A 57,671-nucleotide genomic window follows, 5' to 3' on the forward strand; every position below is an offset into this window, starting at 1 on the left:
CTGACTCTGACGCGGGATGGAGCAGCCCGGTAGCTCGTCAGGCTCATAACCTGAAGGTCGTAGGTTCAAATCCTACTCCCGCAACCAGTGTCAGAAAACCCAAAACAACCCGTTCAGACTACAATCGATCCACCGTATCAATCGCTTAACGTCTTCAACTTGTCAGGCTCAAATGAGCCTTTGGTACGGCAACACCTAGGATAAATTGGTATTTTGACCTCATACCTCATACCTCATACCTCATACCTCATACCGCGATCGCCGCGTGATCTAAAGTCTTTGGATTGAGCTACATGCAACAGCTAAGCTCAAATGCCTAGATTATATTGTGATTTCATCATGATCCTTAACTGTGCTGCGCAGGTTGAACGGGTCGATGCACGTAGCCAAACAGTGCTATCTCGCGCCATTTCAATAGCTTCGCGCGGACTTGTAAAAAATTCTAGTCGTTGAAGAAATGGCCTTGTACTTCCGTTGCTTGCACGGATATACCCGTCCGTGGAGACGTGGCCGAGTGGTCGAAGGCGCTCCCCTGCTAAGGGAGTAGGCGGGAAACCGTCTCGAGGGTTCGAATCCCTTCGTCTCCGCCATTTTTCTCATGAAACCAATTTGATTTTGGGTGGGATTGCCGTCAGCCCCTTTTCTGCCCGCTTTGTGGATTTTGCATTTCTCGGCTTTGGTAGAACTCGTCGCCCGACGCCATCCGAGTCGAAATTTCGCACCTCAGACCTTCGCATCGAGGGAGCCTTGCGCGCGCTTGGCTGTATCAGAATTGAGTTATCCAAGGTGTCGGTTCAAGAACGGGCCGAAATCGTGTTGAAGGAGTGTGGCGCACTGTAACTCGGAGGTCCGCTTCGTCCGCTCGCGAATAGCTTGTTTTGCGCTTGGGTTGCCGCTAAAAATCGAGATTGCAGATCAGGTGCGCAGGATGAAGGGCCGTTCATTTTTCAGGTTCAACGAGAGCATCTCGCTCGTTGGAGGTGCAAATGGTACCACATCTTGGGAGCATTTAGCACTTTTTCGCGAGAAACGGCGTATCAACCGAGAACTTATGCCTGCTAAACCTAGAATACCGCTTCGCCGATCCTGCGAAAACTCCCGGCAGCGGTTCAGTCACAGGCTGCCGTCACAATCACTTCAACCTTCAATACACTACGGGCAAGTTTGGACTCTCCGCAGGCGCGAGCTGGGGCGTGGCTTTCGGGTAACCAGGCGTCCCAAACGGCATTCATCTCAGCAAAATCTACCATGTCTGCAAGCCAAATTTCGCATTTCAGAATACGGGTCTTGTCGCTGCCGGCTTTTGTCAAAAGGTCTTCAACCTTAGCCAAGATGTCGCGTGTTTGTTCACCTACAGTACATGCGTCCGATGTCTGGCCGCAAAGATAGGCAACGCCGTTGTGTTTGACGATCCGGCTCATGCGTTGGCTGGTTTCGATCCTGGTAATGGTCATGTTTCGAGTGGTTCCTGTTAGTGAATTTCATGGTGGTTTGGGCGGAGCTAGGAAAGGTCGCTTACCAACTCGTTTTGGTACCCAAAGAGCGCAGGCAACCCACCTGTGTGCACCATGACGACTTTCTGTCCGGGTTGGATTTTCCCTTCGCTTACCAAATGCAACAACCCTGCGAAGGTTTTCGCGGTATAGACGGGATCAAGGAATATTCCTTCGGTACGAGCCATCTTGTCCAATGCAGCCCGCGTGCCTCCACTGAGTTTGCCGTAGCCGGGAGGCAGCGCTTCGTCCATGACGTCAAGCCTGTCATGCAACGGCGCTACGTCGATATCCAACAAATCCGCCAGTTTCTGCAGAACGGTTTTCATTCGGGCCATTTGCTTATCGCGATCGCGCCGTACGCAAACGCCAAACACAGAAGCGGTGTTTTCTTCCAAGGCTACTCCAGTCAACAAGCCGCCATGTGTGGCTCCACTACCTGAGGGCACGACAACCGCATCGATATCAGGCATCTGCTGACACAATTCTTGTCCAGCGACGACGTAGCCCAAAGCACCCAAAGGCGGATGGTTTAAACCCAAATGAATGACATAAGGTTTGCGTCCTTGCGCCTTCAACTCGTCGGCGCGAGCGTGCAACGCAGCGTCCGCACCGACTTCGTCCTCGCCCTCGGGGTAGGTCATGTGTTCGGCACCCAGAATTTGTGCCAAAAACACATTCCCAGAGCTGTAATACGCCTCGCCCATATCCGACACACGCTCTTCCAGTTGCAGGACGGATTGCATGCCCAGTTTTGCTGCGGCGGCTGCCGCAGACCGAACAAAGTTTGACTGAACTGCGCCGGTGATAAGAATGGTATCCGCACCTTTCTGAAGGGCATCACCGAAATAGAACTCAAGCTGCCGCGTTTTGTTTCCGCCAAACCCAAACCCGGTTAGGTCATCGCGTTTCAGCCAGAGGTCGATGCCCAATTCCGACGACAACCTGTCCAGCCGCTCCAATGGGGTTGGGCCTGACATGAATTGGGCACGAGGAAACCTGTCCAGTTTGTTGTCTTGTGTCATCGTCTGCCCTTCGAGTTTACGCGATCGTGAATGCGCGATGAAAGAGAACGCCACAGGCTATCAGAGATACCACGCGGATAGCGGTTGTGACCAAGGTCTGCGGTAAATGTGGCCCCATTGCACGACCAAAAAAACTTCCGATCAATGTGAGCGCCACGAAGCCCCATAGCTGAGGTCCATAAGCGAATGCTTGAGTCTCGGACAGGCTATGCAACAGGAATGCGATGCCATACGCCACCAGCGCAATGGGTTGTACCAACTTGGCAACCTCTTTGGCTGGGCGGCCTTTCGCAATCAATCCGAAAACCATTAGCGGGCCGGGTGTCGCTGCCCAAACAGTTGCCAGCCCGGACAAGCCGGAAACGGTCGAAAACCCCGCCGTTCCAATTGAGCGACGCAAGGGCAGCAAGGTTGTCACAAGCCCGATCAGCAACAGGCTGGCCGTTAGGGCGAGGACAAACGCCTCGCTCAGCCAGGGGTATACGACAAGGCCCGCGACCACTCCGACGAGGCATCCGATGATTGCCGTGCGAATGGTCTGTCGGTCGGCCTTCAATACATTTCGGTCTGTCGCTACCGCTGAAACGACGGTATTCAAAAGCAGTAGCATTGGAACTGCCGTTGACGTACCAAGCAGGATCATCATCGGCGGTCCGGCAAGAATGCTAAACCCGATGCCGACGCCGACTTGCAGCATTGCACCAAGGCCGATGGCAACCATCAGGATGGCTAGGTCAACGGACACTTAAATCCTCCAAGTCCCGCGCTGTACTGCTGTTCCTTTAGGTCCAAGGCATCATGCCAACATAGGATTTGCGCGTCGCAACGGTATGCGCCATCTGCGCCAGAGTCGTCAAATCGAAGACGGGAAGCTGCAACTTGTCCTGAAGGCGCGCCGCATAAGGCGGTAAATCGGTACATTCCAATACCAGCGACCGTATGTCCGGGGCTTGGTGTTTGAGTCGCCGCGCCGCCTCAAGGACTTCAGCCTCAATTAGATCGGTGTCCATACGGGTGCGCGTGTTTCGCAGGATCACCTCGGCGAATTCGCTGGTGTCCTCTAGGCCTTGTACCGCGACGGGAATGCCCGCCGCGCCGACACCTTCGAAATGCTTTGGCGTCAGGGCAGATGCATCTGCGGTCAAGACGCCCACCGGGGCATTCGCCCCGGTCATGTGAAAGGCCAGAGGTACCTGTATCAAGCTGGATGCAAAGACGGGAACGGAAACAGCCGCGGCCAGTTCCTTTTGAAACAAAGCCAGAAATCCACAGCTTCCCGTGATTGCCCGAACGCCCTCGGCCTCAAGCCTTTGCGCGCCCTTGATAAAGGGTGCCAGTAGATCGGGATTCGGGTTGTTGAGTAGGGTCGGGACACTGATGCCGTCAATCATTTCGTAAAGTACAGGAAACGTAAGGCTGGACGGATTCTTGATGTGCCCGGGCGGTTTGGGGAAATAGCTTTCAAGGCACAAAACCCCGATCGAAGCCCCACATATGTTTTGGCCACCTTCGTAAATTGGCATGGTGCTCAGGTCCTTTCGAATAGGAGATTTAGAAACGGGCCAGCGAGAACGGGTCCAAGTTGATATTCGGGCTGCGTCCGGACACCAGATCCGCCACAAGTTCTCCGGTCTTTGGCGCCATCATCAGCCCGTAATGAGAATGGCCGAAGGCGGCAAAAAGCCCGCCATTTCCGTTCAGCGGCCCAATCGCTGGCAGGCTATCGGGAAAAGAGGGGCGCCGGCCCATCCAGAACTGTGCCTCACCAGTGTTGAGGTCCGGCACCAAAGATTTTGCTTGATCGGTGAGTATTTTTTTCTTGCGCGGATCTGCTGGGGCATCGACACTGCCAAACTCCGCCGTACCGGCAACCCTGAGGCCGCCCTGCATCGAACTTGCGACAACCTTTGCGTCCACATCCATGACCGAGTTGTTCAGCACAGCCGAGGGGGCCGGGAATTCGATGTGGTAACCCCGCTCGGCCACCAACGGCACAGGTATGCCAAGGGGTTTGAGCAGGTCGGCAGACCACACTCCGGCCGCGAGGACAACATTGCGCGCGTGCAGCGTGTCATGTGACGTGGCAAGCTGCCAAATACCGTCTTCGGTGTAGCTCAGCTTAGTGACTTCGGTCCGCACAAACTCAGCCCCTTGCGCAAGTGCTTTTTCGGCCAATACAGCGCCCAAACGCCCGGGAGACGTTGCGCGAGCCTGACCTTTGATCACAATCGCAGCCTTGAGGTCTTTTGACAGCGCTGGTTCCAGGCGCTGCAATTCAGCGCCGTCGACACGCTCCAATTCACCGCCTTTTTCCTGGCGGATCAGATAACCAAGGTCGTTCAGCTTGGCTTGTTCAGGGTTGCGGAACGCGTGAATATAGTAGCTGTCCACGATCAGCGCTTCGTGGCCCGTGCCCTGCAGGTGCCGACGGTACAGATCAATGGACGGACGACACAAAATCTCCATCGCATTCGAGATTTCGCGAACCGTCTTTTCGCCGGACTTACCCAGAAAGCGCAGCCCCCACGGGATCATCTTCGGCCAGAAGGACGCCCTGACCGAAAGCGCGCTTTTCGGGTCCAACAGCATTTGGGGCAGCTTTTTCCAAATCCCCGGAACGGCCTGCGGAATAATGGACCAAGGCGACACAACCCCCGCATTGCCGAACGAGGTTTCCTGTCCAGGGTCGCTCCGATCGATTAGTCGGACCGATATGCCCCGTTCTTGCAGCGACAACGCGCAACAGATGCCGACGATCCCCGCGCCGATGATGGTCACTTGTTCTGTCATCGCATCAGGCCGGGGAATGGCTGCGATTGCGCGCGATCAGTTGGCTGACAATGACTGGCGAGGCGACGGCAAGTGCGATCAGGTCAGCCGTAAGGCTCGGCGCAACAAAGATCACCCCCGCGATGGCCATCAGTATACGCGACGCGATGTTCAGCGGTTTCAGCCAGTATCCGACCACAGCTGCGGACAGGGCGATGACCCCGGCGATACAACTGGTGGCGGTGTAGGTGAATTCCCACAGATTGAACCCTGTTGAGGACACAAACAATAGGACCGGCGCATAAACGAAGGCCATTGGTGCGATCACCTTGCCCAACCCAAGGGTAAAGGCAGAGAGACCAGTTCGGAAGGGGTTTGAGTTCGCAATGGCCGCCGCGGCATAGGCCGAAGTGCAGACGGGTGGCGTGATCTCGGACACAACACCGTAGTAGAGTACGAACAGGTGGCTTGCGATCGGCGGGACACCCAGCTGCGCCAGCGCGGGCTGTGCGACTGAGACCAGCATGATGTAGAGCGCGGTGGTGGGGATGCCCGCGCCCATCAGGATGCAAACAATGGCAATGAAGACCAGCGAGATGAACAGTTGCAGGTCTTCCATCGCAAACAGCTGCCAGCTGCCAAACGAGATCATGTTGTACAGGTCAGCGGCCAGATTGCCTGCGCCTTGAGTGACCATGAACCCGATACGGAAGCCAATGCCGGTTGTGTTGATAACACCGACGACAATGCCGACGGCGGCAGCAGCGGCGCCCACGGCCAGCGAGTATTTCACTCCCAACTCAACAGCTTGCAGCATCTCGGGTACTTCGATGCGTTTCTGCGGGTTCAACGTGGCGATCACCGACAAGGCACACAGGATCGCCGTCATCGTCAGATCGAAACCGCCATCTGAAAATTTCCACAGCACGAAGGCCATGAACGCCGCGGCATAGATCAGCGTGGGTGGTTGTTTGATGCGCGACATGCCTGCGATCACTGCCAGAGAAATTCCGCAGAAGGCGGACATGAACGGCGTATATCCTGTGAACAGCACGACCAGCAGGCCGATCAGAGGCACGATGTTAGCCCAACCTTCGGCCCAGACGGCCTTGAGTTGCGGCAGTTGCTCTTTCGCCAAGCCTTGCAGGTTCAGCTTGCGTGCCATCAGGTGCACCACAGCGAACACTCCGACATAGTGAAGGATCGCAGGGAAGATCGCGGCGATGACAATGGTGGTGTAGGGCACCTCAAGGAACTCGGCCATGATGAAGGCCGCTGCCCCCATGATCGGCGGCGTGATTTGCCCTCCGGCTGACGATGCGGCTTCGACGCCGCCTGCAAAATGGCCGGGATACCCAAGGCGTTTCATGTTGGGAATGGTCAGCGCGCCGGTCGAAACGGTGTTTGCCACCGAAGAGCCCGAGATCGTACCGAAGAACGCCGAGGATACCACCGACACTTTTGCCGGCCCTCCGGTATAGCGGCCCGCCAAAATGGTTGCGTTGTCGATGAAGAGTTGCCCCAATCCGGTGCGCTGCGCGATCACGCCGAACAGGACGAAATGGAACACAATGGTCGATACGACCCAGAGTGTGACGCCATATATGCCTTCCTGCGGGAAATACATCGACGATACGAAGGTTTTGAAGTTCACACCCGGATGCTGCAGCAAGCCGGGAAAATATGGGCCCAACAGGGCGTATGAGATAAACACACAGATGATCAGTGGCAGCACCCAACCCAGCGTGCGGCGTGCGATGTCCAGAACCAGCAAGATGATGACTACGCCCAAAACCACGTCATAGGTGTTCGGGTTGCCCATTCGGAACGTCTGTTCCTCGATCCCCAGAAACGGAATGCCGCGCCATGCGACCCCAACATACAGCGCTGCGATGATCCCCAGCGCCATAAAGACCAAGTCGTACAGAGGGATGTTGCCGATACGGAACCGGCTGAACTTGAGCGCATAGAGGTTTTTGGAGCCGATTATCGGAATTGTCGCGTAGACCAGAATGAACAGCAGCGCCAGATAGATACCCATGTGCCAATGGTCGGCTGGCAGGCCGAAACCGGCTGTGAAGAATTCGTAGAACGCAAGGATCAGAGCAACGACGCGTAGCACCTTGCCTGCGGTGGGCGTGACTTGCCGGACGGCGGCGCCTTCGTCGAACTGTTCTTCGATGGCGGCCAGTTCCTCGGCCGTCAGTTCGTGGTCATCAAGTTTCTGGGTCTCGGACATGATGGCCCCCCGATTTCGCATAGTTCCAGAGTGCGGTGCCCCGCGCAGGGGCACCGACGACAATTGTCAGAAAGCTACGATTACTGAAGCAGACCGGCTTCTTTATAGAATTTCTCGGCCCCAGGATGCAGAGGCACACCCAGCGCCTCGACACCATCCAGCGCCGTATCGGGCGTGATCTGCTTGCCTTTGGCGTGACCATTGTCCAGCAGCTTGCGGGTATTGTCGTTCCACAGCGCCTTGGTCAGGCCGTAGACCAGTTCGTCGGACAATTCTGAAGACACTACCAGCATCGCGCTGACCGCCGGGGTTTTGGTTTCACCGTCGATACCTTCGTAAACGCCACCCGGGATGGCCGAGGGGATGTATGCCGGGATGATCTCATTGATCTTCGCCATGTCTTCGTCGCTGAAGGAATGCAGATTCATGCCCTTGGTTGACGACAGCTGAACCATCGCAGCTACGGGCCAGCCTGCAGCGTAGAAATAGGCGTCAAGCTGACCGTCAGCCAGACGCTCGGCGCTTTGGCTGTTATTCAGCTCGGCCTCATCCATATTGTCACGGTTGACGCCCCAAGCATCCAACATCTGCAGCACGGCAACCTGTGTACCGGAACCGGCTTGCGCGATGCCGACGCGCTTGCCTTCCAGATCGCTCAGATCGTTGATTGTCTCACCGGCAGGCAGAACCAAGTGCAGGTCTTCGGGGAACAGGTTGGCCACGATGCGAAGATTGGGGTGAGGTTTGCCCTCGAACTTACCCTCACCCAGATACATCGAGCGGGTGACGTCGGCTGCGGCCAGACCGGCCTCAAGCTCTCCGTTCTGAACGGCGGCGTTGTTGAACACCGACGCGGTGGTGGATTGAGCGATAGCAATCAGCCCCGGTACGCCGCATTGGCCGCCTTCTTCGCAGGGGCGCGAACCCGGAGGGGCGGAGATACCGTTTGCGATGGTGCCGCCGATGGGGAAGTAAGTACCGCCTGCGCCGCCTGTGCCGATGCGGAAAAAAGTTGGGTCCTGTGCCAGTGCCGGGGCGGCAAGTGCGCCTGCCAGGGCCAGTCCCGTCAAACATTTCACAAATTTCATCATCATCTCCCTTGTTGGATCGTCGGATTCGGTTCGGCCGAATTTCGATCCTGCAAGCGTAGTAGCAATTTTCATAAATACAAATTTGTTATATTTCATAAAACTAAGGTTTAGCTTATATATTGGACATGAACCTTATGCAGTTGACCGTTTTTCGCGAGGTGATGGAGACCGGCTCTATCTCTCAAACCGCCAAGAAACTGAACCGCACCCAGCCTGCGATCAGTCTGGCCCTGAAGAACCTTGAAAAGGCCCTTGGCCTGACACTGTTTGAGCGAAAGGGACGGAGATTGGTCCCGGTTCCCGAAGCGCATTACCTTTTGGCCGAAACAACAGGTATTCTGGACCGCCTTGCGACGATTTCCAGTACAATGGAAGGGTTGATTAAAGGGCATTCCGGCAGTCTGAATATCGCCACAATGCCGGGCCCATCCGCTTTCTTGTTCCCGCGTTTCATCAGCCAATCAGTCGGTGAAAACCCCGAGATACGTATCACTTTGTCGACACGCAGTTCGCCTCAGATTATTGAGCTTGCAGGCACGCAGAATATTGATTTCGGCTTTGCGGACTTCGATCATTCAACCGGGAAAGAGCCTCAGTATTCAACAGAACTGATCCGGGCAGATTGTTTTTGTGCCGTTGATCGTGACAGCCCGCTTGCTTCACGCGGAACCATATCCATTTCTGATCTCGACGGAGCACCTATGGGAGGATTGCATGCCACGCACCCGTTCCAGCGTAAAATTCGACAAGAGTTTCAAGATGTTTCAGCTGACTACAACCCAACAGTGACCTGTCAGTACTTTCTACCCTTGATACCATTTGTGAGCTCAGGTCAGTGCTATTCGATTGTGGACCCGTTGACCGTAGCGACTGAACGAGAACTAAACCTGTCCAATGGAAAAGTCGCGTTCGTGTCCTTCAAAAAACCGCTCAGATATGAATATGCGCTCCTTGAGCCAGACCACCGACCACCGTCTCAACTGGCTTTAAAAATCAAAGCGGGCTGGAAAGCCGAAGTTTTAAGGATGTTGGCAGAGGTGAATGCAAACCCTCATGCAATTGGGATAGATGAAACAGAAAGCGAGCAAACTGAATAGCATTGTTTTACAGACAGAAAACCGGTAGGAGAAAATGCCTATTTGGCTCGGCGTGCGACAAGTAGGCGAATTTCAGCTATAGGACCGGAACCTCCAGTTTCTTGGATCGGACCGAAGGATGGCTTTGTCCGCGAAGCGGTTGTTAGAGAAAGTTGCTACGAACTACCGCAATGCGGACAAAGCAGACTTTCAATCGAATAAATTGAAAGTCCACTTCTTGGTTGTAGCGCACGCATTAACTGAGGTGATGCACTTCTTGCAGGCCAAAGACCGGCGTCGGGATACCCTCCATTCGGGCCTTTATCTGCAGCGACAGGAATTGTGAATAATGCCGAGACTGATGCAAGTTTCCACCATGCATCCAAAGGTTTGGAACCTGTGTCGGCTTCCACATATTGCGTTGCTCGCCTTCCCAAGGCCCCGGGTCCTTGGTTGTGTCAGAACCCAGACCCCAGCATTTCCCAAGCCGATCTGCCATATCCTGACCCATCAGGTCCGCGACCCAGCCGTTCATCGAATGATACCCGGTCGCATAGACCACCAGATCGGCATTCAGATGCGTGCCGTCATCAAGGATAACTCCGGTTTCATCAAGCGCGGTGACCTGACCCCGTTTCAGCTTGATCTCGCCATCAATGATCAACTGGCTGGCCCCGATATCGATGTAGTAGCCCGATCCGCGGCGCAGGTACTTCATGAACAGCCCGCTGTCGTCATCGCCCCAGTCCAGCCAGAACCCGGCCTTTTCCAACCCGTCATAGAACTCTTTGTCCTGTTCTTTCATCGCGGCATAGGCTGGAATCTGGAATTCATGAAGAATGCGATAGGGCAGCGAAGCAAAGATCAGATCGGCCTTTTCGGTCGTCATGCCAGACTGCACCGCACGTTCAGAATAGAGATCGCCCAGTCCGATTTCCATGAGGGTGTCAGAGCGGACAATATGGGTTGAGGACCGCTGCACCATTGTCACATCGGCATCGTTTTCCCAAAGCGCCGCGCAGATGTCGTGGGCCGAGTTGTTGGACCCCACCACAACGACCTTTTTACCAGCCCATTTGTCGGGACCTTCATGTTCCGACGAATGCACCTGTTCACCTTTGAAAACATCCATACCCGGAAAATCAGGCATGCGTTTCTTGCCGGACATCCCCGTCGCCATGATCAGTTGCTTGGGCCGCAGTACAACCTCTTCGCCGTCCCGGTCCACCGTGATGGTCCATTCGCCCCTGTCTTCGTCAAACGTGGCGGATTTGGCCGTCGTGTGCGTCCAATAGTTCAGCTCCATCACCTTGGTGTACATCTCAAGCCAGTCACCGATCTTGTCCTTGGGCGAGAACACGGGCCAGTTTTCCGGGAACTTGATGTAGGGCAGATGGTCATACCAGACCGGATCATGCAGGCAGAGGGATTTGTAGCGATTGCGCCAACTGTCGCCGGGCCGGTCATTCCGTTCGACGATGATCGTCGGTACACCCAGCTGACGCAGCCGCGCGCCCATAGCGATCCCGCCCTGACCACCGCCGATGATGACGCAGTAGGGCTGTGTTTCGTAACCCAGTTCAGCCTCTTCCTGCGCCCGCTCTTCTGCCCATGTGGTCCTGTGTTTACCCGCACCGTGCTTGGCCCCAAGTGGGCGGTTGAACCCTTTGGGCTCTTCATGACCTTTCAGCTCGGCCATTGTGGTCAGCAAGGTCCATATCTTGCCATCCTTGAGGCGGATCAACCCGTAGCCGCGTGCCACTTCGGTTTCGAACTCGATCCATGCGGTGGTTATTCCGTCGTCTTCAGTGGGAACCTCACCTTCGGCTATTTTCCAACCGCTCGGCTTGGTTGTGGCCAGCTGATGCGACAGCATATCTGCCACCTGCGCTTTACCTTCGACCGTTTTGATATTCCAGGTAAAGCTGACCAGATCGCGCCAATAACAATCGTCCTGGAACATTTCGCACGCGACATCGATATCGCCTTGGGACAACGCCGCACCGAAGTCATCCAGAAACCCCTGAACTTGATCCGAGAGTGTTGTGTCGAGCATGTCATCCTCCCTATCTCCACGGAGCAGAAGGCTGGCAAATCCGCGACCCTTCGGGCAAGCGGGTTTGGCGCCTCAACACTTAGTTCAGTCCAAAAATGCAAGGGCTTGTTGCGCGTGCAACAAGGGCGCAACACGGGTACATACGCGTCTAAGCGGGCGGTCTAAGCCCGGCTTTTCGCATACGGCGCAGGATCGTCGACCGGTTCACACCAAGGCGCCTTGCCAGTTGGGACATGTTCCAATCGCAAGCACGCAAAAGTGCTTCCAGATCATCTGAGTCCTGCTTTTGCGTAGGGGCGAGCGCCGGGGCGGGCAAATCCGTTAAGTCGATGATGTTGTCCTGACACAGGGCGACCGAACTTTGCAGCAGATGTTCCAGTTCACGAATATTGCCGCGCCACAATCGTGATTTCAGATCGGCGCGGGCAGCGGTCGACAGGCGAATATCATGGCTGGCAAACCGTCGGAGCAGACGATCAATCAGCCAATCCAGGTCCGCACGATGGCGCAAAGGCGGCAGAGACAATGTGGCCCCCGCAATCCGGTACAGCAGATCTTCGCGCAGACCGCCCTGTAATCCCGCCGGGGGCTGCCGGCATGAGGCGATGATCCTCAGATCAGCCCGCCGCTCAAGCACTGCCAAAAGAGAGGCCTGCGCAGGCTCGCTCAGGTCTTCAACGCCGCGCAGAAACAGTGTGCTGGGTTCGATAGCATGGCAGAAATTGAATGTTGGCGTGTCGCAACAGATCACGGTGTGGAAATCCTGTGTCGCAGGATCAGCCATATGGATCGCGCGCGCCAGCTTGGTCTTGCCCGTCCCGCTTTCACCGGTCAGCAAAAGCGGCAGATTGGTCGGCGCAAGACGCGCAGCTTTGTTCAAAAGTTGCTGAAGGCCCGCATCCGGCCCTGCAAAACTACCAAGGGCACCAGGCAGAACCTTTTCCCGTTTGCGCAGAGCTGCCGTCATCTGCGGCGTCTGTGGAGCAACGGCATGACCATAGAGCGCGCGCCCATCCTTGAGGTGTAGAACGCGGTCTTCGGACGGTCTGCCGCGCATGAACTCGGGCATGTCATCAACACTGATTTCAAGCCAGTCCTGCAATTGCGACCCGATCAGGTGACCCGAACCGTCCGGGTCCAGCGCACGTCGGGCCCCCGAGGTCATACCGATGATCTTGCCGCCTCCGTCCACAGCGACCGCCGCTTCGGGATCGACCTCAAGAAATTCAGGGCTGGCTGAAAAGCGCAGGACCCAATCACGCCGCGTCGATGCCATCAGGTTTGCCATCTCGACGCGACGGGCGGAGTTCGTCACCAATGTCATGGCCAGATTTTGCGACGCCTTTGGTGAGGGTCCACGCAGCAATGACACATCCAGAACAGCCGCAAGAGCTCCTTTGGTGTCAAAAATAGGCGCTGCCGTGCAAGACAGCGGCGTATGCGTGATAGAAAAATGATCACTCTGATGGATCGTCACCGGCTGACCCGTAACGATACACGACCCCACTCCGTTCGTTCCTGCCAACTCTTCCGTCCACTTGAAGCCCAGATGAAGACCCGCAGTTCTGAGTTCGTCCTCAAAGTTCCGGTCGCCAAAGAAATCGACGCAGACGCCATCTGCATCCGCAAGCAGCAGGACGTAGTTCTGCCCTGCCACCTGCGCAAACAGCGATTGAAGTCCCGAGCGCGCGGTCGCGATCAGACGTTCGGATTGTTCCAGATGTTCACGGAATTTGGTGTCAGGCAGAATGTGCGCAGGTTCCTGTCGTGAGGGATCCATACCGTAGGTTTCAACACATCGTTGCCAGCTATCCGCGACAAGTCGGTCTCTCCCCGTATCGAACCCGCTTAAGACACGGTCAATCTCTTTTGAGTGCTGGCGATCCAACAGCTTCCCGTCCCACAAATCCTTCCTAAAAATAGCATGAGTAAGGATGCGCGCCTATGTTCAAATTTCGTCCGGCAAGTGTTTGGTGCTTTGCCTCGTCAAGCTGGCCTGCGTTGAACGCGCAGCGTTTGGCCATTCGACTCAGAGTTGTCATTCGCTGCAATTTGCGTGAGTGGCAGATATGCGTTTCAAAATGGGAAATCTACCATTTTATACCCAGGGCTTTGCTGCGCTAGAAATCGAGCTCAGTTCGGTATTTTTTGTGGTTTAACCTGCTGTTTTCTATATTTAATGTATTTTTATTAACAACTTGCGGGCATAGTTTTGCGGCTCATCATCTCCGCCGTAACCTCAAATTCTGGCGCTTTTCCAATAGATTGCTACGCCAGCTCAGCCAGAGCCGTGTCGATCCGGGACAGCATCGGGGATTGGCCTGCAGTCTCAACAATGACGCGGGCTTTGCTCAGGTGTTGCACGGCCAATTGCTTCTTCTTGCGGGCTTTGTAGAGCAACCCAAGGATCATGTCGCAGCGGGCTATATAGTGCCCTTTGTCGTCGAATTGGGGGTTGCTGCGCACCTCGTCCAGCATAGCAACCAGTTTCTTTTCACCAAAGAACAGCACCCAAAGGATCGAGCGGAAATTCCGGAGAAAGACGCCAGCCGACGCTCCGCCCTCACCCGTCAGGATGGCAAGGTACATTTCGCATAGGAACAAACGCGCCCAATCGGCCGACACTTTGGTGCCTTCGTCCGTGCGCTTTTGAACAGCTCGTTCGATCTGCCGTAGCCCGTCTGCAATGCGTCCCTTCAGGGCATAGGCAACCCCAAGCATCGTTGCCGGGCCCATGGTGAACAGGGTCCAGCCGTGTTCATTGCAATTGGCGATATGGGCCTCAATGATCTCGATCGCGCCTGGTGTTTCCGTGGGCACCATGGCTGATACGCGGGCGGCCTCGGCGATGGCGCGCTCGAACTCGACTTTTGAAGCCTTGTGCGCCTCTTCCGCGATGGCCAGCGCTTTTTCGTGGTCATCGGCAACCATGGCGATCAGGGCTTTCATCGCTGTGCCATAGCCCAAAGCCCTTGGGTCGTTGGTCTTCGTGCCCAGCGCAATCATCTTGTCTGCCGTGGCGTGCGCGCGGGCCACCCGTCCTCGGGTCAGTTCGTTCCAACCGATGGTGGCGAGGTAAAAGTTCTGGATATAGGCGTCGTCGATCTTTTCCAGTTCGGCCTCGATCACGCGCGCTTTGGCTTCGAACTCGGCGTTTGAAATCGGCGAGAAATAGATCGACACCGAAAGCTCATTCACCATGGCATAGGCCCGTGAGGCCGGATCGCCCAGGCGCTCAGCCATGGCGGTCAGATCCTGTTGCACCCAGTGGGCCTCGCGGTATTTGCCATTACAGACAAGGCAGGACACGTAGTGGTGCAGGAACAGCGCGTGATGAGAGCTGTCGCCCACCTGCTCAAGGATGGGGCGTACGGACCCGGCAAGGTCAATGATCGTTTTGACCCTGAGCGAGATGTTCGAACACAGCGCAAAGCTGGCCAGAAACTCAGCGAACTCGGTCTTTGAAGCGCAGTCCGGGTCGCTTTCGTATAGAGCATAGGCCGCCGTGTAGTAATTGTTGGCCTCATCCAGCGAGTAGACGCCCAGAGACTTGTCCCCGGCCATCGCCGTATACCGGAACGCTTTGTCGGTCTGGTCTGTCTGGCTGTAATGATAGGCCAGCATTTCGGCCACTTCCTGCAGGCGGTTTGCGTTGCGCAGAACCAGACACTCGGCCACTTCAAGATGCAGGCCCGCGCGGCGGGTAGCTACAAGGCTTTGATATACAGCATCGCGCAGTAGGACATGCTTGAACACGTAGTCCGAGGAGTTTTCGTCGCGATACAACACGTCCTGAGCCTGAAGTCGCTGCAGGGCGTCACCGGTTTCAGCAGGGTCTTTGGCCAGTTGTGAGAGCAGACCCGGATCAAACCGTCGCCCAATTACGGCGGCGGCTTGCAGCAGGTCCCGATCCTCGGTTGACAGACGATCAACGCGGGCGGTCAGCAGGTTCAACATGCTGGCCGGCAGGTCGGCTTGCGCCATGTCGATATCCAGATGCGCTTCGGCAGCGTCGACCCGCAGACTGCCTTGTTCCAGCAGATAGGTTAGGATTTCTTCGCCAAACAGCGGATTGCCACCGGCACGTTCGGCCAGTTGCCTGTCCAGCCCCACAGGCAGAGTGGTTACGCCCAGCCGGTTGCGCGCCAGGTTGGCGAAATCCTCGGTCACCAGAGGTTTCAGCGCGATGGTTCGAACCTTGTCGTCATCGCGCCAAGCAGGCGTGTATTCCGGGCGGTGGGTCTGGATCAGCAACAGGTTGGTCAGGTCCGACCGGTTGACGATGCCCTGCAACAGCTCTTCCGAGGCGCTGTCGATCCAGTGGCTGTCTTCGATGAACAGGATCACGGGTTGTTTGGCGCATCGCGCCTTTAGCAGTTCAGGCAGTAATTCACGGGTGCGTAGGCCAATGAGAACGCCGTCAAGCCCGTCCAATGCGTCCGGAGGGGGCGTCAGGCCAAGCAGGTTCATCAGCAGGCCCAGGTTCTGTTGAGAAAAGCACTCCCAAGCCTTCAGGCCGGTCTCAATCTTGTAGGCGATGCGGGTCGGGTTGTCCTGATCCTTGATGCGGAACCCGGTTCGGACAATCTCGATGATCGGCAGGAAGGGAACCTGCTGCCGATCTGCAAAACAATAGCCTGTCAGGACATCAATCTGATCGCGGGGCAGGCGGTTGAGGAATTCGAACACAAGCCGGGTTTTTCCCAAGCCTGGTTCCGCCACCAGATCCACCACCGAAACGCCGTTGCGCGCCTGAGCCAGCGCATCGGCCAATTGGGTCAGCTCGCTGTCACGCCCCACATAGGTGCTAAGACCACGCGCGACCGAGGCATCAAATCGCGAGGCATCGGCCCGTACGGATTGTAGTTGCCACAATTTCTGAGGGACAGTGAGACCTTTGAGTTGATGTTCCCCATCAAAGCGCAGCTCAGTCACCCATTCGACAAGGCTGCGGGTCTTGTCGCAGATCAGCGTACCACCCGAGGGTGCCAGGTTTTCGATGCGCGAGGCCATGTTGACCGTGCTTCCCACCGCTGTTGCAGGCCCGTCCGCGCCCTGTACGGCGGCCATCAGAACCGTGCCGGAACTGATGCCGACCCGCATCTGAGGGCGCACACCAAAGCGGGCCTCGATCTTTTGGGCGGAAGCATGGAAAGCGTGATGAATGGCGTCGGCGGCGCGGCAGGCCCGTTCGGCCGGGTCCTCTAGCGCGTCAGGGATGCCGAACAGCGCCATGATGCTGTCCCCGGCAAAGTCGCGGACTGTACCACCATGCTGAGATACCGCACCCGAGAGGGTGTCGTAGACCAGACGCACAAACTCCAACGCTTGTTCTTCGTCCAGTTTCGAGACGATCGACGTATAGCCAACCATATCCGCAAACAGGACAGAGACCTGGCGCCGCTGCCCCAGATCGCCCTGTTGTTGTGAAGATATGACCCCGCCGTCCTGCATTACCACCGGAGTGATACAGCAGCAAAGCACGCGCCGCCAGCCGTTGCGGACATGTTGGTGTGATTGGCCTGTGAAATGTACGCGAAAATGTCACGCAGAGACGCGCAGATGCCCGCAGCCCTGTGACCGGGCTGCGGGGCGTGGACTTACTTGAACACGTCCACCAGATCTGAGACGCTGACACCTTCCTTGATCTCCTTCAGGCGAGCAAAGATCAGCGCGATGGTGATGCTGAGCCAACCGTAGGCAATCGCGTTGAGCGCGGCCTCAAAAAAGACCCAGGGACCCAAAGATGCCGTTGGATCAGCAATTCCGGAGAATCCGAACGCGGCTGCAAAGGCAAATGTGACTACCATGACGACCAGCACAATACATAGACCCATCAGGATCAGCGCGCCGATGATGGGCCAACGGTAGTTCTTGGTCAGAGTCGCGCTACGTCCCATCGCACCAAACCCGGCCCTGTCGATCACAATGGCCGGTACGATGACGGAAAATACGGCGTAGATCCAGATACCCGGCACGACCAGAAAAACAAGGCCGATAAAATACAAGATCGTCGTTGCGATCGACAGAACTGCAATGGCGGGCAGGTTGACGACAGCCGCCGAGAAATAGCTGCCAATACGCGCCGCACGCCCCAATTTTGCGTCATAGGCGAACTGTATGATCACAGCCGTGGTGACGGCATATGCGAGCAATGTGATCAGAGCCGACACGATCACGCCAGAATAGAAGGCGGTATTGTCGAAACTCGCGGTGCCAATATCGTCGAAAGACTGCGCCACCGTGTAATTGTTCACAATGACTTCGATCAGGGCAGGAATGAATCCCAGCAGAAGCACAAGGTGGAGCTTTTTGAAAAAGATAGAAAACGTCTCGCCGACAATGGCTCCGACGCCTAGGGGCATGTGAGCCTCGGGGTATTCGGGATTGGCTGTATCTGTCATTTTTTGTTCCAAACCATTCTAATGTTCTGTCTCTGATAGAGCCTTGAGAACGGGTTCATCCTCAAGACGAGTTTCGTTTTTCTGCTTCTCGCTTGGGTAAATCTGCAACAGGCGTGGTTAGCCTTGTTTGTCTGCCTCGGCGTGGAATTTGTCGGCGCGTTTGTCGCCAAACAACTGGCGCTGTTCCAGAAAGGCGCGTTGTGCTTTGTAGAAGGCCTCGAGAAAGGCAAGCTGGTCTTCTGGTCGTACCGCATCGGCATAGTCGATCTTGCGCCGGACCTGCTCGACAATTGCGGCCATGGTTTCCTTTTTCCGTTTGTGTGCCTCGGGCCCGGTCGAGCGTGCTGCGCCGCGTAGAAACCCTTCGAGGGTCTGCAATTCGAACGCGCCGTAGTGCTCAAGCTGATGGGTCAGAAACTGGAACCGGGGCTGGGTGGCGGTGGCGGGTTTGATCGCTTTGGACATATCCGGGAGCAGGATCGGCTTGGGAAGGTGGATCACATAGGTGCCTGCGATAATGTCCCCCAGCCGTTGGCTACGTTTGTTGAACACCGGTACCGCTACTACGCCCAGCACCCAGGCGAGCGAGATCAGCGACGGGATCAGAGCCTCGGCATTCAAGGTCAGAACCAGAGTGCCGGGCAGAAAAATCTCGGCCTCTTTCATCAGGTTACGAACGACGAGGGATTGCGTTGTCAGCGCTTGACCATCGGCCGAGACAACCTTGATCTTCATCATGCGCTTGCCGATGGTCTGACCGTTCCACACTAACTCGGACGCGGCGTAGTAGGGGATTCGGATGACGAAGAACAGCATCGCGGCCACTGCCACAAGCGCCTCGGGCGGGACAACTTCGATGGCCAGCAAAAGCAGGAAGAGGGCGATGGCACCGACCCCAGTAATCAGGATGTCGGCGAATTGGGCGGCCATGCGCACACCCACACCCGCAACCCGGAAATAGAGTGGCACACCCTCGGGTGGCAGCAGACGGTCGAGCTTGGGTTGCGTCATGACCGCTTCCTTCCGCCCAAGCAGAACCACAGCAGCCACAGCGCGCCGATCCCCCAGCCGATCGCAATGCGTGTGGTGCGGTCCTGTACCAACTGCCTGCCGAAACCTTCCAGCAGAGCGGCGGCAACCAGCATCATGGCGGCGATAAGCGCCAGTTTCACCGCATCATGCCCGGCGGCCCGCAATGCCGCGCGGCGTGTGAGCTGGCCGGGGAACAGTACGGCGAGGCCCAGTTTCAAACCGCCCGCGCCCGCGATGCAGATCGCTGACAGCTCGGTCACGCCGTGGATCGACAGCCAGCCAAACAGGTCCCAGCCCAAGCCCCGATCAATGTGCAGCGCGTAAAACACGCCCAGAATCAGGCCGTTATAGAACAGCAAAAGAACCGTTGGCGCGCAGAGGAATGCCCCAAGCCCAAATACAAAGATCGCGATGCGTGTGTTGTGCGAGAACAGGTAAGTGGCAAAAGCCCCCAGCCCGGACCCGTCTTCCTCTCCGTAGATGGCCGAGCGCAGATAGTCCGTGCTGGCGTCCGGCCCGCGCCCTCCGGCCAGTTCGGTGGGCATGAAGACAAAGAACCATTCGGGATTGTCGAAGTAGAAGAAATACCCGGCGATAGCGCCAGCCGCCATGCACAGAAACCCCAGAAGGGTGACGCGCCAGGAGGACCGCATCGCTTGTGGCCCACCGCTGGTCATGAACTTGCGGATGATCCCGCCCAGCCGTTGTTGCGGGGCGTAGACACTCAGATAGGCGCGGCTTGTCAGCGCCTCGAGATATTCCAGCAGCCCACGGTCCAATGAGATTTCGCGCGCGATGGACAGGGACGTTGTGGCCTGCCGGTAGAGGTCGGCCAGATCACGCGCCTCTTGAAAGCTCATGCGGTGCAGGCCCTGACCTTCGGCCTTGTCAACGAGATCGGACAAGCGTCTCCAGTCGCTTTCGCGTTCCTGCCGGAACCGGGCCGAGCGGATCAGATCAGCATCAGACATCAGATCATCTCTCGCGCTTTGATTTCCAGATAGGTCGAGATCAATCGCGCCGAGATCTCGCCAGGTTCGGCGTCAATCACTGTCACACCGATCTGTTGCAGCCGTTCCAGCACAAGGCGACGTTCGCGCAGAAGCTGCCCGGTCGAGACGGTCTCGGCCACGTCGTTCATGTCCTGTGGGGCCGTGTTGACCTGCGCCTCGAGGATCGGATCACGCAGGGTGACGAAAACGATCAGGTGCCGCTTGGCCAGCGCGTTGATGTTCTCGACCATCAATTCGGCTGAGGTGGTATCGACGAAATCCGAATACACGATGATCAGACTGCGCTTCGGGGTGCGCCCGTTCAGCTCGGTCATAGCGAGGGTGTGGTTGGTCTCGACGCTTTCATATTGTAGCTCGGCCGTGCGGCTGCGCAATCGGGTGAACGCCGCGCGGCCCGGTTCGGGGGGTAGGAACATGCGCGGCTTGGCGTCATAGGCATAGAGCCCGACCAGATCCCCCCCGATGGCTGCGGCCCAGGCGGTGGCAAGTGCCGCGGTGATGGCATGGTCGATCTTGGGCAGGCCCACAATCTCCTCGCGCATCTGATAGCCGTTGTCCAAGGCGATGATGACATGGTGGTTGCGCTCGGCCCGAACCTCTTTGGCGACCAAAGACCGATGCCGCGCGGACCGCTTCCAGTCGATTGAGTTCGCATCCATGCCGGGGACGAAATCCCGCAATTGGTGAAATTCGGTGCCCTCGCCGATGGCGCGGTTTTCCTTTACGCCGAACAGCCGCGATTGAACCGTTGTCGAAATCTCACCCGATTGAACACGGCGGATGTTAGGCACCACCGCCAGTTCAAGCCCAAAGGCGATTTTCGGGACGAATTCGAACAGTTTGAACCTGGAAGACCAGCTGAGCCATAGATGCGAGAGGCGCCATTTTCCCCGGCGAATGGCGCGAAACGGAATACTCACCTGACCGCTGGACAGGTCGAACCGGGCCGGTCCTTCGATCCCTTCGGGCCAGTGTACCTGCCCGATCATGCCCGAGGTCGCAGGACTGACGGTCAGGGTGATCTCATCCTGTTCGCCCACGAAGATATCACCCAGCGGCTCGACCGAGACCGAACGGCGGCGCGGCCAAGACAGCAGCAGGTCGCCGATTGCAAGCACGCACAGAACCACCCATGGCACCCCGGCCACGGCACGGGTTGCATCGCCCATGACAACGGCGACCAGTGACAGGCCAAGCGCCACGCAGGCCGCCACCAGCAATATGCGCGAAGGCCGGATCAGCGGGGGGCCTCAATCTGGTTGACGATGTTCTCCAATACCTGCTGCGGCCCGCGCCCTTCGATTTCGGCGGCGGGGGACAGAACGATGCGGTGTTGCAGCGCGTGGATGATCAGGGTTTTGACGTCATCAGGAATGGCAAAATCGCGCCCGTTCAAGGCCGCCGTTGCACGGGTCGCTCCGGCGATGGCATCCGCCGCGCGGGTCGAGGCGCCAAAGGCGATATCCGCGCTTTCCCGTGTGGCGAGCACCAGACGCAGAATATAGGCCAGAATATCGTCATCCAGCACGATCTCATCAATCAACTTCCGGGCCGCTGCCATCGTCGGGGCATCCAGCAGAGGGCGCACTGCTTGCGTTGCGCTCAGGGGATCCAGCGGTGCATTGGCGTGTTTGCGCAGGATCGACAGTTCGACGTCTTCGGGCGGGAAGCTGAGGTTCACCTTGAACAGGAAGCGGTCCAGCTGCGCCTCGGGCAGCGGGTAGGTGCCTTGTTGTTCAATCGGGTTTTGGGTGGCGACCACGATGAACTCGGACCCCAGCGAGTGGTCGGTGCCATCGATGGTCACCATGCGTTCGTTCATCGCCTGCAGCAAGGCAGCTTGGGTCTTGGGCGGCGCGCGGTTGATCTCGTCTGCCAGCAGGATCTGGCTAAAGACGGGGCCCTTGGTCAGAACAAACTCGCTGGTCTGGAAATTGTAGATCGAGGTGCCCAGAACATCGCCCGGCATCAGGTCAGGCGTGAACTGAATGCGCCCGAACTCAAGGTTCAGTGCCCCCGCAAAGCTGCGCGCCAGCAGCGTCTTGGCCGTACCCGGAGGCCCCTCAAGCAGCACGTGACCGCGCGCAAACAGCGCCGTCAGCAGCAGGTCAACCGCCTCTTCCTGGCCTTGCACAACTTTGCCGATCTCGGCCCGCAGGCTTTCGGCATGGGAAAACAATTCATCAAGCGTCATCGGCAAGTTGCTCCAGTATCAACTCAAATTGGTCCACATAAGGAATGGCATGTTCCGGCCCCAGATGCGGGGGGAGGGCGCGGATGGATGCGATCAGATCTTCCAGTTCTGCGGTAAGGTCCGGTTTTCGGGCGCGAACGTAGGTGAGGTACGCGTCCTCAGGCGTGCCGCGCAGGGCGTGGGATGTACCGAACACCGATGCCGCGCGGGCGCGCAGCCGGGTGTCGATGAAGTCCGACAGTAATGCACCGTCCTGATCGGTCATCCGCATCAGCCGCGCACGGACCCGATTGGCAGTTCGTTTGCCTGACCCGAGACCCAAAGACAGATCCGCAACCGGTCCGCTGCGCACGCCACCGCGCCAGACCGCGAGGGCCAACAGAAGACCCGCGCCGATCCACAGGGTCAGGAAGGGCGGTTCGAACAGGCGTTTCAGGTCGTCCCAGGTGCGTTCGCGTGCGACTTGCTGTTGCGGGTCAGTCAGCCAGTTGCGGTCGCTATAGTCGATGATGATCCGCTTCTCGCCCGCGATCTCGGGCAGCACTTGCGTCGCGATCCGGGCATTGTCGCCCAGAGCCAGCCCATGGTTGTTCAACAAATCCGGGTCGGACAGAACATGGACCTTCTGCTGCTCACCATCGCCCGGCAGCGAGCAAAGGCCCAGAACCATAGCGCCCCGACGGCCCACCAGCGGCTCGCAGCCTTGCCCGTCAAAGACCTGCGCCGCGTAGAGGCGGGCGGTCAGCGCATCGTCAGAGGTCACGTCGAAATCGGTGAACGGAACACGGGCCGAGCGGATTTTGCCAACATCCGAGCCAACGATCCCATGCAACACGCCCTCGATCCCTTCTTCGGGGGACAACAGAATAGGGTGCCCCAACCCGGTCAACCTCAGGCCTGAGCGCCATTTGGGCAAGATCACAAGGCTGGGGGTGGACTGCGCCTTGTCGCGGATCACGTCCAGAGTCTGATCGAACTCATCCGGTTGCAGTAGCAGTTCGTCTTTGGTCTGCGCGCGTGCCCGATCTTTGCCCGGCTGGGTGTCATAGATGGGCTGGATCAGCAGGCCGATGGTGCTGCGGTCCAGCGGCCAGCCACCGGTAAAACTCTGCGCCGTGTGGCCTTGATCGCGCAGCCACAGCTCTAGCCCGTCGAATCCGGTCGAGGAGTCGCGAAGCGCATATTGTCGACCTGCCATCACATAAAGAAATATGCCGATGCACAACGCGCCGATGATGCCAAAGATGATCCAGTCGACCCGGACCCGCTCGGTTGCTGCAATGTTGGCCGTATCGCTCATTCGCGGACCTCGCGCAGGATTGGGCGGATGCGTGCCAGCAGCGCATTGAAGTCGGGATCGCTGATGGAGCGATGGCCGAAATGCACCCGTTCACTTTCCAGCACCAGTGCGCGCAGATCCGGGATGTACCAGAGGCTCTGCGGCAGGCTGCGCAGCGCCTCGCGATGGGTCCAGCTGCGCTTGAAAAGAACCTCATTGGCGTTGAGGCAGCGGGTCAGGACCAGTTGCGCCAGCCCGACGACCGCCTGGTTGCGATCCTCCTGCCTTAGAATGGTGTCCAGATCGGGCAATTCCTCGTCTGTCTCGGGCGTGTCCACTGACGGCTTTCCGTCGCGCTTTGCGTTGCCCGCCCCCGACCGGAAAGAAACTGACGTTCGGCCCACGCTGAGGTACAGGATCCACGCCAACACGGCCAGAACCAGTGCCGAGACGATCCCCATCGTCCAGTTGGTATCAAGCGAGACGGTTTGAGACTCTTCGTCAGGTATTGGTGAGAATTTGGTGTCCAGCGGAGGTGCCGGTTGGGTGGGGTCAAAATACACTACATTCGTGTCGATCCCGCGATAGCGAACGGCCTTTAGATAGTCCTGCCCCGAGGGGCTAAGCTCGGTTGGGGAAAGCGCTTTTTCTTGCGCTGTCACCAGTGTGGGACCGCAGAAAAGAAACGATAGAAATAAGGCCGTCAAAAAACGCATTGGGCTATCGTTAGTTCACTCTCGTCATGCATGCAATCGACAGAATGTGCTTCGCGCATGGATTGACCACGGCGGGCACTCGACAGGTGTTTGTCGCGCCCATGTGGCGATTTCATGACAGGTTTGCAGAGCGAGGTCGGGTGTGACTATTCGGGCTCTTCCGCATAGAGACCAAGCTCATGCCTGCGCTGGTGGAACCGCGCTACCCGATCGACGATCTCATCACTGGAAACGGCGATTACAAAAGACAAAAGCGTCTCAAGCACAGCAATGGTCGAGACTGACGAGGGGAAGAATTGCGGCGTGTCCGCAGAAAGAACAAACCCGTGCTGTGCGTTCAGGATCACCGGGCTGGCCGGGCTGTCCGAGATGCCAACGACCGTCATACCTTGCTGGCGCGCCAGCTTGATCGCCTCGATCACTTCGGTCCGATAGGGGTGGCAGGTAATCGCAATGAGTACGTCCTGTTCATCCGCCCAAGCCAGATCGTCCACGGGGGTCGAGCCGGAACGGGGAATGGCGTGAAACTGCTTCATGCCGGTCGAGGCGAGATAGGTGAAGTTGCGGGCGTTTGAGTTGTTCACCCCAACGCCCAGCGTAAAGATCTGTCGGCAGTTCCAGATATCCTCGGCGGCTGCCTGCAATTGCTTGGCGTCGATCCTGGCAAAGGTCTCTTCGATATTGCGGATCGCTGCGCCGATCATGTCGGCGTAAAGCCCGCCCAGCTCGCCGGACTTTCCGATGTCCTGAAGCCACCGTGCGCGGTCAGGAAATGAGACCGACCCTTGCCGGATCGCCTGCCGGAACGGGGCGCGAAAATCCTCATAGCCTTCAAAGCCGACTTGTCGCGCCATGCGGACAAAGGTGTTGGGTTTGACATTGGCGGCTTCGGCAATTTCACGCACGGTCGAGACACCGACATCGGTCGGGTTCTCCAACACATAGCGCGCGGCCTTTTGGGCCTCGGGCGTCAGGGCCTCCCATTCCTCGGCCAGACGGTCCAGAACGATTGATGATACATTTGTGTCATTCATTGTTGACCGTGGTACACTTGTGAAATTAGCCTGTCGAGCAGATTCGCACACTGGGCGCACCAAGATGATGGAAAACGCCGGTTTGTGGCCCCCGAAACACCTCTGCCGACCTGCGGCGCATTTGAGGAGACTACTGGATGAGTTTGCCTGACACAATGAAGGCGATGGTGACCATGGGTCACGGCGGGTTGGAGCAGATGGTGCTGCATGAAAACTGGCCTCGCCCGGAGCCCGCTGCTGGTGAAGTGTTGATCAAGGTTGCCGCCTGCGGGTTGAACAACACGGATGTGAACACACGCTCGGGCTGGTACTCCAAGACTGTCACAGATGCGACCACGGGCGGTGCGTTTGAAGAGGTGGGTGAGGATGACCCGACCTGGGGCGGCGCACCGATTACTTTCCCCCGTATTCAGGGTGCCGATATCTGCGGTGAAATTGTTGCCGTAGGAGAGGGCGTGGATGTGGCGCGGATTGGTCAAAGGGTGATCACCGATGGCTGGCTGCGCGATCCGGATGATCCCAGCAATATGGACAAAACGGGCTACTATGGGTCCGAGCGGGATGGCGGCTTTGCCGAATACGCAACGACGCTGGCCGTCAATGCGGTGCCGATCACATCAGACCTGTCGGATGCCGAGCTTGCGACCTTCTCGTGCTCCTATTCCACGGCCGAGGGCATGCTGACCCGGGCAAATGTCACGGAGAAAGACACGGTTCTGGTGCCGGGAGCCTCTGGTGGTGTTGGTGGTGCGCTCGTGCAGTTGGCCAAGCGGCGTGGTGCGCGGGTGATCGCGTTGGCGTCCGAGGCGAAACATGCCGATGTTGCCGCTCTGGGTCCAGACATGATCCTGCCGCGCGCGCCAGACAATCTGCGTGCTGCGCTGGGCGATGAGAAGATCACTGTGGTGGCCGACGTGGTCGGTGGTCCCTACTGGGCGAAGCTGATCGACATTCTGGAACGGGGCGGGCGCTACACCTGTTCGGGTGCCATCGCTGGCCCGATGGTCGAGTTTGACCTGCGCACGTTCTACCTACGCGATCTGACCTTCACAGGCTCAACTGTGATTGACCCGCAGGTCATGCAGAACCTTGTGAAGTACATTGAAGCGGGTGAGATCAAACCGGCCTTGGCAGCCACATATCCGCTTGAGGAGCTTCGGGACGCGCAAGCTGCGTTCATCGCCAAGCAACACACCGGCAATATCGTGGTGATCCCATGACCTTGGATGATGTGCTGCGGGCCGCGCAGTTGGTGCATCAAACACATCCCGATCTGTCTGCCTTTGGTACGTGGCCGTCGGACCTGTCGGCGTCGGAACTGGAACCGAACCACATCCCTGCCGCAGATCAAGTGCGCGAGTTGACACTCTCGGGCAGTGCAGAGACGCAGGCCTTGGTCGAGGCGATCAAGGCGGCCACGCATTTGGCCCAGTGGAAACACACCTACACGGTGGAGGAGGTCGGTGCCGAGTTCCTCAGCCGCTATGGCTACTACGAATTGTTCGGCCCGACCGGTCATTTTCATTCAACCCAGCTGCGCGGTTATGTCGGCTATTGGGGGCCGGGTCTTGCTTATGACTGGCACAGCCATCAGGCGGAGGAGCTTTACCTGACGCTGGCCGGGGGTGCTCTGTTCAAAGTCGATGGGGACGAGGCGTTTGTGGCCGAGGGTCAGACCCGCAGTCATGAAAGTTGGCAAAGCCACGCGATGATCACGACGGATCAGCCGATCCTGACCTTCGTGCTTTGGCGTGGCGAAGGGATGGGCGATCTGCCCAGAATGGACGCAGCATGAAGATCACCCGGATCCGCGTGTTACAGACCGGGCTGCCCTATGTTGGCGGGGCCTATGTCTGGGGCGCGGGGAACGCCATTGAAACGGCGACGGCCTCGGTCGTGGTCATCGACACGGATGCAGGCTTACAAGGTTGTGGCGAGTTCACGCCCTGCGGCGAGAACTACATGGTCGCGCATTCCGAAGGCGTTGTGGCGCTGACGCGGCTGGTCGCGCCGCATTTGTTGGGGGAAGACCCGCGTCAGGTTGGCCGGATCGAGCAATTGATGGATCATCTGGTGCAGGGTCATGGCTACGCGAAGGCTCCGTTTGATGCGGCCTGCTGGGATATCTTGGGCCAGGCCTGTGATCAGCCGGTCTGGATGCTGCTGGGTGGAAAGCTGACCGACGGCGCGCCCATGTACCGCGTCGCGCCGCAAAAGGCGTTAGATGAGACCGTGGCCGAGATGAATGCCTATCGCGATCAGGGCTACCGGCAATTTCAAGTCAAGGTCGGAGGCGACTGGGCCACCGATATTGACCGTATCCGCACCACGGTTCCTTTGTTGCAACCGGGTGAAAAGGCGATGGCGGATGCCAATCAGGGCTGGCGGGTCGACAATGCCATCCGGGTGGCGCGCGCGACGCGGGATCTGGATTTCATCCTCGAACAGCCCTGCCGCACCTATGAAGAATGTCAGCAGGTCCGCCGTGTCGCCGAACAACCGATGAAGCTGGACGAATGCGTAACCGGCATCCATATGGCGCAACGGATTGTTACCGATCGCGGGGCCGAGATCTGCTGTCTGAAAATCTCGAACCTCGGTGGGCTCAGCAAGGCGCGACGTGTGCGCGACTATCTGGTCGAGAACCGCATTCCTGTGGTCAGTGAAGACACCTGGGGAGGTGAAATCACAAGCGCGGTCGTGGCGCATTTTGCGGCCTCGACCCCGCCCGAGTATCTTCAAAACACGACTGATTTGATGAACTATAACACCCGGTCGACCGGAATTGGCGGCCCGGAGTCTCGGAATGGCAAGCTCTATGCCTCGGATACGCCTGGTTTGGGGGTTGTGCCGGATTTCGAAAGCCTAGGCGCACCGGTAGAGGAGTTCCGCCTGTGAGAGACCAAGCCAAAGCAACCCAGATGATTGACGACGCGCGCGTACGGGTCACGCGGTTTGACTTTGCCCCCGGCGCTGAAACCGGCTGGCACCGCCATGCGATGGACTATGTGATCACCGCCGTCACCGATTGCCACATGCGTTTGGAATTGCCTGATGGAACGGTCAATGAGGTGACAGTGCCTGCCGGAACATCCTACCGCCGGGACCAAGGGGTCGAGCACAATGTGATCAACGCGGGGGACCACCCCATGTCCTTTGTCGAAGTGGAACTGAAATGAAGATCACTCGACTAACGGTTTTTCAGGTCGATCTGCCGCTGGAGCATCCCTACTGGCTGTCTGGCGGACGGCTGAAGTTTGAAAATCTCGACGCAACGATAGTGAAGGTTGAAACGGATGTGGGCCTGACGGGATGGGGTGAAGGCACGCCCTGGGGCCACACCTATGTGCCGGCACATGGGCCGGGTATCCGGGCCGGGATCGAAACCATGGCTCCGTTCATTCTGGGTCTTGATCCCCGCAAGCTGCTGGAGGTCGAACGCGCGATGGACCTTGCTCTGCCCGGTCACCTCTATGCCAAAAGCCCGATTGATATGGCGTGTTGGGATGTCGCCGGTCAGGCGGCGGGCCTGCCGATTGCTGATCTGATGGGCGGAGGCTCGCGCACGCCGCGCCCGATTGCCTCGTCCGTCGGGGCAAAAACCGTTGAAGAAACCCGCGAAGTCATCGAACGCTATCGTAGCCGGGGTTACATCGCGCATTCGGTCAAGATTGGTGGCGATGTGGAGAGAGACATCGCCCGCGTTCGGGATGTGGAAAGCCTCCGCCGACCGGGTGAAATTGTCCTCTATGACGTCAATCGAGGCTGGACCCGACAGCAGGCCCTGAGAGTGATGAGCGCCTGTGAGGACCTGAACGTGATTTTCGAACAGCCGGGCGAGACACTGGACGACATCGCAGCGATATCGGCGAAACATGCCTCGCCTGTCTCGGTGGATGAATCGCTTGTCACCTTGCAGGACGCCGCCCGGATTGCGCGGGATGGTCTGGCCGAGATATTCGGGATCAAGCTGAACCGGGTCGGTGGGCTGACCAAGGCTGCGCGGATGCGGGACATTGCGCTGGCCCATGGGATCGAAATGTTCGTCATGGCGACCGGAGGGTCCGTGCTGGCCGATACCGAGGCGTTGCATCTGGCCGCCACCGTCCCAGATGACAATTGCCACGCCGTCTGGGCCTGTCAGGACATGATCACCGTCGACATCGCAGGCGGGCGCGGCCCGCGCAACGTGGACGGCCATCTGCATCTGCCCGAAACGCCCGGCCTTGGTGTGCATCCCGACGAAGACGCTCTGGGCGCCCCGGCGGCCGTTTACAGACTCTGATTTTCTTGACGATGGAGATCGCGTGATATGCTCAAGATCAACACTCAATCCGAATGGATCGACCGCGCCAAGGCGGCTCTGCCTGCGGGTGGCTTCGGCAATTTCGACCCCGGCATCATGATCTCACGCGGCGAAGGCAGCCGCGTCTGGGATGAGGATGGCAACGAATACATCGACTACCTGATCGGCTCCGGCCCGATGCTTTTGGGTCATGGCCACCCCGAAGTGCTTGAGGCCGTTATGGAGCAACTGCCCAAGGGCATGACCTTCTTTGCAAATAACAGCAAAGGGGTCGAACTGGCCGAGGCGATCATCGACGCCGTGCCTTGTTGTGAACAGGTGCGCTTTGTCGCTTCGGGCGGCGAGGCGGATATGTACGCGATCCGTCTGGCCCGCGCCTATACCGGGCGGGACAAGATCCTGAAATTCGAAGGCGGCTATCACGGTATGAGCGCCGAGGCGCAGATGAGCCTCGCCCCCAGTCGCGAGGTGAATTTCCCGCAAGCCGTGCCTGACAGTGCTGGTATTCCTTCAGGCGTCGCCGAACAGATGCTGATCGCGCCCTTCAACGACCTTGAGGCGGTCGAGACCTTACTAAACGAACATGACGATATCGCCGCGATCATGGCAGAGCCTTTGCAGCGCATCATTCCCCCGCTGCCGGGATATCTGCAGGGTCTGCGCGCGCTGTGCGACAAATACAATGTGCTGCTGATCTTTGATGAGATCGTCACCGGATTCCGTCTGGCCTATGGCGGGGCGCAGGAACGGTTTGGTGTGACGCCCGATATCTGCACGCTGGGTAAAATCACCGGCGGCGGTTTTCCTCTGGCTGCGCTGGGCGCAAGCGCTGAGATCATGAAGCATTTCGACAAATCGCAGGTGGGTGAGGCCGGATGGCTGATGCAGCTGGGCACTCTGTCGGGCAACCCTGTGGCCTCGGTCGCCGGGTTGAAAACGATGGAGATTCTGCGGCGCGAGGGGACATATGAGCAGCTGCGCGCAACAGGCGCGGCCCTGCAGCAGATGCAGGTGGATGAGCTAACCAAAGCGTGTATTCCCCATCAGATCTGCGGCGATGAAACGCTGTTTGACGTCTATTTCACCGAAACCCCCTGCCGCGACTACCGCAGCGCTAGACATGACGACCCAAAACGGAACGCGCTCTACAATGATGTCCTTCGGGAGAATGGGATTTTCAAATCTCCGGGCAAACTCTACCCGTCTCTGGCGGTGACTGAGACCGATCTGGAACAAACGCGCGAAGCTGTGAAACGGGCCGTTGCGGCACTGGGTTGATAAAAGGTGTGCTGATCAAAAGAAAACGGGCCGCTGTCGAACATGACAGCGACCCGTTCACCTATTGCAGTCTGGGCGTAGCCTCGCCCCCTCGAATACTTGTTAAAACACCAACAATCTGAAAACTTTCGATACTTTCGAGGCTATCCGGTCTTGCAACCGGTATGGCCTATTAATGCCTGTCTTTTCGGAATGCCACAGTGAACAAGTTCACTTTGGCTAAAATTATTTAGGATTTTTTCCAATCGAAGAAACCGGGGCCTGCCTGACGCAGCAGAGTGCCGGCCATTTCCCAGCCCATCTCGGTGGCGTCTTCAATTGCGCCCGTTGTGTTTTCCGCAATAGCCTCTGATCCGTCGGCGCGCAGAACCTCGCCCCGCAGCCGCATTTGACCGTTCTCGATTTCGCAAAGCCCGGCGATGGGGGTCTCGCAAGATCCGTCCAGCCCGGCCAGTAGCGCACGCTCCGCTGTCAGACGTTGACCGGTTTCAGCGTGATGAATCGCTTCAAGCAGTTCGGCGGCCCGGCTGTCTGTTTCGCGGCGTTCAATGCCGATCGCGCCTTGCGCGATGGCGGGCAGCATATCGTCCGTCGAAATCGCGGTGGCAGGGACGTCCTCCATCCCCAGTCTACGGATTCCGGCCATGGCCAGAAAGGTGCAATCAGCCACGCCGTCCGCCAGTTTCTTTAGGCGGGTCTGCACGTTGCCACGAAATTCAACCACATTCAGGTCAGGGCGGCGGTTCAGCAATTGAGCCCTACGCCGCAGGGAAGAGGTGCCGACAACGGCGCCCTCGGGCAGGTCGTGGATCGAGGTGAATTGCGCGGAAATGAACGCATCGCGCACATCCTCTCGAGGCAAAAACGTATCCAACACCAGCCCAGCGGGCTGTTCGACGGGCATATCCTTGGTCGAATGAACGGCGATATCGATATCGCCGCGCAGCATCGCCTCTTCGATTTCCTTCGTGAAAAGGCCTTTGTTGCCGATCTCTTTCAACGGGCGATCTGCGTCGATCATGGCGCGGTTGTCGCCGGTGGTTTTGATCACCACGATCTCAAACGCCTCATCGCTCAACCCAAATGCATTGCGCAGCCTCTGGCGGGTCTCATAAGCTTGTGCCAAAGCCAGCGGAGAGCCTCGGGTGCCAATTTTCAGCGGCGATGCGGGGGTGGGCAGAGTCAGTGTCATGGACACCAGCTTTAGTCGCGTCACATTGCCCTGACAATGGGGGCAGTGCTTGACAAATTGCCACTGAGCGCCGACCCGTGGACGAAACGCAAGATTGAGGGCGATGATGGCTGAGACGAAGAAATTGCTGCGGGCACTGGCCGGAGAGGTTCAGGAGATTCCGCCGATCTGGATGATGCGTCAGGCCGGGCGGTATCTGCCGGAATACCGCGCAACCCGCGCGCAGGCCGGGGATTTCCTGTCGCTTTGCTACAATCCTGAACTGGCAGCCGAGGTCACGTTGCAGCCCATTCGCCGCTATGGGTTTGACGCCGCGATCCTGTTTGCTGACATCCTACTGGTTCCCCAAGCGCTGGGTGCGGATTTGTGGTTTGTCACAGGCGAAGGCCCGCGCCTTTCGACGATCACGCAGCAATCCGACTTTGACGTGTTGAAGCCGGTTGAGGACATTCATGAGACCCTGTCCCCGGTCTATGAAACCGTGCGTATCCTGTCGAAGGAATTGCCGTCCGAGACCACGTTGATCGGATTTGCAGGCGCGCCGTGGACTGTCGCGACCTATATGATCGCAGGGCGCGGCACGCCTGATCAGGGTCCTGCGCATGCGCTGCGCGAGGAGAATAACGCCCTGTTTGAGGCTCTGTTGGAGCGGATTACACTGGCGACGATCGAGTATCTGTCGGCTCAGATCGAGGCCGGGGCCGAGGTGGTCAAGATCTTTGACAGCTGGGCCGGGTCGCTGAAGGGCGACGCGTTCCAGAAATACGCGGTTGAGCCGTGCCGCGTGATCACGCAGGCCATTAAGGCACGCCATCCCGGTATTCCAGTCATTGGCTTCCCGCGTGAAGCGGGCGAAGGCTATGTCGGGTTCGCCAAGGCAACCGGTGTGGATTGCGTCGCGCTGGACAACTCGGTCGCGCCTGACTGGGCGGCGGCGCATGTGCAGGTAGATGGCTGTGTGCAGGGGAACTTGGCCTCGTCCCATATGGTGACGGGCGGTCAAGCGCTGGTGGATGAGACGCGGCGGATTGTTGAGGCGTTCTCCAAAGGACCGCATATCTTCAACCTCGGCCATGGGATTACGCCGGATGCGGATCCTGAGAACGTGCAATTGATGATCGACACGGTGCGCGGGCGGTAAAGGGAAGGGGGCCAGCCCCCTTCTTGGCCTTCGGCCAATTCATCCCCCGGGATATTTTTAGCCAGAGGAAGGGGCGGATCGGTTCTGGGCGGAGAGCTCGTCCAGAATGTCTTGGGTGTGTTCGCCTCGGGCCGGGCTGGGTTTGGCACTCCATTGCGTGGTCGAGAAACGGGGCGCTGCGGCGGCTTGCAAGGTGCCATCCACAGATTGCCAGGTTTGGCGGGTGGTGTTCATGGGGTGGTTTTGCGCCTCAATCGGGTCAAGTACCGGGGCGACGCAGGCATTGGTTTCGTGAAACAGCGCGGCCCAGTGGTCTCGGGGTTTGCTCAGGAACAGGTCTGTCAGTTTCTTCGTTTGGTCCGGCCAGAGTTTGGAGTTGAATTGCTCCTGCAAGTCGGGGTTTTGTGACAGGCCCAGAATGTTCAGGAATTCGGCATAGAATTTTGGCTCAAGGCACTGGACCGTCACAAAGCCATCATCGGCGCAGCGGTAGGTGCGGCTCCAATGTGGACCGTCGAGCAGGCTTTGGCCGCGCGTTTCTGACAGGTTTCCGGTTTGGCGCATGCTCATCAGAAGGTTCATCATATGCGCCGAACCATCGTAGATGGCCGCATCGACGACGGTGCCCTGACCGGTGCGCTGGGCGTTGAGCAAACCAGCGAGGAGGCCGGTGACCAGATACATCGCGCCGCCGCCAATGTCGCCGACGAGGGTTGCTGGGGTTTGCGGAGGTGTTTCAGGTTGCGCCGCGTACCAAAGCGCGCCCGAAAGGGCGATGTAGTTCAGGTCATGCCCGGCGGTTTTGGACAAAGGGCTGTCCTGTCCCCAACCGGTCATGCGACCGTAGACCAGTTTGGGGTTCAGAGCTTGGCAGATTACTGGCCCCAGTCCCAGTTTCTCCATCACGCCGGGGCGGAAGCCTTCGATCAGCGCATCGGCGGTGGTGATGAGTTCCTTGGCGGTGTTCAGGTCGGTTGCATCCTTGAGATCAAGCGCAATGGACCGTTTGCCCCGGTCCAGCACCGAGCGTTCCGGCATGCCGGGTATCACGCCGCCGCCCTTGCGGTGGATGGTGATCACATCCGCGCCGAGATCGGCCAGAAGCATGGCGGCGAAAGGGCCGGGACCCAGGCCTTCGATCTCGATAATGCGTATTCCGTTCAGCATGGATGTCTCCGGCAAGTGCTGCGTTGCCCGGACCCTACAGCAATTCTGCGCAGAGCTCTGTGCGAAATTGGCCTGTTCCACCGGGAGGCGAAACGATAGGGTCTCTGCCAGAACGGGGAAACAGGCATGACCACCATTTTGTCGATTAAGGATTTGCGCAAATCCTATGCGGACGGGTTTGAGGCGCTGAAAGGCGTGTCGCTGGACATTGAGGAAGGTGAAATCCTTGCTCTGCTCGGGCCGAACGGGGCGGGGAAGACAACGCTGATCTCGACCATTTGCGGGATCACCACGCCGACCTCGGGCAGTGTCTCGGTCGGTGGGCATGATATACAGGCCGAGTTCCGCGCCGCCCGCAAAATGATCGGGCTGGTGCCGCAGGAGATCGCGTTGGAGCCGTTCGAGAAGGTCTACAATACGGTCCGGTTTTCCCGAGGTTTGTTTGGCTATGGCAATGACAGCGCGCGGATCGAAGAGATCCTGCGCAAACTGTCGTTGTGGGATAAACGCAAGAACGCGATCAAGGAACTGTCCGGGGGCATGAAGCGTCGCGTTCTGATCGCCAAGGCCTTGGCCCATGAACCGCGCATTCTGTTTCTGGATGAGCCGACAGCCGGTGTCGATGTCGAGCTGCGCAAGGATATGTGGGAGATCGTCGCCGAGCTGAAGCAGGCGGGCGTCACCATCATTTTGACAACGCACTACATCGAAGAAGCCGAAGCCATCGCTGACCGTGTGGGTGTCATCGACAAAGGTGAGCTGCTGCTGGTGCAGGACAAGAAAACCTTGATGGCGCAGATGGGTAAGAAACAGATCGAGGTCATGCTGACCGAGCCGATCTCGGCCATACCGGACGGGTTGGCTGCGCATAATCTGGTTCTGAACGGCAATGGCGATGCGCTGATCTATACCTATGACACCAATGCGGATCGGACCGGGATCACAACGCTGCTGAATGACGTGGCCCAATCGGGGCTGGTTCTGAGGGATGTGCAGACAAGACAATCCAGTCTGGAAGAGATATTCGTCAATCTGGTGTCGGGAGAGGCCGCATGAACTGGACCGCCATTGCCGCCATCTACCGGTTTGAGATGGCCCGCTTCTTCCGCACCTTGGCACAGAGCTTTCTGTCGCCGGTCCTGTCGACCTCACTGTATTTTGTGGTCTTCGGCACGGCCATTGGCAGCCGGATTCAAGAGGTGGAGGGCGTATCATACGGGGCATTCATCGTGCCCGGGCTGATCATGTTGTCGGTGGTCATGCTGGCGATTTCGAACGCGTCTTTTGGGATATATTTCCCAAAGTTTCTGGGCACGATCTATGAGTTGCTCTCTGCCCCGGTCAATTTCATCGAGATTGTCATAGGTTATGTAGGCGCGGCCGCCACCAAGGCGCTGTTCGTCGGTCTGGTGATCCTTGTGACGGCGACATTCTTCGTCGACATCCGGATCGAGCATCCGCTGGCGATGGCCGCGTTTCTGGTGCTGTCCTGCCTCAGCTTCTCGCTGTTGGGGTTCATAATCGGGATATGGGCCAGCAATTTTGAGCAGATGTCGCTGGTTCCGCAGTTGGTTGTCACCCCGCTGATCTTTCTTGGCGGCACGTTCTATTCGATCTCGATGCTGCCGCCACTGTGGCAAACGATCACCCTGTTCAACCCGGTGGTTTACCTGATTTCGGGCTTCCGCTGGTCGTTTTATGGGCTGGCAGATGTACCGATCGTGTTCAGCCTTTTGGCCATCGTGGCCTTCACTGGACTGTGCCTTGCGATCATCTGGTGGATTTTCAAAACGGGCTGGCGCATCCGCAGCTAGATCGCTTTGCGTTTGATTTGAACCGAAATGCGCTGCCCCTCCCTGCGGTCGAACACGCATCTCGGTGGCATTGTCTCAGCTAAAACGCAAATCGCTTTATGGCGTTGCATTTTTGCCCATCGGTGTGAGGAAATTGTCTAACGCCGCGTTTTGCGTTCGGCGAGTCCCTTGTTTCGCCGATGGGGGCACTCTACATCGGCACCCATGAAACTCAGCCTGCCTTTTGTCAAAAAACCGCCCGTCGTGGCCATCGTTCGCCTGTCCGGTGCCATCGGCATGGCCGGGCGCGGCGCGTTGAATGATACCTCGCTGGCACCTGTTCTGGAAAAGGCCTTTCGCAAAGGCAAGCCTGCGGCCGTCGCGCTCGAGGTCAACTCGCCCGGCGGGTCGCCTGTGCAAAGCTCTCTGATCGGCGCGCGTATCCGGCGGCTGTCGGACGAGCTTGAGATACCGGTCGTGGCCTTTGTCGAAGACGTTGCGGCCTCGGGTGGGTATTGGCTGGCGGCGGCAGCGGATGAGATCTGGGCCGATGACAGCTCCGTCCTCGGGTCGATCGGGGTGATCTCGGCCGGGTTCGGCGCACATGAGTTTCTGGTGAAACAAGGTTTTGAGCGGCGCGTTCATACGGCCGGGAAATCTAAATCCATGCTCGACCCGTTCCGCCCGGAAAAGGAAGAGGATGTCGCGCGGCTGGAACGCCTTTTGGAAGACATCCACGAGAATTTCATCACCCATGTTAAAACCCGTCGTGGCGACAAGCTGGACGCAGATGCTGATCTGTTCACCGGTGAAATCTGGCTGGCGCGACGCGCGCAGGAGCTGGGCTTGATCGAAGGCATCGCCCATCTGAAACCCAAGATGCAGGAGCGTTTCGGCGACAAGGTGAAGTTCCGCCGCTACGGCGTGCGCAAACCACTTTGGTCACGTTTCGGTGCCGCGCTGGCGCAGGACGCCGTAGCGGGGCTAGAGGAGCGGGCGGCCTTCGCGCGTTTCGGTCTGTAACGTGATCATCAAGATCGTCACTCTGTTTCTGGTCGCCATGGGTGTTTTGGCGATGTTCGGCAAGCTGCGCTTTCCGGGGCAAAATCGGTTGAGTTCTGCCAAATGTCCGCGTTGCGGTCGGTTCAGGATCGGCAAAGGCCCCTGCGCCTGTGAAAAAGGAGGCCGGACATGACGGCATGGCTGCTCTCCGGCCTCGGATTGGTGATCTTGCTGCTGGCAGGTGATGCGCTGGTGCGCGGTGCGGTCAACCTAAGCCTGCGGCTGGGCGTGCCCGCCCTGATCGTCAGCCTGACGATCGTTGCCTTTGGGACGTCTGCACCCGAGCTTTTGATTGCAATCAGCGCGGTGAAGGAAAACGCACCGGGTATCGCTTTGGGTAACGTCGTTGGCTCCAATACGGCGAATATACTTCTGGTTCTGGGCCTGCCTGCCTTGTTGGCAACGCTGCACACCAGCGAATGCGATAGCCGCAAGAACTATGTCTTCATGCTGTTGGCGAGCATCCTGTTCATTGGCTTGGCCTTCTGCGGGGTGTTCAATCTGATCAGCGGTGCCATTCTGCTGGCTGCCCTTGGGCTGGTGTTGTGGAACGCGTTTCGCGAAGCTAAGGCGCATCGTAAAGCTTGCGCAGATGCAGCCGGGGCATGTGCCGATGACGAAGAGCTGGACGGTCTGGAAGAGGCCGATCCGAACATGCCCTATTGGAAGATCTCGATCTACGTGATCCTTGGCCTGATCGGTCTTCCCATGGGCGCGCATCTTTTGGTCGAAAACGCCACCGAAATCGCCCTGATGTACGGGATCACCGAAACGGTGATCGGTTTGACACTTGTGGCTGTCGGAACGTCTCTGCCTGAATTGGCGACGACTGTTATGGCGGCGCTACGGCGTCAGGCGGATGTGGCGCTTGGAAACGTGATCGGCTCGAACATGTTCAATCTGCTGGCCATCGTCGGCATTGCCACGTGGTTCGGCAACATCCCGGTCGACCCGGAATTTCTTGAATTCGACCTGTGGGTCATGCTGGGCGCATCGCTTCTGCTGATCCCGTTTGTGTTCTTCAAACAGGATATTTCCCGGATTTGGGGTCTGGTGTTGACTTTCCTTTATGCGCTTTATGTCACCACATTGCTGATGTGATCTGACGGAAAGAGGTATCCATGTCCCGAGCGCTAGTCACCGGAGCCGGCATCCGCTTGGGCCGAGCTATGGCCCTTTATCTGGCAGGGCGCGGGTATGATGTCGCCGTCCATTATGCGACCTCGGAACAGCCCGCGGCTGAGACGGTTGCAGAAGTTCAGGCGCTGGGCCGTAAAGCTGTGGCGCTACAGGCCGATCTTCTGGATGAGGCGCAGGTGACCGCCCTGCTGCCTCGCGCGGCTGAGGCTCTGGGCGGGCCGATCACTTGTCTGGTCAATAACGCGTCGGTCTTTGAGTATGACAATATCCACACGGCCACGCGCAAAAGCTGGGACCGGCACCTCGACAGCAACCTGCGCGCGCCCTTTGTTCTGACTCAGGCCATGGCCGAACAGGGCTTGCAACCTGAGACGGATGCGCAGGGAGAGCCGCAGGCCTCTGGCTTGATCGTCAACATGGTCGATATGCGGGTGCGGAAACTGACGCCTGAATTCATGAGCTACACCATCGCCAAGATGGGCCTGTGGGCGCTGACGCGCACGGCTGCCCAAGCGCTGACACCCGCAATCCGCGTCAACGCCATTGGTCCCGGACCGACCATGCAGGGACATCGTCAGAGCGAACAGCACTTCAAAACCCAGCGCGCCAACACAGTACTGGAGCGGGGCTCGAACCCGTCAGATATCACCGCAGCACTGGGCTATTTTCTAGACGCGCATGCTGTCACTGGGCAGCTTTTGTGCGTGGATGGTGGGCAGCATTTGGGATGGCAAACGCCGGATGTGCTGGGCGTAGAATAAGTAAATCCGCTGCAAGTTTTGCACCGCTCTCTTTTGCGTTACCTAGCCGTTACAAAAACGTCTTATTTTTCATACACTTGCTAAGTGCATAAAAAAATAACAATAAAAAACAAATACTTAAGTATATGCCTGTTTTTTGTGCAAATTGACGAACAAGCAAGGAAACAAGGAAGATTCTACGCTCACGGAAACTTATCTTCATACTTATCCACAGAAACCGTGGATTTGTTTTCTCTTGAACTGAAGCGCCCAAGATTGCAGCCATAGACAGAGAATCATATCTCAGGCCCATGACAACCCAGGACGAATCGACACCCGAGCTTCAGCCCACCGGCTATGCCTGCATCCAGCGCTATGTGAAAACGCTGGACAGCTCGCCCGGTGTGTATCGGATGTTGGATGCGGACAGTCGGGTTTTGTATGTGGGTAAGGCGCGGAACCTTAAGGCGCGGGTGTCGAACTATACGCGGCCTGGGCACTCCGGACGGATCGAGAAAATGATCGCCTCAACTGCCTCAATGATGTTCCTGACCACCAGGACCGAGACCGAGGCGCTGCTGCTGGAGCAAAACCTGATCAAGCAGCTCAAGCCCAAGTACAACGTGCTGCTGCGCGACGACAAGAGTTTCCCGAACATTCTGGTCGCCAAGGATCATGCTTATCCTCAGATCAAAAAGCATCGTGGCGCCAAGAAAGAGAAGGGCGCGTATTTCGGCCCTTTTGCCAGCGCAGGCGCGGTGAACCGGACGTTGAACCAGTTGCAAAAGGCATTCCTGCTTCGCAATTGCTCGGATTCCATGTTCGACAGCCGCACGCGGCCTTGTCTTCTGTATCAGATCAAGCGCTGCTCCGGGCCCTGCGTCGGACTGATCTCGGAAGCCGACTACCGCGAAAGCGTCAGGGATGCCGAGCGGTTTCTGTCGGGCAGGTCCACCAAGGTGCAAGAGGATCTGGCCGATCAGATGATGGCCGCGTCCGAGGCGATGGAGTTCGAACGCGCCGCCGGTCTGCGCGACCGTATACGGGCGTTGACCCAGGTGCAGACCAGCCAGGGCATCAACCCGCGTGGAGTGGCCGAGGCGGATGTGATTGGTCTTTATATGGATAGCGGACAGGCCTGCGTGCAGGTGTTCTTCATCCGGGCCAATCAGAACTGGGGGAACAAGGATTTCTACCCTCGGGTCGGGGCCGACGTGTCCCCGGCCGAGGTGATGGAGGCATTCCTCGGCCAGTTCTACGACAACAAGGAACCACCGCGTCAACTGATCCTGTCGGACGGGATCGAAAACGCTGACCTGATGGAGCAAGCGCTGACTGAGAAAGCCGGACGCAAGGTGGAAATCCTCGTCCCGCAGCGCGGTGAGAAACAGGAGTTGGTCGCTGGAGCCCTACGCAACGCGCGTGAGTCGCTTGCCCGCCGCATGTCGGAAAGTGCCACACAGGCCAAGTTGCTGCGTGGTGTGGCTGAGGCGTTTGATCTGGACAACCCGCCGGGTCGAATTGAGGTCTACGACAACTCGCATATTCAGGGCACCAATGCGGTCGGTGGCATGATAGTCGCTGGCCCCGAGGGGTTCATGAAAAACGCCTATCGCAAGTTCAACATTCGCGGCGACGACCTCACGCCCGGTGATGACTTCGGGATGATGAAAGAGGTGCTGACCCGCCGCTTTACCCGCCTGCAAAAGGAAGACCCGGATCGGGGAAAAGGGCTATGGCCGGACCTTCTGCTGATCGATGGCGGTGCCGGGCAGGTGAGTGCCGTGCATGAGATCATGGTCGAGCATGGCGTCGAAGACATCCCGATGGTCGGCGTGGCAAAGGGCGTCGACCGGGATCACGGCAAAGAGGAATTCCACCGGATCGGTCAGCATGCTTTTGCCCTGAAGCGCAACGACCCCGTGCTGTATTTCATCCAGCGCTTGAGGGATGAGGCGCACCGATTTGCCATCGGTACCCACCGCGCGAAACGGGCCAAGGCCGTGGGCGCGACGCCACTGGATGAAATCCCCGGTGTAGGGGCCGCTCGCAAACGTGCTCTGCTCACTCATTTCGGAAGTGCCAAGGCGGTCAGCCGGGCCAATCTGGCGGATCTGAAAGCGGTCGAGGGGATCTCGGCCGGGTTGGCGCAGAAGGTCTATGATTTCTTCCACGACAAGGGCTAGACCTTTCGGCCGCGCCATAGAATATACAACCCCGAGGCTACGATCAGCGCGCTGCCGATCCACATGGTCTGATCCAACGTTTCGCCAAACATCACCACGCCCAGCCCAACGCCAAACAGCAGGCGGGAATAGCGGAACGGTGTAACGGCCGAGACCTCACCCGTTCGCATGGCTTTCATGAGCGAGGCATAGGCGGCAGTGCCCATCAGGATCGCTCCGCCAACGTGCAGGCTGGCGTTGAGGTCCAGCGGAGCCATCGGCACCCCTTCCCAGAACTGATAGGCCAGACCAGCCACGATGATGCAGAGGAAGCCGTAAAAGCCCAGAACCTCGGTCCCCAGCGTCGCGGGTGCGGCGCGGCTGGCCAGATCGCGCCCGGCAAAGCCCAGCATGCCCAGGACGGCCAGGATCGACAGAGCCGAGAAGCTGTCTCCGGTCGGTTGAATGATGACCACGACGCCGATCAGGCCGACCAGAATGGCGCTCCACCGCCGCCAGCCAACGGTTTCGCCGAAGAAAAGCGCGGCACCTGCCACCACGACCAGAGGCGTCGCCTGCAGGATCACGGTCGCCGCTGACAGCGGCGTCAGCGTGATCGCCAGCACGTAGAACATCCGTCCTAGGATTTCGAACAGAACGCGCACTTTCATGGGCCGTGACAGCACATCCCGATGCAACAAGCTGGCGCCACGTAGTAGGGCGACGGCGGCAAAGATGATCGCGCCACCGGCACCGAACAGGATCAGGATCTGCCAGATCGGCAAATGCGCCGAGGCGCCTTTCAACAGCGCATCCTCGAGCGCGAACAGTGCCATGCCCGCGATCATCCATGCGCTTCCGATCAGGTTTGATCGGGGGTCGGTTCGAATATGTGCGGTCATGGTCTTCCGTCGCTGCTGAGCCGTGCGCCAATCTGACCGCAAAGCTGCCCCGGGCCAAGCCGTAACTGGCCGAGAGTTCCTGGTTGCGACCCTTTGACTTTTTGGCCCACAACCCTCTGTGAACCGGTCAGTTTTTCATTTGTCTGTCTTTTCTGTCCTTGGGCGGCGATGTAGTGTCGGTTCATGAAGTGGAACTTGCCCAATATTCTGACCTTGCTCCGCCTGCTGGCCGCGCCCGGTCTGGCTGTGATGTTTTTGTATTTCACCCGTCCCTATGCGGACTGGTTTGCCCTGATCCTGTTCATGTCCGCCGCGATCACCGACTGGTTTGATGGCTATCTGGCGCGGGCCTGGAAACAGGAAACCAAGATGGGTGCGATGCTGGATCCGATTGCCGACAAGGCCATGGTGGTGATCGCGCTGATGATCCTCGTCGGCTATTCGACCGAGCATTGGACCCCGTGGCTGGTGCTGCCCGCCACCGTGATCCTGTTTCGTGAAGTGTTCGTCTCGGGCCTGCGTGAATATCTGGGTGACGTGGCCGGGACACTCAAGGTAACCAAACTGGCCAAGTGGAAGACCACGGCCCAGATGTTTGCCATTGCCATCCTGTTCTCGCAGGGGATTTTTGAGCACAACTTCGTCATGGCCACCTTCGGCATGGATCCCACGATCATAGATCAGGTCTTGACCGGAGAGGCTGAAGACATCAACAACATCCGCTGGCACCTTGAGGGAATGTTCTGGTCAGGGCGCATTGGCCTGTGGCTGCTGTGGATTGCCGCCACGCTGACATTGATCAGCGGCTATGACTACCTACGTAAAGCCATGCCGCATCTGAAGGAGAGCTAACCGATGGACGTGCTGTATTTCGCCTGGGTTCGCGAACGCATCGGCCTGCCGAAAGAAAAGGTCGAAACGCAAGCTGCGACCGTGTCTGATCTGGTAGCTGAACTCAGCGCGCGTGAGGATCGTTATGCTGCGGCCTTTGCCGATCTCTCTGCGCTTCGAGTGGCCTTGGATCAGGAGCTGTCGGATTTTGATGCCCCCTTGGCCGGAGTGCGTGAGGTTGCATTCTTTCCACCGATGACGGGCGGCTGAGATGCGGATCGCGGTTCAGGAAGAGGCGTTTGACCTGGGGGCCGAGGCCAATGCCTTTGCAGCTGGTGATGACGCCAACGGCGCGATCGTGACCTTTACGGGTGTCGTGCGCGATCTGGCCTCGGGCGATCTGGATGTGATGGAGATCGAACATTACCCCGGCATGACCGAACGCGCGCTGACCAAGATCGCGGAAGAGGCCAAGCAGCGTTGGTCTTTGGGCGATGTTCTGGTAATCCACCGCCACGGCAGGCTGGCTCCGGGCGACCGGATCATGATGGTCGCGACAGCCGCACCGCATCGCAAGGATGCGTTTGAAGCGGCTGAATATCTGATGGACTACCTGAAATCCCGCGCACCGTTCTGGAAGAAAGAGATCACCAATTCCGGTGCCGAATGGGTGGCCGCGAAGGACGAAGATGAAGACGCGCTGACGCGGTGGTAAAGGTCGGCGCCGGCACCCGTTTCCAAGTGCCGGGCCAAACGGGATAGGTTAGCTATTCTGTTCCGTATTGCAGGTCCGCGCCGCCTCGATCGCTTTCAAGGTACCATCAAGACTTACGGTAAACCCGCTCTCTTTTTCCGGGAAGACTGTCATGTCGTACTTTTTCATGACGTCCTCAACGAATTGCGGGTTGTTGGCCAGAATGTAGCCTCCTGTATACCCTTCCGCGAGGTGCTTGGTCTTCTTGTAGGCTTTGGCTTCGTAGACATTGCCGTCCAGCGACAGGATGATGTCTTCCTTTTTGCCTTTCAGGCCAATGTCATTCTGAGTGAAGACACCAAGGTATCCCATTTCCTGGTCCTTGGTCAGGCCCATTTGTACGACGTTGTTGTTTTCGTCGACACGTTCAATCAGGCAAGAGCCGCGGGTATCATCCACGTAGATGGTCCAGCCGGATTCCTCGCCCCATTTCGAAAACGTGTCATTCTCGGAAGGGATCACATCGCTCGAGGCGAAGGCGGCAGTTGCGCCAAATGCGACAAGGGTAGCGGCGGTTTTCAAAGTAACTTGGAAATTCATGATAGACTCCAGTTTTACAGAAAAAGGACAGTTCTGTGTGCAGGCAAAAACACACTCATTCATTATGTTGAATTTGTTGAAAAACTAAAGAAACCGGAGTCAGATCGGCTAAAACCCGCCGACCCAAGCCGCGCAGGCGCATTGGGTTTAGCCCGGGATGCGAAGACTCTGCCGCGCTTTCAGCAGTCTTGGGACGTTCGTGTTGCCGGATGACTCAGGAAAAATCCGAAACGCCATCACTAACTCCCACGGCGGCGAATGCTCCCGTTTGGTCGTCTGAACGGAGCGCGAGAAAAAGACTCAGGGGGTCGTATTAGTCCGCGTTGTTGATGCGTCCGCGCATTTCTTCGGCCTCTTGCCGGGCGGCGCGGAGGCCGTCCATGGCAGCGGCCAGTTCTGCCTCGGTTTGGGTCAGCTGGTTGGTCAACTCGGCCTCGCGTTGCTGCAGATAGGTGATGGCCTGATCGCGGGTTTCCTCGGCCTCGTGCAGTTCCTGGCTCATACGGTCCAGATCGGCCACGTCGCTTTGGCGCACGCGGGACAGGCGATGGGCCAGCCAGTTGGCAAACCATCCCATGCAGAAAGCCGCGAACAGGATCACGGCGGTGGCGATGATGAATTCTACTCTGTTCAACTTACTGGTCCTCTGCTTCCGCATCCGGCGCGGTCGTCTCGGTCTGGTCTTCTGATGCGGACGTCTCGGTCTGGTCTTCCGCCTCGGTCTCAAGCGCCTCAAGGCCCGTTTCCGCGGCCTCAGTGGGTTCCGACCGGATCAGGCGGAACTCAATGCGGCGGTTTTCTTCGCGGCCCTCTTCGGTGTCATTGTCGGCGATTGGCTGTGTTTCGCCATAGCCGACGGCCGTATAGCTTGAGGTCGGAATGCGCCGCCCGCGTAGCTCGTTCAGGATTGACTGCGCGCGCGCCTGGCTGAGCTGTTGGTTCATCTCTTCGCGGCCCTGACTGTCGGTATGGCCCTGAATCTCCATCCGGATCGGGCCGCAATCACGCAAGATGTCGGCGATCTGATTGACCGTGTCGCGCGACTCCGCAGCAATGGTGGCCGAGCCCGGCTCGAACGCGATTTTGCTGGTGGCCTGAATTTCAGCGATACCTTCTTCACAAAGTTCAGGATCGGGCAGGGCGTCTTCGGGTTCGGGCGGGGCGACATAGGTGATCGACAGGGTGAAGTTCTGCGCATCGCCCAGCTTGTCTGACAACAGACCTGCGATCCGGGCCTTGGCTTCTTCATCATGGCTGATGCCGTTCAGGTCAACCAACTCGGGCGTTACGGTCAGTGCGCCGTTATGCAGTTGTGACAGGGCCTCAAGCCCGGCCAGAACGCGCACGGGCCAATCCATAGGAAGGTCCGAGGTGATGCGGGTCGCGGTATAGACATTGTCGGACCCAAACGCCGCACGGGCGTAGCTGTCGACCATGTCGCGCAGAACGTCGTCACCGACGCGGCCGCGCAATTGGATCAGGCCCTCAGGGCTGCGGGTGGCAGAGAACTCCACGGGCCCGGTCTCATTCGCGACTTCGGGTTCGGGCAGAACGGCATGCACAGCGAATACCTCGGGCAATGCGTTTTCCAGCTCACCCACGACGCGGTCGAACAGCGCCGGGTCCGTGCCTTGAGCTGCGACCAGAGTGATATCCGCATCCGACATCGTCACCGATCCTTGCCCGATTTCGGCAAGCGCGTTGATGCTCTTTTCTGCGGCTTCCGCCCAGCGAGGGGAGGGTACTCCCAGACCAATGGTGCAGAAGGAGGGTCCGGCAAGACCGGCCTCCTCTGCCGCTGCGATGATCTGATCGCGGGCGTCTTCATCCTGGGAGGAACAGGCGTCGAACTGCCCTCCGGCCTCATCAATCAGGTAGCGCAAAGTGAAAGGCGTGATCACCGGGCGCGGGGCAGATATGGATAGACCAATCCGTACGCTAGGCGGCGCGGCGCGGGTCAGATCTTGCTCGAGCCGCTCTTTTTCCTGCTGGCTGTTGGCAATCGCGGTGATCCGGACAAGGCCGGGGCTGGCCGAGATCTTGGCGCGCGGCAGATCGGACAGGGCCAGCACGGCATAGGCCAGCGCATCATCCCAGCCGTCGGGTTTCGGATAGTCGGCGGTCTCGACCAGGTCCGAGACGGAATGGCCGCTGTCCAGCGCCTGCAACCCGTCCATAAGGGACTCGCGGTCCTCGCTGGCCGGGATCAGGCCGATCACCGAGACACCGCTGTCATTGCGCAGGATTTCCACGGAAAACCTGGGGGCGGCCAGTGCCGACGTGGCGGCCACATCCATCTCATCAATGACCCTGGAGGTATCGACCTCGGTTCCGGCAGCGGTCAGGGCATTGAAGCGGATCGCCTCATCCGGCGCGGTGCCTGTGAGGATGACGCGCAGACCGTCGGATTCGACTTCGGCCCAATTGTGACCTTTCAGGTCGAGCGCACGTCGGACGGCGAATTCCGAGGCGTCCTCGACCTTTGTCACGGCAAAGCCCGCAGCCAAAAGGGACAGTCCGGCAGAGACGAGAAAGATCAGGCAAACAGCTACAAAATAGGGCAGACGCATATGCGGGCTTCAGACTCCTCGGGCGTTTGGGCGGGGTTGTACAGGCCCCGGCGCGCAGGTGCAATCAGAGCAGCAGCGCGACGCAGAGGAAGATCAGCGGAATTAGGCCGGTATCCCGGTTCGACCGGAATAGCATAAGCAATTTGGCATTGTCCTCGATGTTCAGATTGCGCAGCTGCCACAACATATGCCAGCCCATGGCCCATGGTCCGCCCAACGCAATCGTGACAATCCAGAACGGCGAATCCGGCACGCCTGCGTCGATGATCGCCAGCCCCATCAGCGAGATTGTGGCGATCAGAAAATACTTGAGCCATCTGGCCGTATCCGCCCCGAACAACCGCGCAGTGGATTTGACACCGATCAGCGCGTCGTCTTCGGTATCCTGGTGCGCATAGATCGTGTCGTAGAACAGCGTCCACGCGATACCCGCCAGATACAACAGAACCGCAGGCCAGCCCAGCGATCCGGTATGGGCCACCCAGGCCAGCAGCGCGCCCCAGTTGAAGGCTAGCCCCAGAAACACCTGCGGCCACCACGTAAAGCGTTTCGCAAAGGGATAGAGGGCAACTGGCACCAGCGAAAGGACTCCCATGAGGATAGCTCCAGTATTGAAACTGAGCAGGATCCCGAGCGATATCATTGCCTGCAGACCCATCCAGATCACGGCTTGCTGCACGCTAACCTGACCCGATGGGATGGGGCGGGATTTTGTACGTTCGACCTTCGCGTCGAAATGGCGGTCGGTGATGTCGTTCCACGTACAACCCGCGCCGCGCATCAAAAAGGCCCCAAGGGCACAGCCGACCGCGATCCATGCATCCTCCAGCCGAGGCGTGCCATCGCTGAGGATCGCCAGCGCCAGCCCCCACCAGCAGGGGATGAGCAAAAGCCACGTTCCGATGGGCCGATCCGCCCGGCTCAACCTCAGGTAGGGGCGGGTGAAGGCGGGCGCGCGAGTGTCCACCCAATTGCCGGTGACAGCATCAGCGACCTGACCGTCTGGTGTTGGAGCATTGCCTTGCATATGTAGGGTCTCATGAGTGCGAAGATCAGACTGTATGTAGAGCAGCCCTTGGGTCAGGGGCAATCGGTTCCTTTGGCGCGTGAGCAGGCGCATTACCTGTTCGGTGTGATGCGGCAATCCGTCGGCGCGCAGATTGCGCTGTTTAATGGCCGGGATGGCGAATGGTTGACCGAAGTCTCTGAGGCGGGCAAGCGCGGTGGCGTTCTGTCCTGCCTGCAGCAGACCAAGCCTTTACAGCTGCCACCGGATTTGTGGTTCCTTTTTGCGCCGATCAAAAAGGCGCGCACGGATTTCGTTGTAGAGAAGGCCGCAGAAATGGGGGCCGCGCGCATTCTACCTGTGCAGACAGAGTACACAAATTCCGAGCGTATCCGGCAGGACCGGCTTCAGGCACATGCGGTCGAGGCCGCCGAACAATGCGGCGGTACCTTTGTGCCCGAGGTCGCGGAACTGCAAAAACTGGACCGCATGCTGGATACTTGGCCTCAGGATCGGCAGTTGATGTTCTGCAATGAGGCCGAGGTCGGTTCAGCCCTACGATTGGCCGAGCAGGAAAAAGGCCAGCCCTGGGCCATTCTAATTGGCCCCGAAGGCGGGTTTTCGGACCAAGAGCGCGCCCGTTTGACCGCACTGCCCTTTTCGCACGTGGTTAGCCTCGGCCCGCGTATTCTGCGTGCTGATACAGCGGCGGTGGCCGCGCTGACCATGTGGCAGCAGGCTTTAGGGGATTGGTTCTGAAGCACTCCTTTAAGGAATGACGGATTTCTGTCTTAGCTACACTTAGCAAAAATAAGTTGTTTCCATCCGAAAGGCTCGAATGCTTTCGACCAAGCCGCAATCTTTCGCCCAGGACGGCGTTTGTTCGCGCTGGTGGCGTCTTTTCGACAATGGTTTTGCGGACTATGTGCCCTCGGGTCAATTGGATTATTTTGGCCGCCGAAGAGACACTGGATTATCTCAGTCTTGTTTTGCTGCAGGGCGACATACCAGTCCTGAGCCTCCGTCAGTTTCTGCTGAGGTTATCCGTTTTCAGTTCTTCGTATCGTGAATTGTCATATCTTTGGCGACTGGAAAGACCCGGCTTGTGTTGGCGAGATAGGTGAACCGGTCAACTGTGACACAGAGCTGTCCGAACGGTTCTTAAGAATCCTTTAACCGATTTTTTGCTATTCAAAGTTGAATTGAAATCAGGAGCATTGGCACCATGAAGACTTGGTTGTCGGTTGTGATGACCTTAATCGTTTTGGCTGGGTGCAGTAAGGATTTGCAAGGCACGCGGTCATTTGGCGCTGCCGAACCCGCCGCGCAGCCTGTGGCGACACGAAGCAACCTGAATGGTAGTGTTGCGCGCACGGAATTTGCCGAGCTGGTGCGCAGATCCGTTGCCACCTCTCCAACGACTGCGGCGGGAACCGCCAATGTTCTAGCTTCGCAATCTCGGATCGAGGCTGAAAGAGGTGCGTTCCGACCCCAGCTGAACGCCGAAACTTCTCTGACGTCCGATGGGGATACGGTTCCGATCCTACGCCTAAGCCAGATCATCTATGACGGCGGCAAGGTCTCGAGCCGTGTCGGGCTGCGCCAGATCGAGGCGCGCCAGACCTGGCTGAGCGAGCTGTCCGAGCTGAGCGCCCAAAGCTTTGAGGCGATTGAGGCCATCATCGACCTTGACCGCAACCGGCGTCTTGAAGAGCAGGCCCGGCAGAACCTTGAACGTACCGAGGCACTGGTCAGCGATCTGCAATCCCGGTTCGATGCAGGTGCCGGATCGGTGGCTGATCTGCTGGCTGGTCAGGGCCGCCAGTCCAATGCTGAGACCGAGTTATTGCAGGCCGAAACGGATGTCGACCTGGCAACAGCCACCTGGATCGAAGTGTTCGGCAGCCGCCCGAGTGCCATTCCAACCATCCCTCCGGCCCCGGTTTTGTCGGGCACAACCTCGCAGGCTATGGTCGAACGCAGCCCGCGTCTACGAACACAGGTCGCCGTCAGTGAGGTGCGCCAGCAAGAGGTTGTCGTGGCCGAGCGCGCGACGCGCCCAACCTTGTCCGCGATCCTAGAGACCGACTTTAACGAAGGCAGTATCGACAATGGGGCGCAAGCCCGTCTGGGCGTCAATGTCCCGATCTATCAGGGTGGCTCGGCCCGCGCCAATGTGGAAACGGCAAGGGCCAACTTCCAGAAAAGTGAGGCTGATGCGGAAGAGCTGCGCCGCGAATTGCAGCGCAATCTGTCTCAGGCTCTGGAAGAGACGAACTCGATCCAGCAGCGTCTTGCGACGGCCCGCCGAGCGGTTGAGATCAACGAACAGGCACTTGATGCGGCGCGGGGGCAGTTCAACATCGGGCGTTCGACCATCGTGCAGATTCTGGATGCTCTGCGCGAGCTGAACCTGGCTCAGGTCCGGGTGATCCAGCTTGAGGCACAGGCGCGTCGGGCTGAATATGCGGTGCTTGCGGTGACAGGTGATATTCTGGATGCGCTGGGCGTCGCACAACCAACTGACCCAACCTTGTGATATCCCCATGACACTAACCGCCACAGACCCTCTGATCACACATCTTCAGCTTTTTGAAAGAGCGGTTGGGCCACGGGCTGGGCGAAAGCCGGACGTGATCCCGGGCATGGTTGCGCAGGTCGATATGCTGTCTGAGCCGAAGACAGTGCTGGAGTATCTAACCAAACCGGTGATCCGCGTCAAAGACCTCGCCTTCCGTGATTAGGTCGGGAAACGAAGCACCCCCTTGAACTATGCACCGCTCGGCCCGATTTTGAGGGGGCTGGGGATTGCCCAAACGTCCAAGCGCTGAAACAGGAACACCGATATGAGTTTCATTCGACCCGAAGCCAAATTGGCCCTCTGGCGCTGGCGCGAGGTTGTCGCTGCCGGTTTTGTTCTGGTTCTGGGCCTCAGCTGGGTGAGCGGACCCGGCGGTCTGCTGGGCGTCCTTGGTTGGATACTGGTGGCAGTCGCAGTCGCTCTGACCGTGATCGGCGTGCAGCGTGCCCGGTTTCGCACCGGCGCAGGCGGGCAGGGCGTGGTCAGCGTCGATGAGGGGCAGATCACCTATCTCGGCCCGCTGGATGGCGGCATGGTGGCAACGCGCGAGATTGAGCGACTCGCGCTTGATCCGACTTCAAGCCCGGCGCATTGGGTGCTGGACCAACCGGGGCAACCTACGCTTCACATTCCTGTGAATGCGGAAGGGGCCGAGGCGCTGTTCGATGTGTTCTCGGCGTTGCCGGGATTGAAAACGCAACAGATGTTGGCCGAACTTCACGGCGGGTCACGCCATCCGGTGGTGATCTGGGAAAAAACCTCCTCTCGCCCGGCCCACCTTAGGCTGCATTGACACTGGCGCGGTTTGCGCTCAGGACTGACCGATAAGACAGACACATCAGGATCGGAGATCGGTTCATGTCCATCCCTCAGTCCGGCGGCGGTCCGATCGAGCGCCACGAGCAATTGGCCGAATATCTGGAATCGGGCTGCAAGCCCAAGGCCGATTGGCGTATCGGGACCGAGCATGAGAAGTTCGGCTATTGCAAAGACACCCTCAAACCGCTGCCTTTCGAAGGCAAACGGTCCATTGTTGCGGTGCTTGAAGGGCTGCGCGACCGCCATGGCTGGGCCGAGGTGCGCGAAGCGGGCCATCTGATCGGTCTTGAAAAAGATGGCGCAAATGTCAGCCTTGAACCCGGCGGTGCGCTGGAACTGTCGGGCGCTCCGCTCGAGACGATCCACGAGACCTGCGATGAAGTGAACACCCACCTGCGCGAGGTGAAGGATATCGCCGACGAGATCGGTGTGGGCTTCATCGGTCTGGGCGCGGCTCCGATCTGGACCCACGAAGAGATGCCGCTGATGCCCAAAGGGCGCTATCGGCTGATGAACGACTACATGGAAGAAGTCGGCACTATGGGCCGCGCCATGATGCGCCGGACCTGTACCGTTCAGGTCAATATCGACTTTGGGTCTGAGGCCGACATGGTGCAGAAACTGCGCGTGGCGCTGGCGCTGCAACCGGTGGCAACGGCGCTGTTCGCAAACTCTCCGTTCTTTGAGGGCAAGGTGAACGGCCAGAAAAGTTGGCGCAGCCATATCTGGCGGCATCTGGACGATGCGCGCACCGGCATGCTGCCTTTTGTCTTCGAAGAAGGCTTCGGGTTCGAGCGTTACGTGCAATACGCGCTCGATGTGCCGATGTATTTCGTCTATCGCGATGGCCAGTATATCAACGCGCTGGGCATGTCCTTCCGCGACTTCCTGAAGGGCGAGCTGCCTGCTCTGCCGGGTGAGACACCGACTCTGTCCGATTGGGCCGACCATCTGACCACGGCCTTCCCCGAAGCGCGGATCAAGAAATTCATGGAGATGCGCGGTGCCGATGGTGGTCCGTGGCGTCGTCTGTGCGCGCTGCCGGCCTTCTGGGTCGGCCTGACCTATGACCAAACCGCGTTGGATGCGGCGTGGGATCTGGTCAAAGGCTGGGATGCTGAAACCCGCGAGGAACTGCGTGTTCAGGCGGCAGTCAAAGGCCTGCAGGCCCAGGTCGGAGACATCAACATGCACGATCTGGCGCGTGAGGTCGTGGCGATCTCTGAGGCTGGTCTGAAAGCCCGTGCTTTCCCCGGTGCTGGCGGTCTGGTCCCGGATGAGACGCATTTTCTGAACGCGTTGAAGGAGAGCATCGACACCGGCAAGGTGCCCGCCGATGAGTTGCTGGAACACTACAATGGCGACTGGAACGGCGACCTGACCCGGATTTTCCCCGAATACAGCTATTGATCCGCCCGGTCCCGCTTGCATTCGCGGGGCTGGCCCGATAGCAGGTTGGCGACCAAATTCAGAGGGCGTCATGGACGATCTTAAGGCAAAATATCTGGGCCAAATCGCCGAGGCCGGCGACGAGAACGCGCTTGAGGCGATCCGCGTTGCTGCCGTGGGCAAAAAAGGCGAGGTCGCGCTGAAGATGCGCGAGCTGGGCAAGATGACGCCCGAAGAGCGTCAGGTCGCAGGCCCTGCGTTGAACGCCCTGAAGGATGAGATCAACTCGGCGCTCTCCGCGAAGAAGGCCGCTCTGGCCGATGCCGCGCTGGATGAACGTCTGCGCGCCGAATGGCTGGACGTCACCCTGCCGACCCGCGCGCGCCGTGAGGGCTCGATCCACCCGATCAGCCAGGCGACCGAGGAACTGACCGCGATTTTTGCTGAACTTGGCTTTGCCGTGGCTGAAGGTCCTCGGATCGAGGACGACTGGTATAACTTTGACGCGCTGAACATCCCCGGCCACCACCCTGCACGGGCCGAGATGGATACGTTCTACATGCATCGCGGCGAGGGCGATGATCGCCCGCCGCATGTGCTGCGGACCCATACCTCTCCGGTGCAAATCCGCTCGATGGAGAAACAGGGCGCGCCGATCCGCGTGATCTGTCCGGGCGGTGTGTACCGTGCTGACTATGACCAGACCCATACGCCGATGTTCCATCAGGTCGAGGGGCTGGCGATCGACAAAGACATCTCGATGGCGAACCTGAAATGGGTTCTGGAAGAGTTCGTGAAGGCGTTTTTCGAGGTCGATGACGTCGAACTGCGCTTCCGCGCCTCGCACTTCCCCTTCACCGAGCCGTCGGCCGAGGTCGATATCCGCTGTTCCTGGGACAATGGTCAGCTGAAGATCGGCGAGGGCGACGACTGGATGGAGATTCTGGGCTCCGGCATGGTCCACCCCAAGGTGATCGCTGCTGGTGGTATTGATCCAGAGATCTACCAAGGCTTTGCGTTCGGGATTGGGATCGACCGTCTGGCGATGCTGAAATATGGCATTCCTGACCTGCGGGCGTTCTTTGATAGCGACTTGCGCTGGCTGCGCCACTACGGGTTTGCGGCGTTGGATATGCCGAACCTGCATGGTGGTTTGTCGCGTTGAAGCGAGACCGCGATTTTGCCCGAGAACTACTTCTCAGGATGCAGGATAGCCGCGAGGGATTTATTCTGCATGTAATGGTTTTGGACGCTACCGAAAAGGATTTGAAGCTAGATCACCATCTTGATCTTCTGATGGATGAGGGTTTGGTAGCCAAAAAGGGTAGAGATGGATTTCGTCTGACGCCTTTGGGACATGATGCCGTCGAAGCCATCGAAAAACCCGAAACTTGGGTCAAACTTCGCAATGCTGCGCCACAAGAAGCTTACGAAATAGTCAAAGGCATCGGTTCGTCGTTGGCGGTTAGCGCACTTTCCAAAGTGATGGGCTGGGGTTAACCGGTTCTTTCGTGAAATTACTGCGCGGAGCAAAGGCCGATAGGCCGCCGCGCTATCGCCACCCCGCGGTCTGGCGACAGCGCGGCTTGTTACAGCTTCCCACAGGGTTGTGACGTGACAGTTGGCGTCAGGCGGCTAGGCTCCGGCCTATGATTTATCGACTGCTTCTTCTGCTGCTGACCGCTACCCCGGCGCTCGCCATGGGGCCTTGGAAATCCGACTGCCATGGCGATACGGCCTGTAAGGTCGGCGACCGCTCGTACCATGTGCTGGAGCCTGAGGGGTGGGACGGCGAAACGCCTCTGCCCGTATTGCTGCATTTTCACGGCTGGGCGCGGCAGGGGACCGTGGTGGTGAACCATGAACGCATTGCCGGGGCGACCAAGCTGCGGGGCGTATTGCTGGTGGCCCCGAACGGGCTGGGCAAAAGCTGGGATTTCTGGACCTCGGGCACGGGCGATGTGCCCTTTGCCGACCGCGTGTTGCAGGATGTCGCCAAGCGCTATCCAGTTGATCCGGAGCGTATCTATGTCTCGGGCTATTCCTTCGGCGGCGCGATGGCGTGGCGCTATGTGTGCCAGTCGGGCAATGACGTCGCCGCTTTGCTGGCCGTCGCCGGCAGCATTCGCCAGACCGAGGATTGTCCCGAAGCCCCGAGTGAGGCGCGCCATGTCCACGGCCTCAGCGATACGGTGATGGATTTTCCCTATGGCGCGAATGGCGACACGACCTATCCGGTGGCCCTTTGGCGCGCGAAATACGACTGCCACGACGCGACCCCGCGCGGGGATTGGAGCGTGGTGCCAATCCTGACCCTCAGCCGGGTGGAATGGACCGATTGCGCGCAGGGGCAGGTGGTGCTGGATACCCATCCGGGCGGGCATTTCATCCCCCATGGTTGGATCGGACGGCAATTGGACGAGCTTTTGGGCCGCACCCCCACCTATCCGTGACCCGCAGCGCTTGCACCTTGGCGCATTCTTTGTCATTGCCTGTGCCGACTGGATGTTTGCCAAAAAAGGCCCCGAGCAATGAAATTCACTCTGTCCTGGCTGAAAGACCACCTCGACACCGATGCGTCGGTTGAAGAGATCACTGAGGCGCTGACCGATCTTGGCCTTGAGGTCGAAGAGGTCGTGAACCCGGCGGACCGTCTGGCGGGCTTTACCTTGGGCCATGTGAAACATGCCGAGAAACACCCCGACGCTGACAAGCTGCGCGTCTGCACGGTGGCGACGGACGAGGGCGATCTGCAGATCATCTGCGGTGCCCCAAACGCGCGCGAAGGCATAACGGTCGTTGTCTGCAAGCCGGGCATGTATATCCCAGGTCTGGATATCACCATCAGCGTCGGCAAGATCCGGGGCGTTGAGAGCTTTGGCATGATGGCCTCGGAGCGCGAGCTGGAGCTGTCGGATGAGCATGACGGTATCATTGAACTGCCGTCAGGCGAGGTCGGCGACACATTCGTCGACTGGCTGGCCGAGAATGACCCGTCCAAGATCGATCCGATGATCGAGATCGCGATCACCCCCAACCGCCCGGATGCATTGGGTGTCGCGGGGATTGCGCGCGATCTGGCTGCGCGCGGTGTTGGCACGCTGAAAGAGCGCGCCTATGCGCCGGTGCCAGGTGATTTCGACAGCTCCATCAAGGTGACAATTGATGAGGATACGCTGGACGGCGCGCCGCATTTCACAGGCCGTTTGATCCGTGGCGTCAAGAACGGCCCCAGCCCGCAGTGGTTGCAGGATCAGCTGAAGGCAATCGGTCTGCGTCCGATCTCGGCCCTGGTCGATATCACCAACTACATGACCTATGACCAGAACCGCCCGCTGCACGTGTTTGACGCGGACAAGGTGCAGGGCAACCTGCGCGTTCACCGTGCCGAGGGCGGCGAGAAACTGGTGGCGCTGGATGAAAAAGAATACACGCTGCAACCCGGCATGATGGTGATTTCGGACGATAATGGCCCCGAATCCATCGCCGGGATCATGGGCGGTGAGGAAACCGGCTGTACCGAAGAGACAGTGAACGTCTTCCTCGAAAGCGCGTTTTGGGATCACGTGCAGATCGCACTGACCGGTCGTGCACTCAAGATAAACTCGGACGCGCGTTATCGGTTCGAGCGTGGGATCGACCCGGAATATACTCTGGAAGGGTTGGAGCAGGCGACGCAGATGATTCTGGATATCTGCGGCGGTGAGGTCTCCAAAGTGGTCGAGGACGGCAAGGCTCCGAACCATGCGCGGGCATACAAGTTGGATGCAGCGCGTGTGCAGTCTCTGGTCGGGATGGATATTCCCGAAAGCGAGCAGCGCCAGACGCTGACCCGTTTGGGCTTCCGTCTGGAAGGCGAGATGGCGCATGTGCCCAGCTGGCGTCCAGATGTCATGGGTGAGGCCGATCTGGTGGAAGAGGTCGCGCGGATCGCGTCTCTGACCAAGTTGCAGGGCAAGCCCTTGCCGCGCGTGACCGATGGCATTCCCAAGCCCGTAATGACCCCGACACAGCGTCGTCAGTCGATGGCGCGACGTACCTGTGCCGCGTTGGGGTATAACGAATGCGTCTCATATACCTTCATTGATCAGGCCTCGGCTGCGCTGTTCGGCGGCGGAGATGATGCAACGCGTCTGGAAAACCCGATCTCGTCCGAGATGAGCCATATGCGCCCGGACCTGTTGCCCAGCCTGCTGCAAGCGGCGGCGCGTAATCAGGCGCGCGGCTATGCTGACGTGGCCTTGTTCGAGGTCGGCCCGGTCTTCCATGACGGCGAGCCCGGTGATCAAAAGACACAGATTTCCGGCCTGCTTGTTGGCAGCAACGGTCCTAAAGACGTCCACGGCGCGTCTCGCGCTGTTGATCTGTTTGATGCCAAAGCGGATGCCGAGGCGGTTCTGGCCGCAATCGGCGCACCCGCCAAGGTTCAGATTCTGCGCGACGGTGACGCCTGGTGGCATCCGGGTCGTCACGGCAAGATCTGCTTGGGTCCGAAAAAGGTTCTGGGCGTGTTCGGTGAATTGCACCCGCGCATCCTGCACGCGATGGATATCAAAGGTCCGGCGATGGCCTTCACCATCTGGCCGGATGAGGTTCCGCTGCCGCGTAAATCTGGCGCAACCCGCGCCGCGCTGGAACTGCGCGATCTGCAAGCCGTCGAGCGTGACTTTGCCTTTGTGGTCGATGATACTGTCGAAGCTCTGACTTTGGTGAACGCTGCGGCGGGGGCCGACAAGGCTCTGATCGAAGACGTTCGCGTTTTTGATGAGTTCATCGGCGGGAGCCTCGGTGAGGGCAAGAAATCTCTGGCCATCACCGTGCGGTTGCAGCCAAAAGAGGCGACGCTGAAGGAAAAGGATATCGAGGCCGTGGCT

The 57,671-nt window shown here is 58.6% G+C and carries 51 protein-coding genes and 2 tRNA genes (1 of these 53 running past the window's edge); 28 read left to right on the forward strand and 25 right to left on the reverse strand.

Annotation, left to right across the window (positions count from 1 at the left end; all coding sequences use genetic code 11):
* Positions 1 to 10 precede the first annotated feature (10 nt).
* Positions 11 to 87, forward strand: a tRNA-Met gene (locus ACXAH8_RS13075).
* 413 nt (positions 88 to 500) lie between these two features.
* Positions 501 to 590, forward strand: a tRNA-Ser gene (locus tag ACXAH8_RS13080).
* A 519-nt stretch (positions 591 to 1,109) separates the two neighbouring features.
* Here the strand turns inward: ACXAH8_RS13080 and ACXAH8_RS13085 are convergent.
* The 7 genes from ACXAH8_RS13085 to ACXAH8_RS13115 all read right to left on the reverse strand — a co-directional run bounded on the left by ACXAH8_RS13085 (position 1,110) and on the right by ACXAH8_RS13115 (position 8,614).
* Positions 1,110 to 1,454, reverse strand: a complete 345-nt coding sequence (locus ACXAH8_RS13085) for a RidA family protein (protein WP_475219051.1) — start codon at positions 1,452 to 1,454, stop codon at positions 1,110 to 1,112.
* A 47-nt stretch (positions 1,455 to 1,501) separates the two neighbouring features.
* The gene (locus ACXAH8_RS13090; protein WP_475219053.1) at positions 1,502 to 2,518 is read right to left on the reverse strand and encodes a D-cysteine desulfhydrase family protein; all 1,017 of its coding nucleotides are present in this window, start codon (positions 2,516 to 2,518) and stop codon (positions 1,502 to 1,504) included.
* Between the two features lie 16 nt (positions 2,519 to 2,534).
* Entirely contained in the window at positions 2,535 to 3,263 is a 729-nt protein-coding gene (locus ACXAH8_RS13095; RefSeq protein WP_475219055.1) for a TSUP family transporter, read from the reverse strand.
* Between the two features lie 37 nt (positions 3,264 to 3,300).
* Positions 3,301 to 4,041, reverse strand: a complete 741-nt coding sequence (locus ACXAH8_RS13100; protein WP_475219058.1) for an aspartate/glutamate racemase family protein — start codon at positions 4,039 to 4,041, stop codon at positions 3,301 to 3,303.
* Positions 4,042 to 4,069: 28 nt separating this feature from the next.
* Positions 4,070 to 5,308, reverse strand: a complete 1,239-nt coding sequence (locus ACXAH8_RS13105; protein WP_475219060.1) for an NAD(P)/FAD-dependent oxidoreductase — start codon at positions 5,306 to 5,308, stop codon at positions 4,070 to 4,072.
* A 4-nt stretch (positions 5,309 to 5,312) separates the two neighbouring features.
* Positions 5,313 to 7,526, reverse strand: coding sequence for a TRAP transporter permease (locus tag ACXAH8_RS13110; protein ID WP_475219062.1), 2,214 nt, complete (start codon positions 7,524 to 7,526; stop codon positions 5,313 to 5,315).
* An 80-nt stretch (positions 7,527 to 7,606) separates the two neighbouring features.
* Entirely contained in the window at positions 7,607 to 8,614 is a 1,008-nt protein-coding gene (locus tag ACXAH8_RS13115; RefSeq protein ID WP_170377124.1) for a TAXI family TRAP transporter solute-binding subunit, read from the reverse strand.
* 137 nt (positions 8,615 to 8,751) lie between these two features.
* On the opposite strand from ACXAH8_RS13115, the gene ACXAH8_RS13120 reads away from it, so the two are divergent.
* Entirely contained in the window at positions 8,752 to 9,714 is a 963-nt protein-coding gene (locus ACXAH8_RS13120) for a LysR family transcriptional regulator (RefSeq protein WP_475219066.1), read from the forward strand.
* Between the two features lie 235 nt (positions 9,715 to 9,949).
* Here ACXAH8_RS13120 and ACXAH8_RS13125 read toward each other — a convergent pair whose 3' ends face one another.
* The 11 genes from ACXAH8_RS13125 to ACXAH8_RS13175 all read right to left on the reverse strand — a co-directional run bounded on the left by ACXAH8_RS13125 (position 9,950) and on the right by ACXAH8_RS13175 (position 25,421).
* On the reverse strand, positions 9,950 to 11,749 hold the full coding sequence (locus ACXAH8_RS13125) for an NAD(P)-binding domain-containing protein (protein WP_475219068.1): 1,800 nt from the start codon (positions 11,747 to 11,749) through the stop codon (positions 9,950 to 9,952).
* 148 nt (positions 11,750 to 11,897) lie between these two features.
* Positions 11,898 to 13,529 (reverse strand): sigma-54-dependent Fis family transcriptional regulator, encoded by a 1,632-nt coding sequence (locus ACXAH8_RS13130; protein ID WP_475219072.1) that lies wholly within the window; start codon positions 13,527 to 13,529, stop codon positions 11,898 to 11,900.
* Positions 13,530 to 14,017: 488 nt separating this feature from the next.
* Complete coding sequence (locus ACXAH8_RS13135) at positions 14,018 to 17,203, reverse strand: ATP-binding protein (protein WP_475219459.1); 3,186 nt, start codon at positions 17,201 to 17,203, stop codon at positions 14,018 to 14,020.
* A 146-nt stretch (positions 17,204 to 17,349) separates the two neighbouring features.
* Positions 17,350 to 18,153 carry a hypothetical protein gene (locus ACXAH8_RS13140; RefSeq protein ID WP_475219074.1) on the reverse strand — a complete coding sequence of 268 codons (804 nt, stop codon included), beginning with the start codon at positions 18,151 to 18,153 and terminating at the stop codon, positions 17,350 to 17,352.
* 117 nt (positions 18,154 to 18,270) lie between these two features.
* The gene (locus ACXAH8_RS13145) at positions 18,271 to 19,164 is read right to left on the reverse strand and encodes an RDD family protein (protein WP_475219076.1); all 894 of its coding nucleotides are present in this window, start codon (positions 19,162 to 19,164) and stop codon (positions 18,271 to 18,273) included.
* Positions 19,161 to 20,156 (reverse strand): stage II sporulation protein M, encoded by a 996-nt coding sequence (locus tag ACXAH8_RS13150; protein ID WP_170691651.1) that lies wholly within the window; start codon positions 20,154 to 20,156, stop codon positions 19,161 to 19,163. Before ACXAH8_RS13150 ends, ACXAH8_RS13145 begins: the two co-directional genes overlap by 4 nt.
* Positions 20,156 to 21,412 carry a DUF58 domain-containing protein gene (locus tag ACXAH8_RS13155; RefSeq protein WP_475219461.1) on the reverse strand — a complete coding sequence of 419 codons (1,257 nt, stop codon included), beginning with the start codon at positions 21,410 to 21,412 and terminating at the stop codon, positions 20,156 to 20,158. The genes ACXAH8_RS13150 and ACXAH8_RS13155 overlap by 1 nt, the downstream gene beginning before the upstream one ends.
* A gap of 23 nt (positions 21,413 to 21,435) precedes the next feature.
* Positions 21,436 to 22,392: an AAA family ATPase gene (locus ACXAH8_RS13160; protein WP_475219078.1), complete on the reverse strand. Its 957-nt coding sequence runs from the start codon at positions 22,390 to 22,392 to the stop codon at positions 21,436 to 21,438.
* A complete protein-coding gene (locus ACXAH8_RS13165; RefSeq protein WP_475219082.1) occupies positions 22,382 to 23,692 on the reverse strand; it encodes a hypothetical protein in 1,311 nt (436 codons plus the stop codon). The genes ACXAH8_RS13160 and ACXAH8_RS13165 overlap by 11 nt, the downstream gene beginning before the upstream one ends.
* Positions 23,689 to 24,333 carry a DUF4129 domain-containing protein gene (locus tag ACXAH8_RS13170; RefSeq protein ID WP_475219086.1) on the reverse strand — a complete coding sequence of 215 codons (645 nt, stop codon included), beginning with the start codon at positions 24,331 to 24,333 and terminating at the stop codon, positions 23,689 to 23,691. Before ACXAH8_RS13170 ends, ACXAH8_RS13165 begins: the two co-directional genes overlap by 4 nt.
* 200 nt (positions 24,334 to 24,533) lie before the next feature.
* Entirely contained in the window at positions 24,534 to 25,421 is an 888-nt protein-coding gene (locus ACXAH8_RS13175; RefSeq protein ID WP_475219090.1) for a MurR/RpiR family transcriptional regulator, read from the reverse strand.
* 137 nt (positions 25,422 to 25,558) lie between these two features.
* Here ACXAH8_RS13175 and ACXAH8_RS13180 point away from each other — a divergent pair, with 137 nt between their 5' ends.
* Genes ACXAH8_RS13180 through ACXAH8_RS13205 form a run of 6 tightly spaced genes read left to right on the forward strand, consistent with a single transcriptional unit; the run spans position 25,559 to position 31,005 of the window.
* Positions 25,559 to 26,641 (forward strand): alcohol dehydrogenase family protein, encoded by a 1,083-nt coding sequence (locus ACXAH8_RS13180; protein ID WP_475219092.1) that lies wholly within the window; start codon positions 25,559 to 25,561, stop codon positions 26,639 to 26,641.
* Positions 26,638 to 27,216, forward strand: a complete 579-nt coding sequence (locus tag ACXAH8_RS13185) for a dimethylsulfonioproprionate lyase family protein (protein WP_475219094.1) — start codon at positions 26,638 to 26,640, stop codon at positions 27,214 to 27,216. Before ACXAH8_RS13180 ends, ACXAH8_RS13185 begins: the two co-directional genes overlap by 4 nt.
* Positions 27,213 to 28,319, forward strand: coding sequence for a mandelate racemase/muconate lactonizing enzyme family protein (locus ACXAH8_RS13190; RefSeq protein ID WP_475219096.1), 1,107 nt, complete (start codon positions 27,213 to 27,215; stop codon positions 28,317 to 28,319). Before ACXAH8_RS13185 ends, ACXAH8_RS13190 begins: the two co-directional genes overlap by 4 nt.
* A gap of 23 nt (positions 28,320 to 28,342) precedes the next feature.
* The gene (locus ACXAH8_RS13195) at positions 28,343 to 28,600 is read left to right on the forward strand and encodes a cupin domain-containing protein (RefSeq protein WP_170553940.1); all 258 of its coding nucleotides are present in this window, start codon (positions 28,343 to 28,345) and stop codon (positions 28,598 to 28,600) included.
* Complete coding sequence (locus tag ACXAH8_RS13200; protein ID WP_475219098.1) at positions 28,597 to 29,706, forward strand: mandelate racemase/muconate lactonizing enzyme family protein; 1,110 nt, start codon at positions 28,597 to 28,599, stop codon at positions 29,704 to 29,706. Before ACXAH8_RS13195 ends, ACXAH8_RS13200 begins: the two co-directional genes overlap by 4 nt.
* A 27-nt stretch (positions 29,707 to 29,733) precedes the next feature.
* Positions 29,734 to 31,005, forward strand: coding sequence for an aspartate aminotransferase family protein (locus ACXAH8_RS13205; RefSeq protein ID WP_475219100.1), 1,272 nt, complete (start codon positions 29,734 to 29,736; stop codon positions 31,003 to 31,005).
* A gap of 229 nt (positions 31,006 to 31,234) precedes the next feature.
* Here ACXAH8_RS13205 and hemC read toward each other — a convergent pair whose 3' ends face one another.
* Positions 31,235 to 32,197, reverse strand: a complete 963-nt coding sequence (gene hemC / locus ACXAH8_RS13210; protein ID WP_475219103.1) for a hydroxymethylbilane synthase — start codon at positions 32,195 to 32,197, stop codon at positions 31,235 to 31,237.
* A 106-nt stretch (positions 32,198 to 32,303) separates the two neighbouring features.
* Here hemC and hemE point away from each other — a divergent pair, with 106 nt between their 5' ends.
* Positions 32,304 to 33,338, forward strand: a complete 1,035-nt coding sequence (hemE, locus tag ACXAH8_RS13215) for a uroporphyrinogen decarboxylase (protein ID WP_170469275.1) — start codon at positions 32,304 to 32,306, stop codon at positions 33,336 to 33,338.
* 57 nt (positions 33,339 to 33,395) lie between these two features.
* On the opposite strand, the gene ACXAH8_RS13220 is transcribed toward hemE, so the two are convergent.
* Positions 33,396 to 34,505 carry a CaiB/BaiF CoA transferase family protein gene (locus tag ACXAH8_RS13220; RefSeq protein ID WP_475219105.1) on the reverse strand — a complete coding sequence of 370 codons (1,110 nt, stop codon included), beginning with the start codon at positions 34,503 to 34,505 and terminating at the stop codon, positions 33,396 to 33,398.
* Between the two features lie 126 nt (positions 34,506 to 34,631).
* On the opposite strand from ACXAH8_RS13220, the gene ACXAH8_RS13225 reads away from it, so the two are divergent.
* From ACXAH8_RS13225 to uvrC, 6 genes are all read left to right on the forward strand, one after another.
* A complete protein-coding gene (locus tag ACXAH8_RS13225; RefSeq protein WP_170481060.1) occupies positions 34,632 to 35,561 on the forward strand; it encodes an ABC transporter ATP-binding protein in 930 nt (309 codons plus the stop codon).
* Positions 35,558 to 36,319 carry an ABC transporter permease gene (locus tag ACXAH8_RS13230; protein ID WP_170642333.1) on the forward strand — a complete coding sequence of 254 codons (762 nt, stop codon included), beginning with the start codon at positions 35,558 to 35,560 and terminating at the stop codon, positions 36,317 to 36,319. The genes ACXAH8_RS13225 and ACXAH8_RS13230 overlap by 4 nt, the downstream gene beginning before the upstream one ends.
* A gap of 204 nt (positions 36,320 to 36,523) precedes the next feature.
* A complete protein-coding gene (locus tag ACXAH8_RS13235; RefSeq protein WP_475219109.1) occupies positions 36,524 to 37,321 on the forward strand; it encodes a S49 family peptidase in 798 nt (265 codons plus the stop codon).
* A 168-nt stretch (positions 37,322 to 37,489) separates the two neighbouring features.
* Complete coding sequence (locus ACXAH8_RS13240; protein WP_170642337.1) at positions 37,490 to 38,461, forward strand: calcium/sodium antiporter; 972 nt, start codon at positions 37,490 to 37,492, stop codon at positions 38,459 to 38,461.
* A 20-nt stretch (positions 38,462 to 38,481) separates the two neighbouring features.
* Entirely contained in the window at positions 38,482 to 39,261 is a 780-nt protein-coding gene (locus ACXAH8_RS13245; protein WP_170681589.1) for an SDR family oxidoreductase, read from the forward strand.
* Positions 39,262 to 39,551: 290 nt separating this feature from the next.
* Positions 39,552 to 41,426, forward strand: a complete 1,875-nt coding sequence (uvrC, locus tag ACXAH8_RS13250; protein ID WP_475219112.1) for an excinuclease ABC subunit UvrC — start codon at positions 39,552 to 39,554, stop codon at positions 41,424 to 41,426.
* Here the strand turns inward: uvrC and ACXAH8_RS13255 are convergent.
* Entirely contained in the window at positions 41,423 to 42,307 is an 885-nt protein-coding gene (locus tag ACXAH8_RS13255) for a DMT family transporter (protein WP_475219114.1), read from the reverse strand. The two genes, uvrC and ACXAH8_RS13255, sit on opposite strands and share 4 nt — an antisense overlap.
* 183 nt (positions 42,308 to 42,490) lie before the next feature.
* On the opposite strand from ACXAH8_RS13255, the gene pgsA reads away from it, so the two are divergent.
* The 3 genes from pgsA to ACXAH8_RS13270 are packed head-to-tail and all read left to right on the forward strand — an operon-like array spanning position 42,491 to position 43,853.
* Entirely contained in the window at positions 42,491 to 43,159 is a 669-nt protein-coding gene (gene pgsA / locus ACXAH8_RS13260) for a CDP-diacylglycerol--glycerol-3-phosphate 3-phosphatidyltransferase (RefSeq protein WP_170379168.1), read from the forward strand.
* Positions 43,160 to 43,162: 3 nt separating this feature from the next.
* Positions 43,163 to 43,408: a molybdopterin converting factor subunit 1 gene (gene moaD, locus ACXAH8_RS13265; RefSeq protein WP_170379166.1), complete on the forward strand. Its 246-nt coding sequence runs from the start codon at positions 43,163 to 43,165 to the stop codon at positions 43,406 to 43,408.
* A 1-nt stretch (position 43,409) separates the two neighbouring features.
* The gene (locus ACXAH8_RS13270) at positions 43,410 to 43,853 is read left to right on the forward strand and encodes a molybdopterin synthase catalytic subunit (protein WP_170491199.1); all 444 of its coding nucleotides are present in this window, start codon (positions 43,410 to 43,412) and stop codon (positions 43,851 to 43,853) included.
* Positions 43,854 to 43,901: 48 nt separating this feature from the next.
* Here ACXAH8_RS13270 and ACXAH8_RS13275 read toward each other — a convergent pair whose 3' ends face one another.
* The 4 genes from ACXAH8_RS13275 to ubiA form a co-directional block, all read right to left on the reverse strand.
* Entirely contained in the window at positions 43,902 to 44,432 is a 531-nt protein-coding gene (locus ACXAH8_RS13275; RefSeq protein ID WP_475219119.1) for a hypothetical protein, read from the reverse strand.
* A gap of 313 nt (positions 44,433 to 44,745) precedes the next feature.
* Entirely contained in the window at positions 44,746 to 45,066 is a 321-nt protein-coding gene (locus ACXAH8_RS13280; RefSeq protein ID WP_170379160.1) for a hypothetical protein, read from the reverse strand.
* A 1-nt stretch (position 45,067) separates the two neighbouring features.
* Positions 45,068 to 47,002, reverse strand: a complete 1,935-nt coding sequence (locus ACXAH8_RS13285; protein WP_475219121.1) for an OmpA family protein — start codon at positions 47,000 to 47,002, stop codon at positions 45,068 to 45,070.
* A 64-nt stretch (positions 47,003 to 47,066) separates the two neighbouring features.
* Positions 47,067 to 48,029: a 4-hydroxybenzoate octaprenyltransferase gene (gene ubiA, locus ACXAH8_RS13290; protein WP_475219123.1), complete on the reverse strand. Its 963-nt coding sequence runs from the start codon at positions 48,027 to 48,029 to the stop codon at positions 47,067 to 47,069.
* A 12-nt stretch (positions 48,030 to 48,041) separates the two neighbouring features.
* On the opposite strand from ubiA, the gene ACXAH8_RS13295 reads away from it, so the two are divergent.
* The 9 genes from ACXAH8_RS13295 to pheT form a co-directional block, all read left to right on the forward strand.
* Positions 48,042 to 48,767 carry a 16S rRNA (uracil(1498)-N(3))-methyltransferase gene (locus ACXAH8_RS13295; RefSeq protein WP_475219125.1) on the forward strand — a complete coding sequence of 242 codons (726 nt, stop codon included), beginning with the start codon at positions 48,042 to 48,044 and terminating at the stop codon, positions 48,765 to 48,767.
* Positions 48,768 to 49,233: 466 nt separating this feature from the next.
* Complete coding sequence (locus ACXAH8_RS13300) at positions 49,234 to 50,547, forward strand: TolC family protein (protein WP_475219127.1); 1,314 nt, start codon at positions 49,234 to 49,236, stop codon at positions 50,545 to 50,547.
* Between the two features lie 7 nt (positions 50,548 to 50,554).
* Positions 50,555 to 50,752, forward strand: coding sequence for a hypothetical protein (locus ACXAH8_RS13305; protein WP_475219129.1), 198 nt, complete (start codon positions 50,555 to 50,557; stop codon positions 50,750 to 50,752).
* Between the two features lie 102 nt (positions 50,753 to 50,854).
* Entirely contained in the window at positions 50,855 to 51,382 is a 528-nt protein-coding gene (locus tag ACXAH8_RS13310; RefSeq protein ID WP_475219131.1) for a hypothetical protein, read from the forward strand.
* Positions 51,383 to 51,447: 65 nt separating this feature from the next.
* Positions 51,448 to 52,818, forward strand: coding sequence for a glutamate--cysteine ligase (locus ACXAH8_RS13315; protein ID WP_170469213.1), 1,371 nt, complete (start codon positions 51,448 to 51,450; stop codon positions 52,816 to 52,818).
* A 70-nt stretch (positions 52,819 to 52,888) separates the two neighbouring features.
* On the forward strand, positions 52,889 to 53,962 hold the full coding sequence (gene pheS, locus ACXAH8_RS13320) for a phenylalanine--tRNA ligase subunit alpha (RefSeq protein WP_475219135.1): 1,074 nt from the start codon (positions 52,889 to 52,891) through the stop codon (positions 53,960 to 53,962).
* A gap of 38 nt (positions 53,963 to 54,000) precedes the next feature.
* A complete protein-coding gene (locus ACXAH8_RS13325) occupies positions 54,001 to 54,297 on the forward strand; it encodes a hypothetical protein (protein ID WP_475219137.1) in 297 nt (98 codons plus the stop codon).
* A gap of 149 nt (positions 54,298 to 54,446) precedes the next feature.
* Positions 54,447 to 55,250 (forward strand): CE1 family esterase, encoded by an 804-nt coding sequence (locus ACXAH8_RS13330; RefSeq protein WP_475219139.1) that lies wholly within the window; start codon positions 54,447 to 54,449, stop codon positions 55,248 to 55,250.
* Positions 55,251 to 55,328: 78 nt separating this feature from the next.
* A protein-coding gene (gene pheT, locus ACXAH8_RS13335; protein WP_475219141.1) for a phenylalanine--tRNA ligase subunit beta crosses the window boundary here: on the forward strand, positions 55,329 to 57,671 show its 5' portion. Its footprint extends 54 nt past the window's final position; only the first 2,343 of its 2,397 coding nucleotides appear in the window; its start codon is at positions 55,329 to 55,331; the stop codon falls past the right edge of the window.

Source organism: Ruegeria sp. ABV3_008 (assembly GCF_056161185.1).

Coding starts and splice junctions, on each gene's coding strand:
- ACXAH8_RS13085 (WP_475219051.1), bottom strand. CDS start 1,454: ATGACCATTACCAGGATCGAAACCAGCCAACGCATGAGCCGGATCGTC.
- ACXAH8_RS13090 (WP_475219053.1), bottom strand. CDS start 2,518: ATGACACAAGACAACAAACTGGACAGGTTTCCTCGTGCCCAATTCATG.
- ACXAH8_RS13100 (WP_475219058.1), bottom strand. CDS start 4,041: ATGCCAATTTACGAAGGTGGCCAAAACATATGTGGGGCTTCGATCGGG.
- ACXAH8_RS13105 (WP_475219060.1), bottom strand. CDS start 5,308: ATGACAGAACAAGTGACCATCATCGGCGCGGGGATCGTCGGCATCTGT.
- ACXAH8_RS13110 (WP_475219062.1), bottom strand. CDS start 7,526: ATGTCCGAGACCCAGAAACTTGATGACCACGAACTGACGGCCGAGGAA.
- ACXAH8_RS13115 (WP_170377124.1), bottom strand. CDS start 8,614: ATGAAATTTGTGAAATGTTTGACGGGACTGGCCCTGGCAGGCGCACTT.
- ACXAH8_RS13120 (WP_475219066.1), top strand. CDS start 8,752: ATGCAGTTGACCGTTTTTCGCGAGGTGATGGAGACCGGCTCTATCTCT.
- ACXAH8_RS13125 (WP_475219068.1), bottom strand. CDS start 11,749: ATGCTCGACACAACACTCTCGGATCAAGTTCAGGGGTTTCTGGATGAC.
- ACXAH8_RS13130 (WP_475219072.1), bottom strand. CDS start 13,529: ATGGATCCCTCACGACAGGAACCTGCGCACATTCTGCCTGACACCAAA.
- ACXAH8_RS13135 (WP_475219459.1), bottom strand. CDS start 17,203: ATGCAGGACGGCGGGGTCATATCTTCACAACAACAGGGCGATCTGGGG.
- ACXAH8_RS13140 (WP_475219074.1), bottom strand. CDS start 18,153: ATGACAGATACAGCCAATCCCGAATACCCCGAGGCTCACATGCCCCTA.
- ACXAH8_RS13145 (WP_475219076.1), bottom strand. CDS start 19,164: ATGACGCAACCCAAGCTCGACCGTCTGCTGCCACCCGAGGGTGTGCCA.
- ACXAH8_RS13150 (WP_170691651.1), bottom strand. CDS start 20,156: ATGTCTGATGCTGATCTGATCCGCTCGGCCCGGTTCCGGCAGGAACGC.
- ACXAH8_RS13160 (WP_475219078.1), bottom strand. CDS start 22,392: ATGACGCTTGATGAATTGTTTTCCCATGCCGAAAGCCTGCGGGCCGAG.
- ACXAH8_RS13165 (WP_475219082.1), bottom strand. CDS start 23,692: ATGAGCGATACGGCCAACATTGCAGCAACCGAGCGGGTCCGGGTCGAC.
- ACXAH8_RS13175 (WP_475219090.1), bottom strand. CDS start 25,421: ATGAATGACACAAATGTATCATCAATCGTTCTGGACCGTCTGGCCGAG.
- ACXAH8_RS13180 (WP_475219092.1), top strand. CDS start 25,559: ATGAGTTTGCCTGACACAATGAAGGCGATGGTGACCATGGGTCACGGC.
- ACXAH8_RS13185 (WP_475219094.1), top strand. CDS start 26,638: ATGACCTTGGATGATGTGCTGCGGGCCGCGCAGTTGGTGCATCAAACA.
- ACXAH8_RS13190 (WP_475219096.1), top strand. CDS start 27,213: ATGAAGATCACCCGGATCCGCGTGTTACAGACCGGGCTGCCCTATGTT.
- ACXAH8_RS13195 (WP_170553940.1), top strand. CDS start 28,343: ATGATTGACGACGCGCGCGTACGGGTCACGCGGTTTGACTTTGCCCCC.
- ACXAH8_RS13200 (WP_475219098.1), top strand. CDS start 28,597: ATGAAGATCACTCGACTAACGGTTTTTCAGGTCGATCTGCCGCTGGAG.
- ACXAH8_RS13205 (WP_475219100.1), top strand. CDS start 29,734: ATGCTCAAGATCAACACTCAATCCGAATGGATCGACCGCGCCAAGGCG.
- hemC (WP_475219103.1), bottom strand. CDS start 32,197: ATGACACTGACTCTGCCCACCCCCGCATCGCCGCTGAAAATTGGCACC.
- hemE (WP_170469275.1), top strand. CDS start 32,304: ATGGCTGAGACGAAGAAATTGCTGCGGGCACTGGCCGGAGAGGTTCAG.
- ACXAH8_RS13220 (WP_475219105.1), bottom strand. CDS start 34,505: ATGCTGAACGGAATACGCATTATCGAGATCGAAGGCCTGGGTCCCGGC.
- ACXAH8_RS13225 (WP_170481060.1), top strand. CDS start 34,632: ATGACCACCATTTTGTCGATTAAGGATTTGCGCAAATCCTATGCGGAC.
- ACXAH8_RS13230 (WP_170642333.1), top strand. CDS start 35,558: ATGAACTGGACCGCCATTGCCGCCATCTACCGGTTTGAGATGGCCCGC.
- ACXAH8_RS13235 (WP_475219109.1), top strand. CDS start 36,524: ATGAAACTCAGCCTGCCTTTTGTCAAAAAACCGCCCGTCGTGGCCATC.
- ACXAH8_RS13240 (WP_170642337.1), top strand. CDS start 37,490: ATGACGGCATGGCTGCTCTCCGGCCTCGGATTGGTGATCTTGCTGCTG.
- ACXAH8_RS13245 (WP_170681589.1), top strand. CDS start 38,482: ATGTCCCGAGCGCTAGTCACCGGAGCCGGCATCCGCTTGGGCCGAGCT.
- uvrC (WP_475219112.1), top strand. CDS start 39,552: ATGACAACCCAGGACGAATCGACACCCGAGCTTCAGCCCACCGGCTAT.
- ACXAH8_RS13255 (WP_475219114.1), bottom strand. CDS start 42,307: ATGACCGCACATATTCGAACCGACCCCCGATCAAACCTGATCGGAAGC.
- pgsA (WP_170379168.1), top strand. CDS start 42,491: ATGAAGTGGAACTTGCCCAATATTCTGACCTTGCTCCGCCTGCTGGCC.
- moaD (WP_170379166.1), top strand. CDS start 43,163: ATGGACGTGCTGTATTTCGCCTGGGTTCGCGAACGCATCGGCCTGCCG.
- ACXAH8_RS13270 (WP_170491199.1), top strand. CDS start 43,410: ATGCGGATCGCGGTTCAGGAAGAGGCGTTTGACCTGGGGGCCGAGGCC.
- ACXAH8_RS13275 (WP_475219119.1), bottom strand. CDS start 44,432: ATGAATTTCCAAGTTACTTTGAAAACCGCCGCTACCCTTGTCGCATTT.
- ACXAH8_RS13285 (WP_475219121.1), bottom strand. CDS start 47,002: ATGCGTCTGCCCTATTTTGTAGCTGTTTGCCTGATCTTTCTCGTCTCT.
- ubiA (WP_475219123.1), bottom strand. CDS start 48,029: ATGCAAGGCAATGCTCCAACACCAGACGGTCAGGTCGCTGATGCTGTC.
- ACXAH8_RS13295 (WP_475219125.1), top strand. CDS start 48,042: ATGAGTGCGAAGATCAGACTGTATGTAGAGCAGCCCTTGGGTCAGGGG.
- ACXAH8_RS13300 (WP_475219127.1), top strand. CDS start 49,234: ATGAAGACTTGGTTGTCGGTTGTGATGACCTTAATCGTTTTGGCTGGG.
- ACXAH8_RS13305 (WP_475219129.1), top strand. CDS start 50,555: ATGACACTAACCGCCACAGACCCTCTGATCACACATCTTCAGCTTTTT.
- ACXAH8_RS13310 (WP_475219131.1), top strand. CDS start 50,855: ATGAGTTTCATTCGACCCGAAGCCAAATTGGCCCTCTGGCGCTGGCGC.
- ACXAH8_RS13315 (WP_170469213.1), top strand. CDS start 51,448: ATGTCCATCCCTCAGTCCGGCGGCGGTCCGATCGAGCGCCACGAGCAA.
- pheS (WP_475219135.1), top strand. CDS start 52,889: ATGGACGATCTTAAGGCAAAATATCTGGGCCAAATCGCCGAGGCCGGC.
- ACXAH8_RS13325 (WP_475219137.1), top strand. CDS start 54,001: ATGCAGGATAGCCGCGAGGGATTTATTCTGCATGTAATGGTTTTGGAC.
- ACXAH8_RS13330 (WP_475219139.1), top strand. CDS start 54,447: ATGATTTATCGACTGCTTCTTCTGCTGCTGACCGCTACCCCGGCGCTC.